Here is a 57,671-nt window from a genome sequence, read left to right on the forward strand (position 1 = left end):
AATACATCACAGGGTTACCATTAAACCCAATGCTATTGAGTGTAAAAATATGCCTTTAGGTAAGATTGCTTGTTAAATCTATGCACAGACTTTCTATATTTAATTGACAAGTTCAAGGGCTGAATGTTAGCTTTTTATGCTACCGGTGGCATTAGGTTGGCGGTTTATTGATCGCAGACAATGTTACATAATTTACTTTTTACTACGCTGGTTGGATATTGATGCATGAAGCCAATAGCCAAATATAAAAGTGTTAGTCGCTTATTTTGGAGTTTTCTTAGATGAATCATTTCAATGTTAAAACAACCAGTGTTTTATTGTTAAGCACTTGCTTCGGTTTAGCGGGGTGCGGTCAGGCTAAAGACCCTCGGCTTGAAGATAATGCCAAAAGCAATCCAGATAAGACTGTTGTCGCGCAACTTGAATTAAGCAATCCTTCTCAGTTTAGCCGTTTGCAACAAGCTGTTTATGTAAGTTATTACGACTTAGGTTTAGCACAGGATGCTATTCCTCAACTTGAGGTTGTTGCTCAAGGCAAAACGATCCCGTCACAAAACATCGATAATGATTTTGATGGAAAAAATGATGGACTGCTATTTTTAAGTGACTTTACTGAAGGTCAAAATCAGTCGTATAAAATTTTACAGTCTGATAAAGCACCTTCGTTAAATGGCGTTAAATTAACTCAAGCAGAGATTTCATTAAAGGAAGGTGGAAGCTGGGTTGCGCATAGCAAACTACCTGATACGGCGTTTCAAGAATATGTTGGTGGGCAATTTAAAAACGTAAACTCTATCAGTCCTCCAAAGCATTATACCGACCATTCCAACTGGATCCGCTACGAAGGTCCTGGCATAGAATCTGATAAGGTGGGCTATCGCATATATTTGGACTGGCGTAATGGCTTCGATATTTTTGGCAAGTTGGTAGACAAACCTGTCTTGCAGAACGTTGGCTTAGATGGTTATGAGTCTTACCATCATAAAGAAGCTTGGGGTATGGATATCTTAAAAGTAGGTAGCTCGTTAGGCGCCGGCGGTTTTGGTTTGTGGCACAACAATGCTCTGTCTTTAGTAGACAAAACAGATGGTTTAACTGCCACTATTAATGAAAATGGCGATCTCCGCTCATCCTTTACTATTGATTATAAAGGCTGGGAAAGCACTGTTGGCAAACAAGATTTTAGCGCGCATTTTTCTATGCAAGGTGGCAGCCGTTTAGTTAAAGTCAACTTGGATCTAAGCAAAGCCCTTGATGCTATGGCTATTGGTGTCGTCAAACATCCCGATACGACGTTTATTAAAGGTAACATCGATATTACCGGTAAAGCCTATTCCTATATTGCAAGCTGGGGAAAGCAGAGTTTAGATGGCGAGAACTTGGGTATGGCGGTGTTTTTTCGCCAAGAATATCTACAAGATATTACCGAGGATGATAAAAACTACCTTGCTGTCGTTAACCCACTGGGACGTCCTACCGCTGAAAAACCACATGCACAAGAGTTAGAGTATTATTTTGCCGCTGTTTGGCAGCCTGAAAGTGGTATCGATTCTGCGGAAGATTTTGAGGTTTATCTTAAACAAGAAGCTGAAAAACTCACCATCAAACCAAGGTTGAGATTAACAACAACAGCATCCACCAAACTACAAGAGCAAACCTTGGCTGCAAATGTAGCCTTAGACTGGAGTGTCAGGTTAGCTGATGCTGAACTACATAGAAAAACCTTAAGTTATGCCCATGATGGTTGGGACGTTAACCGCCAGCGCAAACCTAAATTTGAATATGACATCGTAGGTCTTTATCCACAAAGTTACGATGAATTGGCTAAAGCCACTGGTAATAAAAGTTACAGCGATGTGTTGTATAAAGTAACGTCAACCTTTATTCAAGATGATGGTGGTATACAAGCATATTCATTTGATAGTTACAATATTGATAGTGTAGCGCCGGGCATGGCTTTACTTAGACTCTATCAACAAACGGGTGAAGATAAATATCGCAAAGCCGCTGACATATTACGTGAGCAACTCGCTTCTCAACCTAAAACCAGTGAAGGTGCCTTTTGGCACAAGAAAAAGTACACAGGTCAATTATGGCTTGATGGTGTGTATATGGGCATGCCTTTTTTAGCTGAATATTCAGCCATGTTTGAAGAGGGTCATAGTTTTGATGAAGTCATTAATGAATTTAGATTAACCCGTAAATATTTACGCGATGCTGATACCGGGCTTTATTACCACGCCTGGGATGAAAATAAACAACAGGTCTGGGCTAACAAAGACACGGGTTTATCTGGCATATTCTGGGGGCGGGGAGTTGGCTGGCTTTCAATGGCTTTAGTCGATACTTTAGATTTTATTCCTGAGCAAAATACCGAACAACGCAAAGTATTGCTCGATATGATCACGGAACTAGCGGTGAGCTTAGTCAAGTTTCAAGACCAGCAAACTCATACTTGGTGGCAGGTTATGGATAAACCAGAGGCTATTGGTAATTACCGTGAATCCTCAGCGTCTGCCATGTTTACTTACTTTTTTGCAAAAGCAGTTAATAAAGGTTATCTCGATGAGAGTTATCGTGCAGTAGCACTAGAAGCCTATCAAGGTTTGATTAATGAATTTACCTTAGTACATGCAGATGGTAGCGTGAGCATGACCAATCAGTGTTATGTGGCGGGTTTAGGCTTTGGGCGTGATGGTAGTTATCAATACTATATGTCCGAACCCGTTTGGACTAATGACATCAAAGGTAATTTTGCCTTTATATTAAGTGGTATTCAAATTGCTGAATTACTTAAGCCTCTATGACTTAAGGGAATGGACTGTATATGAGAATTGAACATTTTGCGTTTAACGTTAAAGACCCTATCGCCATCGCTGATTGGTACTGTGAGCACTTAGGTTTTAGCGTAAAACATAAATTTGATCGTGCGCCACATACACATTTCTTGGCAGACGAAACAGACAAGGTGATGATCGAAATTTATTGTAATCCGGCCGATCAAGTTCCTGATTATGCCAATATGGATCCACTTATCGTGCATCTGGCCTTTGTTTCTGTGGATCCTGAGGCCGATGCGGCAAGATTAGTATCAGCAGGTGCGCGTGTTGTTGACGACGTTAAGTTAAAAGATGGCTCTCATCTAAAAATGCTTAAAGACCCCTGGGGTTTTTCAATTCAACTGTGTAAACGCGGCACACCAATGGTGTGAGTCTGACAAGAATGTCCAGTTCAGATCTTATACTATTTGATGGAACATAATGTTATGTCTAGTTTCTTCGCAGGTTTATCGCTGTATTTTGTGTTGTATCTGTTAATGGCTGGGGTCTTTGTAGAGCAAACAGTAATAATAAAAGCTTTGGTTTAAATTCACTAGGTGTACAAAGCGGCCAATTTATAAAAGTCACTAATCTTGCTAGCGAGGTTGCTTACCAAGGAGATGTTTATCTTCATGATAATCAAGTACTTAATCTTATGGGTAAATCCACGCCACCCAGTCAAGGTTGCATCACTAATCTGACTGCCCCCTGTTTGGCCTACAGGCTTCAAATCATTTTCGTGCTTCCCAAGTTGAGGTAAAGCTATTAAATAAAGTGGGTGCCAAGCCATGGCAAAGAGATCCTATAGCTCAGCGTATTGTTGATTCTGTATTAAATAGAACAGGGAGGCAAATCGATAGTTGGTTAACATTTTTTGAACTTTAGTTTTTTATCTCACCATTCCAACTTAAGTTTTAAGCATCAAACTATTTACCATTTTAGCTTTACATGTTGCGGTTCTACTTAAAATACACCTCATAGTTAGAAAATAGTTGACAATTTGCCACCGGTGGCAAAGAATCCCTATCTATTGTAAGTATATTGTTAACTTGATGTGGTTTGTAAGTTGCCCTAATAATTTGATGATGTTCTAAAAATCATGCAATATTCATATCTGGAACATTGTGTTGTTATATGAACTAAAGTTCTCGTCAATCATTTTGCGTTAGGGTCATACTAGAAGCTCATAATTAACTTAAGGTAAAAACTAATGAATTTGTCGGCGTTTTCTTTAGAACATAAATGGGCATTGGTAACTGGTGCTAGTCGTGGTTTAGGCCAAGCCATTGCCATTGGTTTGGCAGAGGCAGGAGCGAATGTAATTTGTGCCAGTTCACGTGCTAATGGTTGTGATGAAACTTTAGCGGCAATTATCAGCAAAGGGGTGAAAGGCTTCGCATTGGCGGCAGACTTATCCAATGAAGATGCTGTGCGTCAATTGGCTGCTGAGGCCCGCTCAATATCCGGTGGCATTAACATCTTAGTTAATAATGGTGGAACCATATTTCGTCAACCAGCTGTTGAGTATTCTATGCCAGAATGGCGCAGAGTATTACAAGTCAATTTAGATTCCGCGTTTCTGTTGAGCCAAGAAGTTGGCAAGGACATGATTGCCAATAAAAGCGGCAAAATTATTAACATCGCGTCTATGTTGTCTTTCAGCGGTGGCATGACAGTCCCTGCGTATACCGCCAGTAAACATGCCATTGCTGGTGTGACTAAAGCCTTAGCCAATGAATGGGCGCAGTTTAATATTCAAGTTAACGCCATCGCTCCGGGTTATTTCAAAACAGATAACACCGCGGCCTTACAAAGCAATGAAGTACGCAATAAAGAAATTACCCAACGTATTCCAGCAGGATACTGGGGCGAACCTGAGCATTTGCAAGGGGCAGCAGTATTTTTAGCCGGTAAAGCCAGCGATTATGTTAATGGCCACATTCTGGCCGTTGATGGCGGCTGGTTAGCAAGATAAGGACTAGGTATAGATGACTACTGAATACGAAGTGCGTTATGCCATCGGGCAACGCGAAGCAAAAGGCTACGATACTCAAGCGCTTAGACGGGAGTTTTTAGTCGAAAACTGTATGCAAAACGACAAGATTTATTGGGTATACAGCCACTATGAACGTTTTATGGTGGGGGGCGCCGTGCCCGTTACTCAATCGTTAAAATTAGAAACCATTGACGCGCTTAAATCTGCCGAGTTTTTAGCTCGTCGAGAACTCGGTATTATTAACGTGGGTGGCGAAGGCACGGTTACCGTTGGTGAGCAGTCTTTTACCTTGGCTAAAGAGGAGGCACTGTACATTGGCCAAACTACAGAGTCTGTGACTTTCAACTCGACAGATAAGAGTAACCCTGCTCGTTTCTACTTAAATTCTGCGCCAGCACATCACGCGTTCCCGCATAAAAAAATCGGGAAAACTGACGCTAATGTCTTACATATGGGCAGTCAGGCCACCTCCAATGAGCGTGATATCAATCAATTATTGATCAATACCGTCGTGCAAACGTGCCAGTTGCAAATGGGTTTAACCCGTTTAGCGCAGGGCAGTGTATGGAATACCATGCCTGCTCATCAGCACGACAGGCGTAACGAAGTGTATTTCTATTTTGATATCGCCTCTCCCCAAGCGGTTTGCCATTTTATGGGGGAGCCTACAGAAACTCGTCATCTATGGGTGACAAATGAAAGTGCAGTACTCTCTCCACCTTGGTCAATTCATTGTGGTGTAGGTACGGGTAATTATGCCTTTATCTGGGGCATGGCCGGCGAAAACCTTGATTATGATGATATGGATAAATATCAGCCTAACCAATTGCGTTAATAACTGATAACTGGAGATAGACTTATGAAGTACTTCAGGCTTGGCGGCAGACGTTCATTATTTGGATTGAGCTCGCTAGTTGGAATAACCACAGTGGTAGGAATGGTACTGACCTTAAGTGCCTGTAGCAAAACGAACGATACCGTTATTTTGCGCTTAGGCCATTCTTTAGATACCCAACATACGGTGCATAAAGCCATGGTGCATTTAGGGGAGCGCCTTGATTTTTATTCCAACGGAAGTATGCAAGTTCTTATCTATCCCAGTAGTCAGTTAGGCTCGGAACGACAAATGGTTGAACTGCTGCAGATTGGCAGTTTGGCCATGACCAAAGTATCGGCCAGTCCGCTAGAAGGATTTGTGCCTGAAATGCAGTTATTCAGTATCCCTTATGTATTTCGTGACAGAGACCATTTTTGGAAAGTCCTTAACAGCGATTTAGGTAAAGCATTGTTAAAAGGTACTGAAAATGTGCGTCTAAAAGGATTGGGGTATTACGATGCGGGTAGCCGCAGTTTTTACACGACTAATGCACCGGTTCATTCACCGGCTGATTTACAAGGTAAAAAGATCCGCGTGCTTAACAGCCCAACCGCTGTGCGTACTGTTAAAGCATTAGGTGGCGCTGCCACGCCAGTGTCTTGGGGCGAGTTATATACTGCATTGCAACAAGGCGTAGTAGATGGGGCTGAAAACAATCCACCTAGTTATTACCTGTCTCGTCACTATGAAATATCCCGATATTACACCTTAGATGAACATACCTCGGTACCCGATGTGATGTTAGCTAGTTTAAAAGTGTGGGATTCACTCACAGCACAACAACAAAATTGGCTGAGTATGGCCATGGCAGACTCAGTTGAGTATCAAAAGACATTGTGGCAACAAGCCTCTGATGAAGCCTTAGCTGCGGTAAAAGAAGCCGGTGTTGAGGTTATTTATCCTGACAAACAGTTGTTCCGCGACGCCGTCAAAGAATTCCATCAGTCTTTTGCTGGGACTGAAGTAGGCAAAATCATGCAACAAATTGATCAAATGTAGGCACACCAATGAATTCACTTATTAAGTATTTAGATAAAACACTGGCCTTAGCCCTAATGACGGTGATGGCTTGCATTCTGTTATGTGTCAGTTGGCAGGTCATCTCTCGTTACATGTTAAAAGATCCTAGCTCAGTGACAGAAGAGCTAGCCCGTTTTTTACTGATTTGGGTCGGTATGTTAGGAGCGGTTTATGCCTATCGTACTAATAGCCATCTAGGTTTGAATATCGTATTAGATAAAATGTCAGCAAATACTAAAAAAGCTACGCTGGTATTAATTCAACTTTTGGTGATTGTATTTTCCGCTTTGGTGCTGGTTTTTGGTGGTTATGAGTTAGTAGATTTAACCCTAGAGCTCAAACAGATATCCGCAGCCCTTAGCATTAATATGGGCATTGTTTATATGGTCTTACCCATTTCTGGGGGCTTACTCATTCTTTATTCGCTGGTTAATCTGAGTGAAATATTCAATGGAAAATTGATTGAAAGTGCGACACAGGAGTCAGTGTAATGGGCATGACAGCTTTTGTATTACTGTTAGTATTTTTTATCCTGTTGATTTTAAGTGTACCTATCTCTTTTAGCATCGGTATCGCCACTTTAGTCACCATGTTAATGAGCATGGACTTGACCCCAGCGGTCACCACTATTGCTCAGCGCATGGCGGGCGGTTTAGACAGTTTTGCCTTGTTAGCCATTCCATTTTTTGTCTTGTCTGGCCTTATTATGGGGCAAGGAGGCATTGCTAAACGGCTTATTGAATTTGCGATGGCACTCATTGGAGCTCTTCCCGGTGGACTCGCCTTGGTTAACGTGGTTTCTTGTATGTTGTTTGGTGCCATTTCGGGCTCTGCCGTAGCCGCCACCTCGGCCATCGGTAGTTTTATGTTACCCGAGATGAAAAAGCAGGGTTATGATCCTAATTTTTCTGCTGCGGTAACCGCGGCCGCCGCCACCACAGGCATGTTAATTCCGCCCAGTAACATTTTGATTATCTATGCTATCGCCAGTGGCGGTGTTTCAATTGCCGCTTTATTTATGGCGGGCTATTTGCCTGGCATTATGGTCGGTCTGGCGCTAATGGTCGTGTGCATGATTTACGCAAAGCGTAAAGGTTATCCTACCGGCGCCAGATTACCCTTAAGAGTGGTGGCTAAATGCTGTCTTGCTGCTATCCCTAGTTTGTTTCTTATATTTTTGGTCATTGGTGGCATCATCGGCGGTATTTTTACTGCCACCGAAGCAGGTGCTATCGCGGTATTTTATTCGATGTTTTTATCCATGGGCGTCTATCGCGAAGTTAAAATGAGCGAGTTTCCTGCTTTGTTGTTAAAATCCGCTGAAACCACCGCCATCGTATTGTTGTTAATTGGTTCTTCCACTGCAATGTCGTGGTTACTATCATTTGAAAATATTCCCCAAACCTTCAGTGACTTTTTATTGGCCTTGAGTGACAACCCCATCATTATTTTATTGTTGATCAATATTGTATTAATTGTGGTAGGCGCATTTTTGGATATGACACCGGCAGTATTAATATTTACTCCTATATTTTTGCCTGTTGCTATGGCGCTTGGTATGTCGCCTTTACAGTTTGGTATCATGATGGTATTAAATCTGTCGATTGGTTTGTGCTCTCCGCCCGTGGGAGCAGTCCTCTTTGTGACCTGCGCTATTGCTAAAACCAAACTGGAGAATATTATCAAACCACTCATTCCCTTATATTTCGCCATGTTTGTCGTATTGATGTTGGTGACTTATGTACCTTGGGTAAGTGAAGCTTTCCCTCGTTGGTTAGGATTATAATTTATGGAACGTTATTTAATTCCGGGCGTGGTGCACGCCTGTGATCTCATCAGAATGTTGGCTAAACATGACAAAGGGATGACCTCACAACAGATAGAAATTGCCTTGGCGTTGCCACGTACGACGGTATTCAGATTGTTACGCACTTTGTGTGCACAACAAATGATTGAAAAACGTGAGAAAAAATATTTTTGTGGTGCAGATTTAATGAATATCGGTTTGCAAATCATTAATTCAGACCGCATGCATCAGATTGCTATTCCTCATATACAACGTTTAGCCTTAAAAACAGGCCATACTGCGCATTTGGCTGTGCCTCACCATGGTACTGCTTTGATCGTTGAAGTGTTTGACAGCCCTCATCCCTTAAAAGTCGCGAGTCGTCCCGGTATGCGGGCCTTAATGCACTGTTCATCAACGGGTAAAGTGTTTTTAGCCTTTTTGTATTATGACAACTTGGACTTGATGTTTGAGAGCAAAGAATTAGAAAAGTTAACCAGCAAAACCATTAGTGATATTCCCAGTTTGCGCAAAGAACTACAGGGTGTCATGGCATTAGGTTATGCCGTTGATGATCAAGAATATAATATGGATGTAAGATGTGTTGCCGCCCCTGTGCGAGATAATCGTGGTGTTGTCGTTGCGGCAGTAGGTATAACGGCGCCTGCCACGTCATTCAGTAAGTCGCAAATTCCTGCGATGGCTGCACAAGTAAAAGAAGCAGCTTGTGCGATTTATAAAGACACCTACCAGTTAGCCGCGGAACAAAGAATAAAAGTCGGATGATTATCATAAATACCAAATACTTAGGCTTAACTGATATCATTAATTTAATGTACTTAAATGTGTAATTACCTGATCGTAATTTAGGAAAAATAATGAGTGAAAAAAAGCCAACGATAAATGATGTCGCCAGAGAAGCGGGCGTGTCAAAACGTACTGTGTCTCGGGTTATTAATGGTTCTACAAATGTAGGTCCAAAAACGTTGGAACTTATTCAGCAGGTAATTGATCGTTTAGATTATTCACCAGATAAACAGGCGAGAGGACTGGCGTCGAGTCGCTCCTATTTGCTTGGCCTAATTTACGATAACCCGGATGCACTTTATATCGATCAGGTGCAGCGTGGAGTATTAAATATTTGTTCGAGTAAAGGTTACGAACTGGTTGTTCATCCTTGCAAGTATAACAGTACCGATTTGGTTAAGAATTGTCTGAGTTTTATCCGTCGTTCGAACATTGATGGTGTGATTGTATTGCCACCTGTGTCGGAATCAAAAGATCTTGCGGCAGCCTTGCGTGAGGCCGGGCATTGTTATGTAAGAATGGCATCGGTTGATTTAGATGATCATACCAATATTGTGGTGTCTGATGAGCGTGCTGCCATGAGTGAAATGGCACGATATATCGTATCTTTAGGCCACAAAAACATCGGGTTTATTACTGGTCCATTAAATTATTATTCCTCAATCGAACGACTTGAAGGTTTTCGCAATACCCTTGTGCAATTGGGGATAGGTTTAGATGAGGCCAAGGTGGTCGAAGGACAAAATAGTTATCAGAGCGGTCAGGACGGCGCTCAACAACTATTGCAGCTTGCCGACCGACCTTCCGCAATATTTGCCAACAATGATGAAATGGCTGCAGGGGTGTTAAGGGTGGCTCATCAATTGGGTATTAAAGTCCCAGAACAACTATCAATAGCGGGGTTTGATGACAACATATTGGCATCCAGAATTATCCCTTCATTAACAACTATTCAAAGACCCGTAGGGGCAATGGCTTCATTAGCAGCCCATAAAATTATTCAGTCCGTTGAAAAAAATATCGTTGAAAGTGTTGATAAAGAGTTTTTAGTTAAACCTCATTTAATTATTCGTGAATCAACAAGTGCGCCAACTGCAGTGGATTAACAGTAGCAATATTGACCTAAGATGATTTAGCTATTCATCTGGCGGTTACGACAACATTTTTTGTTAAAAAAACGTAAGCAAGGTATGGGTTTAATTGACGTGAGTACCTTATAATTATATATTGCCACCGGTGGCAATATGTTTGGGTATGGATGGCAAGTGATTTGACAATTGGTTTGCCATATAAGAGTGAATTGTTTTAAGTGATTGCGAACAAATTTAAGAATTAACAAAAGAGGATGAAAGTAATTATGCAAAGGCGAGGATTTCTTAAAACCGCATTAGCAAGCTGTATAGTTACGGTATTGCCTGGCTGTGTTGTTCATCACAATACTTCTAGTCAAGTTATACAGGATAAATGGCTACAAGCTGCACAAATTCGTCAGAGCATTCAAACGACTACTTTTGCTGATGTTGATTTTAATGTGTTTGATTACGGTGCCGTAGCGGACGCTCAACATGATAATACCGAGGCATTTGCTCAAGCAATTGCGGCTTGTCATCAGGCCGGTGGTGGCCGAGTTATTGTTCCCTCAGGTAATTATTTAAGTGCTGCTATCCATTTAAAATCCAATGTTAATCTGCATATCCAAAAAGATGCCGTTATCCGTTTTATTACGCAGCCTGAACGTTATCTTCCTGCCGTTATGACCCGTTGGGAAGGCGTAGAGTTAATGGGGTATTCCCCCTTAATTTATGCCTTCGAGCAAGAAAATGTCGCGGTAACGGGGGAAGGTACGATAGACGGGGGGGCTGATGATGAAACTTGGTGGCCATGGAAAGGACCTCATAAAGAAGCCCATTGGCGCATCGACCCAGAAGAGTTAAGTCAAAAACCTGCCAGAACCCAACTATTTGCTGACGCCGAAGCCGGTGTCCCCGTAGAGCAACGTGTCTATGCGGATGGCTCGTTTTTACGACCTGCATTTTTACAAACTTATCGCTGCAAGCGGGTATTAATTCAAGGCATTACAGTGATCAATTCACCGTTTTGGCTCATTCATCCGGTGTTGTGTGAAGACGTAATAGTTAGAGGCGTAACCTGTCGTAGTCACGGTCCAAACAACGATGGTTGCGATCCTGAATCTTGTAACCGAGTGCTAATTGAAGATTGCATTTTTGATACCGGCGACGATTGCATCGCACTTAAATCGGGCCGTAACGTTGATGGACGGCGGTTAAAAACTCCCATTGAAAACGTACTAGTCAAAAATTGCCAAATGAAAGATGGTCATGGTGGTTTAGTTATCGGTAGTGAAATATCCGGTGGTGCGAGAAATATCTTCATGGAAGACAGTGTGATGAGCAGTCCTGAACTCGAGCGAGCCATTCGTATTAAAACCAACTCAATCAGAGGCGGTTTAATCGAAAACATTAACGTTCGAAACGTTAATGTGGGTCAGGTTAAAGATGCCATCGTGATTAATTTTTTGTATGAAGAAGGCGACGCCGGACAATTTGATCCAGTGGTCAGAGACATCAATATCAGTAATTTTACCGTTGAAAATGCAAATCATGCCTTGTTTATCAAAGGTTTTGAGCGTGCACCGATTGTTGGGCTGACCTTAGATAACTGTCAGTTTAAACAAGTCAAGAATGCCCATGTGGTTGAGCACGTTAAGCAATTAAAGCTGAACCATGTGTTGGTAGCAGATATTCCTTTGTTGGCCAAAGATTTGGTCAGTATGTGAGAGCAGAAAAATGAAGGCCTTATTAAAAATCCACACTAACGATAACGTTGCAGTAGCAACCCGAGATCTTGCATGTGGAGAACGTTTTACAGAGTTTAACCTTGAGTTGTTAGAGGCAATCCCGAAAGGCCACAAAGTTGCCTTAGTTGATATTGCCGCCCAAAACAAAGTCATGAAGTACGGCTTTGAAATAGGTAATACTCAGGTGGATGTGAAAGCAGGGCAGCACCTGCATAGCCATAATTTGAAAACCAATTTAAGTGATGGTCAGCAATATAATTATTTACCCAGTTTAAGCAATGCCACTCACAAATTACAGAACGCTAGTTTTAAGGGTTTTCGTCGCGCCAACGGCAAAGTGGGGATCCGCAATGAAGTATGGATCATCAATACTGTGGGTTGTGTAAATCGTACGGCCGAAAAAATTGCACAAATTTGCAGTCAGCGCTTTTTTGGTCAGGCCGATGCTTTTGTGGCCTTTACTCATCCTTATGGTTGTTCACAACTCGGTGATGATTTAAAAGATACACGTGCAATTTTAGCCTCATTGCTAAACCATCCTAACGCTGGTGCTGTTTTAGTTGTTGGTTTAGGTTGTGAAAACAACCAGATGGCAGCTTTGCTTGATGCCGCGGGTGATTATGATAAAAACAGAGTGAAATATTATAATTCCCAACAGGTCGGTGATGAGATAGAAACCGGTGTGGCGGCGATTGCAGAAATGCTGCCCTTGTTAGCACAGGATAAACGCGTTGATTGTCCCGCCAGTGAATTAGTGCTTGGCATGAAATGTGGTGGTTCAGATGCCTTTAGTGGTATCACTGCCAATCCTTTGGTAGGGCGCATGGCTGATCGCATTACCCTCGAAGGTGGTACCGCGTTATTGACCGAAACCCCCGAAATGTTTGGTGCCGAGCAAATTTTAATGAATCGCGCCAAAGATCAACAAACTTTTAGTCAAATTGTTGATTTAGTTAATGAATTTAAACAATATTTTATTGATCACAATCAGCCTATTTATGAAAATCCTTCTCCTGGCAATAAAGCGGGCGGTTTAACTACCTTGGAAGAAAAGTCCCTTGGGGCAATTCAAAAAGGCGGCCAAGCCACGGTTAATCAGGTATTGGATTATGGTCAGCCTTTGACGAGCAAAGGCTTAGTGTTGCTGCAAGCCCCTGGCAATGATGCGGTATCGTCTACCGCACTGGCTGCTAGTGGTGCCCACTTAGTTTTGTTTACTACTGGTCGCGGTACACCTCTTGGTTTTCCGGTACCAACAGTAAAAATCTCGTCTAATTCCGATTTGGCCGAACGTAAACCTCACTGGATTGATTTTAATGCCGGCATGGTACTTGATGGTGTGAGTATGGATGACTGTGCAGAGCAATTTTTTGAGAAATTACTGAGTTTTGCTTCTGGCCAATTAACTAAAAACGAAATAAACGAATGCCGCGAAATCGCTATTTGGAAACGTGGCGTAACGCTCTAAAGAATTTACAAGGAGCCTTTAATGGTTAACTCTACAACACTACATCTTCATCCTGATCGTCTTTTCCCTAGCGATGAAAAAGTCAGGTCAATTGCACGCAATTTATATGAGCAAATCAAAGATTTACCCATCATCAGCCCCCACGGACATACCGATCCTCGCTGGTTTGCTTATGATGAACCCTTTGGTAATGCCTCAGAATTACTCATTCGTCCCGATCACTATGTATTCAGAATGTTATATAGCCAAGGGATCAGTTTAGAGTCTTTAGGTATACGTCGTCAGGACGGTGCAACGGTTGAACAGGACCCACGTAAAATTTGGCATTTGCTGGCAAAAAATTATCATTTGTTTCGTGGCACACCGTCACGCATCTGGTTAGATACGGTATTCCATGATGTCTTTGGTTTACGTACTATGTTGAACGAAAAGTCTGCTGATTTATATTATGACCACATCACAGAGATGTTAACAACGCCGGCATTTCGCCCACGCGCTTTAATGGACAGATTTAATATTGAATTGATCTGTACCACAGAAGGCGCTTTGGACACCTTACCCCATCATCAAGCGATGCAAGGTACCCCCATGCAAAGCCGCGTGATCACCAGTTTCCGCCCTGATGATGTGGTTGATGCTTCCCGTGAAGACTTTGTTGAAAACATCCAAAAACTGGCTGAATTAACTGGTCAGGATACTCAGTCATGGACGGGATATTTACAAGCGCTTAGATTGCGCCGTGAATACTTCCGAACTTTAGGTGCAACGGCTACTGACCATGGTCATCCTACTGCACGGACGGCTAATTTGTCGGTGTCTGAGTGCGAAAAATTATTTGCGATTTGTTTGAGTGGTCAATCTTCTGAAGAACAACAAGAATTGTTCAGAGCGCAAATGTTGACAGAACTGGCTGGCATGAGTATTGAAGATGGCATGGTGATGCAAATTCACCCAGGTGCTCATCGTAATCATAACTCGGTTATTTTTAATAACTTTGGTCGTGATAAAGGCGCGGATATCCCCTCACAAACAGAATATGTACAAGCCCTTAAACCCATGCTGGAAAAATACGGAAATGATCCACGTTTAAGCATCATCTTATTTACTTTAGATGAAACCACCTATGCGCGTGAGCTTGCACCGCTTGCAGGTCATTATCCAAGTCTCAAGCTTGGGCCAGCGTGGTGGTTCCACGACAGTCCTGAAGGCATGATCCGCTTCCGTCATCAAACCACTGAAACCGCTGGTTTCTACAACACTGTTGGTTTTAACGATGATACTCGGGCGTTTTTATCTATTCCTGCCCGTCATGATGTGGCGAGACGAATTGATTGTCGTTTTCTCGCTGAGCTGATTTCTCAGCATAGAATTAATGAGGATGAGGGTGTTGAACTGGCCTTTGACTTAACTTACCGATTAGCTAAAAAAGCCTACAAGCTTGACAAATAGAGTGGACAAATAGCGTGGAAAAACAACGTTTAAATAAACAAACTTTGGCTCTTTTGCCAAGCTCGGTCATCCATAATGTTTCGTCTGCCAAGGCTGAAATCGGCATAGTGCATTTAGGACCAGGCGCGTTTCATCGCGCCCATCAAGCGGTTTACACCGACAATGCGATGGAGTTTGGTGGCAATTGGGGTATTTGTGCCGTATCGATGCGTAGTACGGGGGTGCGTGATGAACTGGCCGAACAAGAAAATTTGTATACCCTGGCGATAATTGATGAAAACCCCAGTTATCAGCTGATCAGCGCCATAAAAGAAGTTTTGGTATTAGGTGAGCAACGTCAACAAGTGATGGCTAGACTCACGGCCGCCACGACTCATATTGTTAGTCTAACCATTACCGAAAAAGGCTATTGCCTTGATGGTAAGGGTTTGTTGGATACGGCTCATGCTGATATCGTGCATGACCTAGCTAATCCTGCAGAGCCGCGCTCTGCTATTGCTTTGCTTGCGACGGCCTTAAAAATCCGTATGCAACAAGGCATCGACCAACTAACAATCATTAGCTGCGACAATTTAGCAGATAACGGCGCCAAATTGGGTAAAGCCATCGTCGCTTTTGCCACACTGTCAGATAAGACACTCGCAGAGTGGATCAGTCTTAATGTATGTTTCCCTAATACTATGGTGGATAGCATCACACCTGCCAGTAATGATGAACTGCGTGCCAGAGTCGCCGAAGCCATTCAGTTACAAGATAACTGGCCAATTCAACGTGAAGCTTTTACCCAATGGGTAATAGAAGATCACTTTAGTGGTCCACGTCCCGCGTGGGACAAAGTAGGTGTAACCTTTACCCAAAATGTCAGTGGTTACGAAAAAGCCAAACTTCGTTTGCTTAACGGTAGTCATTCAACCTTAGCCTATCTTGGTTTGCGTTGCGGTTTCGAAACCGTTAATGAAGGCATTAGCCACCCAGCATTGTTTAAACTAGTTAAAACAATGTTAGTTGAGGAAGTTAAAGTCTCTTTTAACGCACCGGATGAGTTGGATGTTGATGCCTATATCGATGCCATTTTAAAGCGTTATAGCAACAGACATATTCGCCATTTGTTATCACAGATTGCCTGGGATGGTTCGCAAAAACTGCCATTTAGATTACTTGGTAGTATTCAAGATAACTTAGCCAAAGGTAATAGTATTACGTTGATGGCAGTGGGCGTTGCGGCGTGGTTACACTTTTTAGTGACTGCGGCCAAAACCAATTTAAAAATAGTCGATCCGCTGGCGGATAAACTTATCAGCGAAGCCGCTTATTGTGCAGGTAATCTGGCTGATGATGTCTTAAGATTATTAGCAATAAGTCAGGTTTTCCCAACAACACTGGCAACTAATCAACACTTTGTTAATGCGGTTACTAATGGCTATTTAGCTTTGAGTAATCTCAATCCAACAAATATAGATGAAGTGATTGAAGGTCTTTTATAAAGACCTTTGGTTTTTTCCACATTCTTTTAAACCTTTAACAAGAGAACTAATTAGATGGCACAACACATTATTGTTGGTGAATGCATGGTTGAAATGTCCAGTCGCGGACAACAAACTTATTATCAAACATTTGCAGGCGACACCTACAATACGGCTGTCTATTTTAAGCGCTGTAACTCTGTTGAAAGCATACAATATTTAACTGCTATTGGTAGTGATGAAATCAGTGAACAACTACTAGTACAAATGCAAGCCGAGGATTTAGCCACCGAACTAACCTTGCGTAGCAGCAATAAAACCCTTGGTTTGTACACGATCAATACCGATGAGGCAGGCGAGCGCAGTTTTGCATACTGGCGCAGTGATTCTGCAGCCAAACAAATGCTGAGTTTGCTTGACCCAACAGTACTGGGCACACCAAAGAGTTTCTTTTTTTCCGGTATTAGCCTTGGCATTTTGAGCGATGACGATAAACAAAAATTGTTGGAATTAGCCAATAAGCTAAAACAGCAAGGCTGTAAGATTATTTTTGATCCTAATTATCGCCCCAAGTTGTGGGTATCAGCTGAACGTGCGCGTATATGGACAGATAAAGCTTACGCCCTCGCAGATATCGCCTTTCCAGGCTGTGATGATCATCTTACTTTGTATGGTCACAATAACCTCAACGAAGTACAGCAACACGTTGTTGCCTTGGGTGTACAAGAGATTGTGATTAAAAATGGTGAACATGGCATTCAGATATTTTCCCAAGGGCAACACTGTATAGTACCCGCTCATCGAGTCAGCAAAGTGGTTGATACCACCGCCGCAGGAGATGCCTTCAATGGTGGTTATCTGGCCGCGCGTTTTGCTGGACAAAACGAGCAAAGTGCCGCGGGCTTTGGTGCCAAAATTGCCGCTTATGTCATTGGTCACCGTGGTGCGATTGTTGATAAAACTGAGATGGCCGCTTTTATTCAAGCGAATAGATTGTGGTAGTGTTTATACGGCGCTGTTTGGCTATTGTCGCCTTAAGTGCTCTTATTTCATGCAGTGTATTCTCTGCAAGCGAAAAACCTTTGGCCTCACCTGAAGAAAGGCCTTTGGCTTTTCCGGAAGCTCAAGGCTACGGTAAATTCACCCAAGGTGGGCGAGGAGGCCGAGTCATTGTAGTTGATTCCCTGGAAGACAGTGAAAAAGCGCGCCCTGGCACCTTGCGTTATGCTGTAAAAGCGCAAGGCCCACGCATAGTGGTATTTGCTGTGTCTGGGGTTATCAACTTAGTTAAACCACTGGAAATCAAAGAGGATTTTATCACTATTGCTGGGCAAACATCACCCGGTGGCATAGTGATAAGCGGTGCTGAAACCCAGATTGATGCCAGTCAGGTCATCATACGCTATCTACGCTTTCGTCCTGGCTCCACAAAAGAACAAGGCGATGCGATTAATGCTAAACGTTTGAATAACATCATTATTGATCATTGTTCTATGAGTTGGGCCAATGATGAAGTCGCCTCGTTTTACAACAATACCGACTTTACTTTGCAATACAGTATTATCAGCGAAAGCCTGAATAATGCCGGTCATGCTAAGGGCAGTCATGGTTATGGTGGAATATGGGGCGGTAAACGAGCAAGCTTTATTAATAATGTACTTGCTCATCATATTAGTCGTAATCCGCGTATTAATGGTTATCGCCTTAAACCCAATTACGAGCCAGCAGGCGAGTTAGTCGACGTACGTAACAATGTGATCTACAACTGGGCAAAAAATAGTGCCTATGGTAACGAAGATGGACGGGTTAACTTTATTAACAATTTATATAAACCTGGCCCTGCTGGAGGCGATGCTAGATTTTTTCTGATTGAAAATACTCAAAGTATGGGCCAGGCCTATTTTAGCGGCAATGTGATGAATGGCTCGCCTAAACTGAGTGCAAATAATGCCTTGGGCATTGAAATTAAAAACCAGAAAAAGATGCAAAACCCGGTTATTGAACAACTCAAATCTGAATTTTTAGTGGCTGAGCCTTTTATTGATGCCAGCACTTTCGTCGAGCACATAAAACAAAGTGCAGAAATGAGTTACCACAACTTAATTATAAATAGAGAAGTGGGGGCCAATCGAAATCGCCATGGAAAATTTCAAGACTCCGTTGATAGCCGTATATTAAATGACATCGCTACTGGCAAAGCAACTTATGGCAACGGCATCATAGATTCTGAACTACAAGTCATAGAAAGTTGGTTAGCTTACCAGGCTGAATTTAATAATGAAGAGTTAGAAAAGCAACCTGCTGATTCAGTTGTTCAGGTTTGGATAGATACTCTAGGTCATTTTATTCAGTAAGTAAGATGATTACCTTGAAGTACAACATTTGCACTAGTCTGTTAGCTTAAATGTATCTATTTTTTAATTCTATTTATGGGTCACATGGATTCATGTCAAAGAGTATCCAAACAATCTAGGCTAAAATTTTTAGTCATAATGTTTGCACTAAACTCCTGCAATATTTGATTAAAAGTTTTTTACTTTAGTAGCAAATTTCTCTCGCCACGCTAAAAACACTCAATTGACAATATTGTTTTACTAAGCATTTTAGCTGTATAGATTTTGTTTTTTTGAAAAGTAATTTGTTGAGTAAATATACTCTGTTTTTTCTTCGCTTTATTTTTGCTTTTTCACATCACTAGTCTTAGTTTTATATTAAATTGTCCTGTTTCATCAAAACCGACAACCTTTGTATTCAGCTTAAAATAGCCATAAACAAATGATAACTCCAGTTTGTTAAGGCCTAGTTTTCAAATGTTTAACAACTCATCTTTTAAGTTAACAACATGTTGACATTGTTGTTTTATTAATCGTAAACTGCCACCGGTGGCAACTCAAATCCATTGCTTTGCACGCGAATGCTACCGGTGGCGTTTTGTAAGCTCAGTGAGAGCTTAAGTCACCTGAAAAATATTTTTCAATGAAAATGCCAGGAGAAAATCCGAAATGAAGAGTTTTCAAATGAAGGCTTTAGTGGTTGCCATAACTATGGCTCTTCCAAGTTATGCGCAACAAGTCCAGCAAGTTCCCTCTGAGGCAAAAAACTCAAATGCTGCTTCGCAAGAAAATGCCAATATTCAGCAAGACTCAAGTGAAGCTGAACTAGAAATAATCGAAGTCACTGGTGTTCGTCAGGCCGACATTAAAGCGCGTGATCTTGAGCGTGAAAAAAATGGTCTGAGTTCAGTCATCGCTACCGATGATATCGGTAACTTTGTTGATCAAAACGTAGCTGAATCATTACGTCGTTTGCCTGGAGTTACCTTACAACGCTCAGAAGGCGAAGGTAAATTTGTTAGCGTTAGGGGATTGGGACCTGGATTTGTGGCGGTTAGCATTAACGGCTCAGAAATGTCAGGAGTAGGGGACGAACGTAAAGTTGGTTTAGATGCTATTCCATCTGACATACTGGGTTCTATCGAAGTACTTAAAACTCTAACTGCCGATCAAGATTTAAACTCCATTGGTGGTGCAGTCAATGTTAATGCTATCTCTGCTTATGATCGTGGTAAAGCCGGTCTAAAATTTAAAGCTCAGGATGCTTACAGCACCTTAAGAGACAAACATTCTCCTAAATTTAGTTTAGATGGCACCGAATTTTTCCTCGATAAAACCATAGGTATAGGTTTTGCCTTATCTCATGAAAATCGTAAATCTCAGGTGGATGAAGTGCGTCACCACAGCACCAACGACATGAGTTTTTATCAAGCTGATACCGGATTCACTGCCAACGAAAACGCAACAGTGGCAGAGCAAATTGCCGCTGGGCCAGAAATACTGGCACCTAACCAATTAGAATATCGTCGCGAAATTGCAGGACGTACCCGCAAAGCGGCCTCACTTAACGTTGAATTTAAACCCAACGATACCAGTTACTACTATGTTCGAGGCAATGTCACTCAATTTACTGATTCTGATGTGGCCTTGCGTGAGTTTTATGATTTTCAAGATGCCGGTCCCATAGGTGATGGCGAAATTCTTTATGTTAATGGTGATACTAAAGAGTTCATCTTGAGCGATATTGATGTTTATCATCAATATTTTATTCAGGGCGGTGACAACACCACCAAAAGTTTTAGCCTAGGTGGCGAAAACAAAATTGGTGAGAGCTGGACCATAGATTACGAATTGGCTCAGTCTTCTTCTTATGAAGAATCTAATAACGACAGGCGTGTGCAATTTCGTGAACGTGATCTGGTGGTTTATGGCAAAGGTTCTAAAGACAATATTCAGGCTCAAGTTGTAAGCCCAGAATACGCTGCACAATTAGGTGGATTTGATCCTGCTTTAATTGGTACCTCAGGCACTGGTGATGCATCTACAATGGCTAATTGGGATTTTGATAACCTGTTTCTCGAAGATGGTACCCGCGATGATAAAATCAAAAGTGGCAAGTTAAATCTAACCAACGATTTTTTTTATAAACACTTAAGTTATATCAAAGCCGGTGTGGCATTTTCTCAGCGTGAATATATACGTGATAAAAACCGCGCCAGTTATATTCCAAGCGCTGCCGACTGCGGCGGTGATGCGACTTGTATCAGTGTTATAGGCGCACCACATTCTGACTACCCAAGTTCTATCCCCGCAGACAGTAATTTTCAGTATCCCTTTGTTGATCAGGATCAAGTTGATTACATAGTTGATAGTTCAAAAATAACCCGTGAAAGTGCGACGCAAGGTGAGCTTTCAATTGATAGTACCAAAGAAGATTACACTCTTACTGAAGACACCAAAGCCGCCTATGTGATGGCTGAAATGCCCATCAACGATGACTTAATTATGATCGCAGGTGTGCGTTTTGTAGAAACCGAGTTTTCGTCAACCGGCTTTTTATCGCTAGAAAATGATGACTTTGAATTTAACGGAGCAGGTCTGGGTAGCTTGGATATCGCAATTCCATTACCTGAAGCGTCGATTAAATACAGTGAATACTTCCCTAGTGTGCATCTTCGTTACGAACCTAACAGCGACATATTAGTACGTGGTGCAATTTGGACTAGTTTTACTCGTCCGTCATTTAGTCAAGCCCGAGCATTTGCCAAGTTTGACGAAGATATTGAGTTGTGCCCACCACAAAGTGCTAATTGTGCTGATGACCAAGGCAGTGCCAACGTACAACAATTACAGGACTATATCTTAGGCTCTAACAATACTATCGACGTAGGTAATCCTAATTTATTAGCGATGACATCAATTAACTACGATGCGTCGATAGGTTGGTATCCCTCTAAAGATTTGTTTATGGAAGCCTCAATCTTTTATAAAGATATCGATAATTTTATTGTTGATGTCAATGGTATCACCATGAACATCGAAGACCTGCCACTCACTTTGCCGGTTAATCAGATCACTGAATTTGTTATCCCTCAAAATCTGATCTTGAATGATGTCAACATCACTCTTAACGGCAACAAAGCCACAGTATTAGGCCTTGAGCTAAGCTATAACCAGTTTTTTGAAAGCGGTTTTTTTGTACAAAGTAACATGACTTTGCTCGATAGTGAGGCTGAACTGGATCCTTCTATTCGTGCTGACAAAGTACCTTTACCTGACCAAGCTGATACCACCTTTAACCTGACCTTAGGTTGGGAAGATGCAGACTATTCTGTGCGTATTATCGGTAATCACCGCGCCAAAATTCTAGAAGAAGTAGGAGCTTGTCCGGTAGGTGTCAGTGTCTCTAATGCACGAGCCTGTAAGTTGTGGTCTGACCGCTACCAGGATGCCGTTCAAAGTGTCGATTTCAAAGCCAAGATGAATATCAACAAACAATTGTCGGTGTATTTTGATGCCATTAATTTAACTGACGAAGTGGACTTACGTTATTTCGAGGGTAATGAACAAAGTGGCGGCAATATCCTTTATCAACGAGAAGAATATGGCAGAACTTTTCAGCTAGGCCTGAACTACAAATTTTATTAGTTCAACTGAAATTGCGCTTATAGCCCGCAGAACAATATGAGCGGGCGTATAGAATCCAATATTTTTCATCCCTGGGAGGGTGATTATGAAATTTAAAAGTAATATAGCAGCCAGTGTAGTTGGCGCTATGGTATTAATGGGCTGTGGTGCTGAAAGTACCATTAATGTTAAAGAAGCGCCGGATCCAGCATTAACGGGCGTATTTGTTGATAGTCCGGTTGCAGGTTTGGGATATCGTTCTGAATCTGTCGCTAATGGTAAAACCAACAGCAATGGCGAATACGCTTATTTCCGTGGCGAAACCATCACCTTTTTTATTGGTGATTTTGAGTTTCCCGGCGTTGCAGCTTCCAGTTTGTTAACGCCTCTTAAGATGTTTGAAGCAGACAGCCCGTTTAAACAGCCCGTGGCTAACGCCATTCGTTTATTACAAGCCTTAGATACCGATGGCGACCCAGCCAACGGAATTACAATCAGTGATGCAGCCGCCAGTGCCGCAACTATGGTACTACCTGAAGGCATGACAGTAGAGGCATTTTTTAATCGTCCAGCGGCCCAGTTTGCGGCAGATGTTGAGCCTTGGTTAGCCGTTGCCGGTGGTGCAATGACAACCTTAGCGCCTTTTGACAGTGCCCTTGAACATTTTGTCACTTATCTTGAAACCGAGTTTGGTACCTTGTTTGCCAATACTTTCGATATAACACAGTTTAACGGCACCCTTTACAACCCAGTACTTAAATATAACCCAGTACTTAAAGTTGATACCGCGGTACTCGAAACCTTAGATTTTACGCCGGCCGATAGCACAGGTAAAAGTGGTACTTTTACCCAAATCGTTGGAGAAGATGCTGTAGTTCCCGGTACTTACGAGTTTGTATTTGGTCGTCGCGCGATCAAATTGACCACCGAAATGGCTAGCTCTTACCTTATCGTGCGCTCATATAACACCGTCAACATGGTTTACAGTTTGTGTGCTGCTGATGGTAGTAATGGCCTTGCCACGGCCATTGCTAGTTGTGATGCCGACGCAGATAAAAAAGCCAATCTTATTGTGATCAGTGAAACTCAAGCGGCAGTTGAACTTGAACAACTTACTGAGCGTGCCAATACCATTGAACCTGCCTTAAACGAAGAGTTTGATACTGATACCACCACTTTCTTTTCATCAGGTTACAAACGTTTAACTGATGATCCCAATAGTGGCGCTATGTACTTTAAAACCGGTGGTAGTCCGGCACTTGATTCGGCACTGGGCAATATTACTTTAGCCGGCGACCGTTTTTCTATCGGTAATGCTGCTGTTAATCCACTGACTAACACCACATCTGCTGATACTTATGGCACAGGTATTTTTAATATCAGTCAGGGTTTTACTTTAAGTTTTGATGTGGTGGCCCACAACAGTGCAGGCTCGTTAAATATCTATGTAGATAACAACACTACAGGCCAGGATAACTCGGTACATGGTGCTGCCTCTAAATTTTACGGCATGTCGATTAACCAAGAAAACCTGCCGGTAGGGCAACGTTTTACTTACACCTATGTGCCAGGAGCTGATGTTAACGGGCTGGATCCTAGTGACCCAACCGCTAAAATTTTAAATTCAACTATCACCAATTCTTTCTTTCAATTACGTACGGATAGTGCTGCCAGTATTACTATCGATAACCTGAGAATTGAAACTGTGGCCGATAGTGTTCCTGTCACAGAACCAGAAGAACCTGAGGAGCCCACTGAGCCAGAAGTTCCAGCTGAGATCCCACGTGTTAGTCTGCCCTTTAATGCCGGTTTCGCTGGCGTAGTTGATGACATTTTCAGTTCAGCTTATTCAGCTATTCAAGATTCAAGTGGTGCTGATGTGGCCATGTTTACCAAAACCGGCGGTTCGGTTCTGGTTGTAAGCAATGGTATCGAACTTGACGGTGGTCGTTTTAGCATAGGTAATGCAGTACCAGGTACTAATAGCACCTCGGCTGATACGACTAGCACCGGTGTGTTTGATTTAAGTCGCCCTTATAATGTGGTGATGGACATCGTTGCAGTTGAAGTCACTGATGAAACTAAAAAACTGCAAATCTATGTGGATAACAGCACCAGTGGTAGCGCCAATTCAATGCATGGTGGTGATTCTCGAATCTACAACGAATTAGCCAGTAGTTTAGTCGCCGGAACGACCATTACCGTACCTGGTTTGGTAGCGACCAAAAACTCCTATTTGCAAATTCGTACCGAAAGCGGAGTTAAAGTCACACTGGATAATATTCGCATTGAATATATCAATGAAAATTTATTGACCTCTGAAGACTTTAATACCACAACTGAACTGTTTTTTACCCCAGAATACAAAGCACTACCAGGTGATGTCGCAACTGAGTTGTATCATATTACGGGGGGGACAAGTGGTTTAACTATTACTGATGGTCAGTTACAGATTTTCGAAGCGCGTTTTACCCTAGGTAATACCACGCCGGAAGTTAATACTACCAGTGCAGATACCACCACCACCGGCATCTACGATTTAAGTCGTCCATATAAAGTGTTATTTGATGTCGTTGCTACCGAAGATACTGAAGGTAACAACAACCTCATTTTATACGTGGATAACAATACCAGTAGCAGCGGTAGCTCTATTCATGGTGGTGATTCTAAGTTTTATGCTGAGCAAATATTGTCTTTGGTTCCGGGTGAAACGGTGATCATTGATGGATTTGTTGCAACCCAGACCTCGTTTTTACAAATCCGTACTGAAAGTGGCGGTAGTGTAACTATCGATAACTTACGGATTGAATATCTAGCGGAAGAGGCTCCGGGTGCCAAAGCCTTTAGTTGTGCCGATGCACCTGACTTATACTTTTGTGATGACTTTACTAGTGGCAGCACCAGTAACTATCAGTTATTAGCCACTGCAGCCAATACCGAAGCACCACTAGGTTTCTTTGATACTGTTGCCGATATGGATGACAACATGGCTTTGCGTTACAACGCCGGTGGCGCTGGCGGTGAAATATTATTGTTCACCGAAGCGGCTATGGCCAACGTACCAGCCAGTGGTGATTATTTTGTTGAAGCACGTATTCGCCCCAGACAAAACAGTACGACTGCCAATAAACAGATCTTTTTATTGGGCCGTTATGACAGCTCTGGTAATTGGTATGGCGGTGGTTTAAACGTACAAAACTCATCTAGCAGTACGCAAGTTGAAGTGGCGATCAGTACCAATGGCTCAATCTCTCGTCCAGTACAAAAGAAAACACCTATTTTATTAGGCGAAAAAGACGGTGCCGGTGATGGTGTTTGGTACACGGTACGCTTTGAGTTGATAGGTAGTAACCTAAGTGTGTATTTTGACGGCGAATTAATGGGTACAACCAGCGATGCAGCCTATACCACTAAAGGTTTGATTGGTTTGTTTACTAACAATCGTTCTTTTGAGTTAGACGACATCAAGGTCGGCGACCCAAGTGTTAAACCAGTACAACTGACAATTGACTACAAGAGTCCAACTTTTGAAACCTCGACTACTGCTGATCCCTTAGTAATCAATATTACTGCGATGCAAAGTGATGGTCTAACGGCTGATACTTTCACCGTTAAGTCTTCAGATGCGGCTGTAGTTAATCCTTTGTTAGAAGGCAACGTACTGACGTTACAAGCCTTAAGTGCTGGTACTAGCACCATTTACATCAAATCAGGCTCAGACAAAACCATAGTACGTACTATTGAAGTGACAGTAGCAGAAGGTTTTGTCATGCCAACCCAGAGTTACGGTGATTTTGGTGCTAAGGTCACGCCAGCGATTGCAATGACCAATGAATACATCGATGCAAGCTTAAGCATTACCTTTGATAGTGCGCCTACCTTGGGCACTATAGGCGAAGTTAGGATATTTGACGCTAGCAATAATATTATCGTTGATACCCTTACCGTAGGTGGCGAAATTGATTCTCTAGGTTATGCTGGTCAGGATCGCATTCGTCGTGTGAATGTTGATTCCATCACCCTAGATGGCGCAACGATGACCATCAAACCCCATAATGGCGCCCTGGAATATGGTCAAACCTATTATGTAGTTATTGGTGATGATGTTGCTTTGGGAACCCAGTTAAACGGCGTTGATTTTGTTGGTTTAGGTGAAAACAGCAATTGGTATTTCAGTACTAAAGCCAGCGCACCGACAACGACTGACTTAACGGTTGATGATGATGGCGATGCCGACTTCAGAACGGTACAAGGCGCATTAAACTATGTCATGCAACACGTTGCCCAAGACACCCCTGCAACTATTATGGTTAAAGATGGGGTCTACAATGAATTGCTGTACTTACGTAATAAAAACTTTGTGACGATTCAGGGCGAAAGCCGCGAAAATACCATTATTCAATATGACAATTACGAAACTAAAAACGGTGGTTCAGGCGGTAGCGAAGCACCAGGCACAGGAACGCCTGGCGGTGGTCGTAGTGTATTTTTGGTAGAAGGCGCTGATTTACTAACGCTGACTAAATTAACTCTCAAAAATACTCACATGCGTTCTAACCTGTATTCGAATCAGGCTGAAACTATCTATTTTAATAGCCCTAATCGTTTAGTCGCTCGTGACGCTAACTTTATCTCTGAGCAAGATACCTTATTAATCAAAGGTTATACTTGGTTCTACAATACTTTAGTGGCAGGTAACGTTGACTTTATCTGGGGTTATCCAGTAACTGCGCTGTTTGAAGAAAGTGAAATTCGCACTATAGGTGACTCTAAAGACGGCGACCCAACTAAAGATACCTCTGGCGGTTACGTCTTACAGGCCCGTGTGCAAAATGCCACTGATCCCGGTTTTATCTTCCTCAATAGTGAGTTTACCAATGGCCCTGGTCCAATCGGCAACGGTGTATTGGATAACTCCACCTACATTGCCCGTAGCGGTGGTAGTGCCAGCTATTTTGATAACGTGACCTTGATCAATAACAAGTTTGATACTCACATAGCCACTTCTGGTTGGGCGGTACAAGGCGTTAATAGCCAGCCTGCACCCAATCCAGCAACCGCTACCGCCACTAGTGGCTGGAGAGAATACGGCAGTATGGATATGAGTGGTAATGCACTTGATCTAAGTGCTCGTGTGGGTGGTTATTTGTTGCAGGACGCAGATGTTGTTAATTTAACCAACCGTGTCAACATCTTTGCCAGCTATGACAATAACGCAGGCTGGGATCCTATGGCCGACAATACCCCGGTTATTGGTCAAATCCTCACCGACAAAGGTTTTGCTGGTGATAACTTTGACTTAACGGGTGGAGCAGGTGGCATGGTTGTCACTGTCAATAACGGCATTGCTCTTACCAATGCATTAAAACAAGCTAAAGACAGCAATATGCCCATCATTGTCTATGTTGATGGCACGATTACCGATGCTAACAACGGTGGTAACGGTACCTCTATCGATATTAAAGACATGGACAATGTGTCTATTGTCGGGGTTGCTGATCGTGGCGAGTTTGATGGTATCGGCATTCAAATCCGCCGCGCCAATAACATTATCATTCAAAACCTGAAAATCCATCATGTACTGACTAGCGGTAAGGATGCGATCTCTATTGAAGGTGACGACGATGGTTCAACCACCAGTAACATCTGGATCGATCATAACGAGTTGTACAGCACCTTAAGTGTCGATAAAGATTACTACGATGGTTTAATCGACAGTAAGAGTGGTGCTGAAAACATTACGATTTCGTACAACTATCTGCATGATCATTGGAAGGCCTCGTTACACGGCCATACCGAAGATGATTCAGCTAGTAGCAATACTAACCGTAATATCACTTTCCATCACAACCGTTTTGAAAATATCGAATCGCGTTTGCCCTTGTTCCGCTATGGTAAAGGCCATTTGTACAACAACTATTACAACAACATCACTTCTACTGCGATGAATTCCAGAATTGGTGCTGAACTGTTAATAGAAAACAACGTGTTTGAAAATACCAAAAACCCGATTGTATCTTTTTACTCAGATGTGATTGGTTACTGGAATCTAGCAGGCAATGTATTTGGCACAGGTGTGACTTGGACTACTCCTGAAAGTGGTGATGTATCAGCGCAAGATGGCAGTTCTACAAGCAGCTACATGGTGCCTTATGACTATGAGCTCGAAGCCGCTAACGTGGTGAAAGCTAACGTCATTAACTTATCTGGTGTTGGCAAGTTGGATCAAAGTGACTTGTATATTCCTGAAATTGAAGACAATGGTACACCCACAGAAACCGATGTCAGTCTGCCTTTTAGTGAAAACTTCAGTGCAGCAGATGCCGCAACCTTCTTCAGTGCAGACTATAAATACATTCCGGGTGACAGTACGGCTCCTATGTATAACATCACAGGTGGTGGCAGTGGCATTACAATCTCGGATGGACAAATTAGTCTTGCGAGTGCGCGTTTTACTCTCGGGCATGCTACTCCAAGTGTTAATACCACAGGTGACGATACAGTTGGGGCAGGGGTGTTTGATTTAAGCAAACCCTACCGCGTGGTCATGGATATCATTAGCGTTGGGGGGGCTGATGGCACTAAAGACTTCCAAGTTTATGTGGATAACAATACCTCTAGCAGCGGTAATTCAATCCACGGTGGAGGCTCTAAGTTCTATGCGGTGGATTCTAATACCCTAACTTTAGGTACTCTGGAAATTGAAGGTTTGTTAGCGACAGAAAACTCCTTTATCCAAATCAGAACCGAAACCGGTGCTACTGTGGTAATCGATAATCTGCGCATTGAGTATTTACCCTCAGATGCGGTATTAAGTGAAGATTTCACAGCAGCAGATGCAGCAACATTGTTTAGTGCTGACTACAAAGCCTTACCTGATGATGCCGCAACACCAATGTATTTCATCACTGGCGGTGGTAGTGGTATCACTGTCACTGATGGCCAGCTTAGTTTAGCCAGTGCTCGTTTCACAGTGGGCGCTAAAACCCCCAGTGTTTCGACTACGGCCAATGATGCAGAGGGTGCAGGGGTGTTTGACTTGAGTAAACCTTACAAAATTGTAATGGATATCATCAGTATTGGAGGTGCCGATGGCACTAAAGACTTTCAGGTTTATGTTGATAATAATACCTCTAGTAGCGGTAACTCAATCCACGGAGGCTCATCTAAATTTTATGGGGTAGATTCAAATACTTTGTCAGTAGGCACTTTAGAAATTGAAGGTTTGGTGGCTACTGCTAATTCTTTTATTCAAATTAGAACGGAAACCGGCGCCACAGTGGTATTTGATAATTTACGCATTGAATATACTGAATAATTTTAGGTCTCCCTAAAACAGCAAAAGGGTAGCGTTTAGCTACCCTTTTTTATGCTTTCAAACTTAAGTTTATTAAGACCTTTAAGTTCTATATTGGCCAACGAGCCTATCCATCTCAGCCGCAAGTAAATTCAAATTATCCGCAATGTCTCTGGCTTTCTCAGTACCAGCTGCGGTTCCCTGAGCGATATTGACAATATTATGAATGTTTTTATTAATTGATTCAGAGACAAAGGTTTGCTCTTCGGCGGCAGTGGCGATTTGCGTATTCATATCGTTAATTGTCAAAATTGCTTGATGGATTTCTTTAAGTGCTGAATCCACTTCTTTGGTATGTATTACGGTTTCTTCGCTGCCTTCACGAATGGAACTAATCGCATCAACTGCTTCTTTAGAGCCATTTTGTAAACGAGCAATCATTTGGTTAATTTCGCCAGTGCTAGCTGCGGTTTTAGCCGCTAAAGAGCGCACTTCATCAGCAACAACTGCAAAGCCTCGTCCTTGTTCACCTGCACGAGCCGCCTCTATTGCTGCATTAAGTGCCAGCAAATTGGTTTGATCAGCAATGCCACTGATGACTTCGAGTACTCCACCGATATTTTTAGACTCTTCGCCTACTCGCGAAATAATTTTAACGCCTTCACTTACTTTGATTTCGAGGCCTGAAATAACCCTAATCGCACCATCTAAACGTTTAGTGGCACCACCGACTTGACGCTCAACTTCTTCGGTATGATTGGCCGCAGTAGCAGCATTATTAGCTACTTCTTGGGCAGCCACAGACATTTCATTCATAGCTACAGCGACTAAATCACTTTCTTCATGCTGCTGTTTTACACCATGATCAGCTTGTAACATTAGTTGACTGAGATTCTGGCTGGAATCAACCATAGTGGCGATTGATGTGCGCACGTTATTAACCAAATCAGCTACTTTCTGCGCAAATATATTAAAGGCTTTTGCCAATGCCTGAATTTCCTTAGCGGCGTTTTCATCCAGACGGCGGCTGAGATCACCATCGCCATTGGCGATATCTTGCATGGCTTCCACCGCTCCATTGATCGGTCTTAAAATACTGCTGGATAATACCAGACCTAAACCTAGTGCCACACCAAGTAAAACCAAGGCGATAATAACCGTCGTCACTACACTTTCATTGGTACTAGTTTGAAGTTTTTCCTCAAGCTTAGTGAGGTTGTCGTTTAGATCATCAATATAAAAACCAGTAGCAATAACCCAATCTTTACCCGGAAACATAATCGCCTTGGCCATTTTGGGGCTAGGGGTGGTTGAATTTGCTCTAGGCCAGTTATATTCAACATAGTCGCCGCCATTTTTTGCTGCTTTGATGTACTCCTGAACCAAATAACGCCCTTCAGGCGACTTACTGTTGTAAAAGTCTTGCCCTTCACGATCTATTTGATCGGCACTTACAATTTGCACCCCTTTAGTATCATAAACAAAAAAGTAATTTTTTCCGTTTTCATAACGAACCGTACGTAAAATCTGTTTAAGTTCTTCTTCATTTTTAGCGACCGAACCCGCGGTAATCGCCATATGCAGAAGTTCATCTAATTGGATACGCTTAGCTTGATAAAGTGAATCTCGCTGCTGCTGCACACTATGTTCAACTATGGACGAGGCATTATTCACCGCTAACATCGTCATAACAATCGCGAGTAATAGGGTTGGAACCGCAGCTAAGAGTAAAATTCTAAATTTAATCGATAAGTTGTTCATTGCTAGTCTCTATGTTTAAAGTATTAAAAATGCCACTTAACTAAAACATTTACATTAGATTCATTGGTACGAAAGTTACTACTGTCAGCAATACCAAACTTATTGCGCCAATAGACATATTCAACTCCAAAATATAAGGTGCTGGATAATCCAAGCCACTCTGTTGCTGACCATTTAAGTTGCGACGTCCAGTTCATACTGCTGCGACGATCCACAGTGGTCGTATTCCAGTCAATAAAACCATCATAGGTAAACTTTTGATTTGCTAACGCAAATGGCCGTGACCAACTAGTGGTAACTTGCCAGTTGTTAGTTACGTTATCGTTTTGGCGACGATAAACGTTAATTTGCAAAAATTTAAATCCACTGATATCCCAATTTGAGCCCATTCCGAGCAATACATCCGTTGAAACAGTGGACATTTCAATAGTACTGGCAATAAATAACTCTTTTATCCAAGCATTCGAGAAACAACTGATCTCCACTTTGCATAAACTGACGCGTGGCGACCATTCAGTATAGTTTGAGCGTTCCCCATTTTCCGAGCGTAAGTGATCAAAAAACATAAAACTGTCGCCCCAACTGGTTGAGGCTGCATGTTCTAAGGTAATCACTTCTCGTTTGGGGTCTCCAACCTGATAATGCTGGCCGTTTAGATAAGTGACACTGAAATCTTGCCATAATATTTTTGCCTGTAGACTCAATGGCAGAAACAGCAAGAACAGTGTTACTACACTGGGCGATAATTTAGTCATTAGTAGCTGAACCTTATTGAAAACATTCATATTTTTGTTGCCGAAGTATAGGCTACACTTTTATTTTGGTAATAAAAAATTACTATTTTTTGTGCAGTAAAAAAAGAATAAGACAGGCGAACATGTTAGCAACAGCAAAACTGCAGCCACACGAATTAATAAAAATAGCAAAACGAGAAATGGGTAATTAGCTAAGTATAGGGTGATATCGCTGGCTACTTACCAGCGATCAAGTTATGACTAATAACTAAGCTTTAAATGTTTAGGATCGGTAGGGCGCAATTCATTAACTAAAGAATGCTGACGTAACTTTAATTCTGTTAATACCAACTGGGCAACTTCACGTGCACCTAACTCATTAAAATGGGTATTGTCTTTAACGCCATGAGGATAATTAGGGTGCAGATCAGGTTTGATGTGCATAAAACGCAGTGCTGAATCAACATCACCTAAAGCAGTAAAATAATCACGAGTAATACTGTCCATATCAATAAATGTTACGCCGCTTTGTTTGGCAACATCTCTGACAATGGCAGAGTAGGGGTGGGTTGCTTCAATTTTGCCATCGGCAGCAAAATAGCGCCGAGTCATTGGGCTTAACAGAATAGGCTGAGCTTGTTTTGCTTTGACTTCATTAATGTAAGCAAGCAAATTAGCCTTGAATTGTTCTGGCGTAGTGTAAGTTGCCTTGGTAGACACTTCATCATTGTGACCAAACTGAATAAACACATAATCGCCAGCCTGGCAGTGTTCCATCAGCTGTTGCCATAAACCTTCACTCCTAAAACTGGCAGTGCTACGGCCATTTTTAGCAAGATTGTGGATTGTGATTCCCTCGGCAAAAAATGTGGCAAAGGGCATTCCCCACCCTGTTTCGGGATAATCTGATAAGGCCTTTATCGACATCGTTGAATCGCCAGCCATCAGTATTTGTGGTTTAGCCTCAGCAGCAATACTGTTATTCATCATGCAACACACTAAAACAATATAAACAAAACGACGATAAAAACTCACGCATACTTCCTTAGTACCTAATAATGTTGTCAGATAGTAGCCTAAATTTTACGGCAGCTGCCTAAAACTAAGCTAATAATTGCTATTTGAATACTTTAGCGTAATTAGTTGTCTGGCCTTATATTAAAAGAGTAGGGCGGTTACGCGTAATTTAAAACATAACTTGCTGAGGGTTTTTCCCTGACACATTCAGCACATTCTGCGGTAACGTTAAAGATGGGTAATCTAATGACGAATAATTCAATGGATTCGTCGTCGGTACAGGATAATTTGCAGTGCTATTGTCATTATTACTTAGTCTGTTGTCGTTATTGGTGCCGCCAATGTTGTTGGCAAAACTCATTAAATTCGGTTTAATTTGCAGTGGCACCTCAACAGATAGGATGATGTCCGCAGTTTTCTGTGGTGAATAAACCATTAATACGGTAATTGAAGATATCACCTGAGTTTTTTTAAACTGACTGGCATGTGCTGTAATTGCGAATGAAGTTACTAAAAAAACCAATAACAAAACCAATATATTTTTCAAAATAGTTCCTTAATAAGCCTAGTTAAAACAGGGCTTATTATGATGGGGACTTAAGCCCCTATTTACACAGTTTGAATCGTAAATAATTTGCTTAAAATGTTACTAAATCTTAATGTGTTTTATATATACTCAAACTACATGGAAATACGAATTTCAGCGTAGCTAGATGGCTTATGGATATAGTGCATAGATGCTATAGATCTAATAAAATCGACGCGGTTTGGCAATATACCCAGCTATTAAAAATCTTATAAATTCAATGGGAAACTCGATGTTAAAAGACTACTTGCCAGCTAATTTTCAAAGTGGCTTTCACACTAGTCCTAAAAGTAACTTACAAACCAATCTCCAGTTATTACAACTGGTTAAGATTCGCTTTGGTTTTATCGGTTTTCATTTGTTGGCTGTGCTTATTGCCCAGTATTGGTTCAGTTATGAGCTACCTTATCTAAATCTCAAAATCATCGTAGTAGTTGAATTAACATTCAATTTGTTGCTGTTTTATTATTACCGAGGTAATCGCAATGCCCATACAGCCGAATATTTACCTCAAGTATTGATTGATATTGGTTTTCTGGCGCTACTTCTGTATTTTTCAGGCGGAGCCACTAATCCCTTTGTTTCTTTGTTGTTATTGCCCGTAGCAATTGCGGCTGTCACTTTGCCTAGAGGTTTGTTGTTAGTCGTAACTTTGGTTGCGCTGGCCGCGTATTCCACCTTAGTTTTACAGTTGTCACCCCATCAAATGCATTCTATGGATATGCAACAGCACTTTGTTGGTATGTGGCTTAATTTTGTATTATCCGCACTGGTAGTGGTACTAATCGTTGCATCACTGGCCAGAGCCATGCGCCGGCAGGAAAGGTTTGTCAGTCAATTACGTGAAGAGCAACTACGCCAAGAACAACTGGTTGCACTGGGCACTGCAGCGGCGCAGTTTGCTCATCATTTAGCGACACCTTTAGGTACTGCAAACCTGTTGGTTGAAGAACTACAGGATGAAAACAACGATGCTAAAGTTACATATCTGACGCAGTTAAAACAGCAAATTGATTTATGCAGCAAGCGATTACAGGATTTCCGGGTGATGGCAGAAGACGTTAAACAAAATACTAAACGTCAAATCTCACTGGCAAAACTGGCTGCGCAACTTAAACAAGAAGTTCAACTTAATTTTGCCGCAGCTCAGGTTACTTATGCACTGAGCGAGGCAGAAAACCTGGCTATAGTGGCTGATACCACTTTGTTGCCAGCGCTATTAAACCTTATTCAAAACGCGGTACAAGCGAGCAAACTTAAGCAAGACAACAATATCGTGATAGGTAGCCAAGTTTTTAACAACAAGCTTATTATTAATATCCGTGATTTTGGTCAGGGCTTAAGTGAACAAAGTTTATTAGAATTAGGCTCCAGCTTAGTAAAAAGTGCTACCGGTTTAGGCATGGGGGTAATGCTCAGTCATGCCACCCTTGAACGTTTAGGTGCCCAACTTAAACTGTATAATCATCAGGAAGGCGGTGCCGTGGCAGAGATCACCCTAGATGTGGTTAAGCTAGTATGAGCCAGACAGCACACTTACAAACACTACTGTTAATTGAAGACGAACAAGCGTTTGCTAACATATTATTGATCCGTTTATCCCGACAGGGTTATCAATGTCATCATGCAGATACCGTTGAAGCAGGAATCAAGTTAGCCTCCGAGTTAAGCCCACAATATGTGGTGGTAGATATGAAAATTGGCAACGATAACAGTTTGCCTCATATCACAGCATTAAGAGCTTTATTACCACAGGCCAAAATCGTGCTGTTAACTGGCTATGCCAGCATAGCCACAGCGGTAGAAGCAATAAAAAACGGAGCTGACGATTATTTGGCCAAACCCGTGGATACCGCAGCGTTAATTGCCGCACTTGAAGGTAAACAATCAGCTGTTAGTTCTGAACAAACCATATCAACAGCACGTTTAGAATGGGAACATATTCAGCAAACCCTAAAAACAAACGATGGCAACATTTCCGTTACTGCGCGCCAATTGGGTATGCATAGGCGCACATTACAACGTAAGTTAGTCAAAAAGCCTAAAGGCGAAAATGGTTAGTTTAAGTGTAGGGTTTACGTGTTAACTAGTCGTTTTATAAATGCTTGGTTTTGATGCGACATAGTTAATTATATGGCTCTAGTTTCAATATATATAAATTCGTAATAATAACTGTTATTACGAATTGACAATATCAGTAAGCATCCTTATTATTCCTAACATCCAGTAATCAATTCAACATCATCAGCACTCTATGCACTATCACCCAATTACTGATTCCTTCAAGTTAATTCCAAAGCAACGTAAGTTGTTAATGTCAGCTGAATTCAAACACCAGTATCCTTCGTTAGATACTTATCTTGATGAAATGGAAAGTATTGGCGTAGCTGCGCGTAAGGATCTCGATTTATTACTGAGTTTTTTAATCAATGTCATTGGCAATGCCAAAGGTACGCAAACTCGGTTTAGAAATGAAGCCGAACGTTATATGTTGTTTTGTTGGAATGAAAAACAAAAGTCCGTGCTTAAATCAAACGTCGAGGATGTGCGGGATTATATCGATTGGCTGTGGTCACCACCAAAATCTTTGGTAGCCGATACCACCATTGCCAGCCGTTTCAAAAATAAAGGCGATTCTGAGATTAGATTAGCAAACGAGTCATGGCGGCCATTTGTATTAAGACGTGCTAAAGCCAATCGTAAAACTAATCAAATTATTGCGCCCGAACGTGCCAACGTGGCGCGCCCTAAAACGGCTTACAGTCTTAATCAAACCTCATTACAAAATTCTTACGCCTCGCTTAACGTATTTTTTAAAGAGTTGTGGGAATCAGAACACATTAATCGTAACCCAGTGAGTTTGGTTAAAAAAAGCTGTAAATACTTGGTAAAAGGTAAAATCTATAAACCACCGCATACCTTAGATGATGAAACCTGGCAGCTTTTTGTCGACACACTGACTAATGCTGCAGATAGCGATGCAAAATACGAAAAACATCGTTTTTTAGTGCTGGCTTTAAAAGTACTTTTTTTACGTATTTCTGAGCTATCAAACCGCGATTATTGTGTGCCTGTTTTTGGTCATTTTCGCCAAGATCCCAGTGGTGAAGGATGGGTACTAAACATCATTGGTAAGGGCAAAAAACAACGATTAGTCACAGTGCCTGATGAATTTATGGATCATGTATTAGTGCGCTACAGAGAATCTTTAGGCCTAAGTCCCCTGCCCCATATTGATGAAACTATGCCCATCATGCCTTCAACTAAAACCGGTCAAGCGCTGCATCAAGACAGTTTAAATAACATGGTCGAAGAGGCTTTTGATTTGGTGATTAAATCACTAATGGAACAAGGAAAAAAACAGCAAGCTCACGCCATTGCTGGTGCATCATCCCATTGGTTACGTCATACCGGCGCGACCCAAGCCTTAGCTGAAATCAATGAAACTATGTTAGCAGTAGAGTTAGGCCACGCGAGTGTTAAAACCACGGTAGAAGTTTACGTTGCCCCGGCACACCGGGACAGGATCAAAAAAGGAGTGACACGCAAGCTTTAAACCACTAGGTGCATTTAGCCCCGAGTTTGCAAGTAAAAGCAGAAAATTAAAATAAAAGTGATCCAATCCTTAGTTGTTACGTTTAATTAATAACGGTTTTGCAAACGTGCTTAGCTAAACAACTCATTTGAGGATTGAATATGAAAACTTTACCACTAACTGTACTTGCGATTTCATTTGGCCTTTTAGCAACTTCTGCTCAGGCTCATTTTGACCAATCGGTCAATGATCAAGTTTGTGACATTGTGAAAACACACGACAAAGTAAAATTAAATCAAACTGTTAAAAGCATCCAATTATCAATGAATACCCTCTATAACAATGTTAAATGTGAGGGGCAGAACATCTTACAATTTTCGATTAACCAAGGTGCTGAGCAAGTCAGTGAATATGTCATCAAAAAAACCAGTAGCAAATATTTAGCAAAAGATGTCGAGCTATATAACTCGTTTAGCCCTGAACTAGCTCAGTCAGATATTATGAAGTCTCTACAGGCTAAAATTAATTCTTAATGATGTATAGAGACGAAGGGCTTAACACGCGGCTTTATTAATAAGACATAAAACCCATTGTACAATCTTGGTATTGCCCGCTTGTTTATCGTTTTGCACGAATATCGTCATGTGGATTAGGTTTTTAAAGCCAGTACACTCATTGCGATATGTTGGTGCAATTGAACTATCTTTGCCCAAGTTCCTGGAGCTTTTGATCAAGCATGTTGAGCATATGCCTGCGGGTCAAAACCCCTAGTACTTTTCCTGAACTATCAATTACTGGATAACTTTTGGGCTTGGCTTGTAACATCTGCTGAGCTACTTCAAGAGGATCGCTATCTAGATTTACCGATATAACATCAGTACGCATTACGTCCTGTACTATTGCCACGCGAGTATTGTGATATACCACCTGTAACGTGATTTGCAAGCATTCTTGTTCGGATATCCAGCCGATTAATTTGCCTTCGTAGTTAGTTACGGGACCACCGAGTAAGGCTTTTTTGATTAATTTGGCAGAGGCTTCTGCCACCGGCATATCTGCATGAATTTTGGCAAAGTCACTGCTCATGCACTCGGCAATAGTGGCTGAAATCATGGGTATTTCCTAAATTTGTCATTCTGTGTTTTGTATCTAAACAAAACATTGCAAATGCTTAGCCAGTATTATGTGAAGCTACACTTCAAGCTTACAGAATTTAACTAAGGGAAATTTAATCGAAAATAAAGGGCTCTTTCTTAGCCTTTGAACGGATCCAGTTTAACGAAACCCTTATGGACTTGCGGGCAAGCAGGTTTTGTTCAAGCTGGTGTTTGCCTGGAAACGGGATCAAGCTCAATCCAATTAATATGGTGGTTAAACCTTGACCAGGTAGTATTAGCATCGCCAATCCACACAGAATTAAAAACAGTCCTACAATAAATTTGGCACTTTTTACCACATAATTTAGGTTTCGACTCCTTGAGTCTCCATCAATGTTTTTACGCGCTTGTTTACCACCGGTATTTTTACGTAAAAAGTATTCTTTATCCATTTGGGTAATGAAAAAACTAATTACGATAAAATAGGCGATAGAGACTACTGTAGTGATTAATATGCTTAAAAATATAAGCTTGGTGTCAAAAGTTTCCATTAAATAAGTTGTAATGTTGTAGGATTCTCTAAACACCTTATTTCCGTAATTGATAACGCTGCACATTCTGAAGGTGGGTTATATGCATGATTTCATGCAGTTTATTGAACTAATGCTTGAATGGATTTACACCCATTGGCTAACGATTATTGTTGTTTTCTATATTAGCTTATCTTTTGTGACATCGGTACATGTACTTCTGTTCAAAGAAAATGAACGAACATCACTGGCATGGATAGCGCTAGTGATTTTTTCCCCCGTTATGGGCAGTCTTTTTTATTGGCTATTTGGCATAAATCGTATTCAACGCTCAGCACAAAAAAAACATCCTAAAAAACTTAAACAAGGTTTTCGTCAGCAAGACCAGCTCATTGAATTTCATCAGTTACCAATAAACTGGCACTCATCCATTATCGCGGGCTGTAAAATTAATCACTTTAACTACCTTGCTGATAATAAAGTGGACCCCCTCATTAATGGTGATAAAGCCTACCCGGCCATGATCCAATCCATTAATAGTGCTAAACGTCATGTCGTATTGGCGAGTTATATTTTTAATAACGATTCAACTGGACGTCAATTCGTTGAGGCCTTAATTGCCGCCCATCACCGAGGGGTCATCGTTAACGTACTACTGGACGGTATTGGAATTGGCTACAACTGGCATAAATTGAATAGAGCATTGAAAAAACAAGGTGTAAAGACCGCACGTTTTTTACCCGCCATGTCTTTTACCAATATTCGTTTCATCAATCTAAGAAACCACCGAAAAATACTCTGTGTGGATGGTGAAGTGGCATACATGGGTGGCATGAATGTGAGCAAAAGTAACCTGGTTAAATTTGCAACCCACCCTATTGATGACATCCATTTTAGAATAACAGGCCCAGTGATTGATCAAATTAGTCAGGTGTTTAGTGAGGATTGGTTTTTTGCTACCACTGAGCACATTACTTTTCCGCATTTTAAACCTAACACAGGTAAGAAAAAGAACGACAACTCCCTCATTGCTCGAGTCATTCAAGATGGTCCAGATGAAGACCACAACAAATTACGTTGGACCTTAATTAATGCCTTGGCCTGCGCGCAAACCAGCGTAAGAATAATGACTCCCTATTTTATTCCCGATCACACCTTAATGACGGCACTTCATGCCGCAGCTCTGCGTGGTGTAGCTGTGCAAATTATTGTGCCGCAGCGCAGTGATCTGCGATTATTAGATTGGGTGATGGAAGCTAACTTTGCGAGAATAATGGCTCACGGAATTCAAATATACAAAAACCAGAGACCATTTGATCACAGCAAAATCGTCATCATCGATGACATATGGTCATTCATTGGCTCCACCAATTGGGATGCCAGAAGTTTGGAATTGAATTTTGAAATCAATCTCGAATGTTTTGATGAAGATCTTAATACCAAACTAAATGCCTTTTTCAACGAAAAACAACAAAACGCAATTGCGGTGATTGCCAGTGAAATTGAAAACTTGCCCATCTACAGAAAAATTCGCAATAACTTATTTCGCTTGTTCTCACCCTATTTGTGATATTAAGCAGACATCAAGTGGTTCAGGTACTATCACAGTGAGCTTACTAGGAGGGTATTTTTATGCTTAAAAATCGATATTGCACAGTAGAAACATTAAAAATTATGGGTAAGGCATCTAAGGTGACAATGGGGCCAAACATCGAGTTATTGTTGTGGAATGTATATAAATGCCAGAAAAAGGGTTGGCATGACGATTTTAAAAAACTTGGCGCAAGCAAAGATTTAATCCTCTTGCAAGAAGCCATTCTAAACTCTCCTTTCGACAGTCATTTTAACGGCTCAGTGTTACATCAGTGGATAATGGCATGCAGTTTCAGAAATATAAAAACCAATATCGAAACAGGCGTTAAAACCGGTTCGACAGTCGCGGCCCAAAAGCAATATTTTTCAGCATCACACCACAGCGAGCCCATTTCTAATACAAAAAAAATGTTATTAGCTACCCTCTACCCCTTAGATACCCCAAAGCAATCATTGCTTGTAGTCAATGCTCATCTTATAAACTTTGTTTCTTTAGAAAAATTTAAAACTCATCTGCATCAGATATTCAAAACTCTCGATGATCATGAAGGACCAATCATAATGGCGGGTGATTTTAATACGTGGAACAGGCAACGATTAAGCTATTTTAATGAGCTTGCAAGGTCGTTTTGGCTAGAAGAAGTAAAAATGACACGTCAGCCACGGTTTAGTCATTTATTTCAGCATCTTGACCATATTTATTATCGCGGCTTAGAATTAGTCGCTAGTCATGTACATACTGACATACGCTCGTCTGATCACTACCCTATCAGCTTGACGCTACGTACCCAGAATTGACGTTTTACTTTTCTTCTTTACGTGCTTGAGTTAAGGCTGATGCCACTAAACCCGTGGGAACCGCTACAACCCCTAAGCCAATTATCAGTACAAAAAATGTAAAAAATTTGCCCCCTGCCGTGACCGGATACATATCGCCGTAACCCACCGTAGTCAGAGTGGTAATTGCCCACCATAAGCTGTGAAATACCGATTTAAACTGTTCGGGCTGGGCTTCATTTTCAAAGTAATAGATACCCACCGAGGATAAATACAACATGATCAAAGCGACAGCTGCCGATAAAATGAGCTCTTCTTTGGCTATGCTAATGGCTCGCTGAAAACGTTTGATGGCTTTGTTGTACTTAAGTAATTTAAGAATACGCACCAGCCGCAAAAGCCGGAATATGCGCACAGTACGCAAATCCAATCCGGTGACGATGTAATAAGGTAAAATAGCTAATAAATCGACCAAACCAAAAAAGCTAAAGATAAAACGTAACTTGTGATCAGCTACCACGATGCGTGTTATATATTCGATGGTGAAAATAAATACTGTAATGCCTTCGATAATATTAAGTAGTTTTCTGTCTTCGGACGACAGTTCAGGCAAGGTATCAATAGAAAAGGTTATAAGCGAAACAATGATTAAAAACTGAATAAAAACAACAAAACACTTACCACTGATATGATCGGGATTTTCTAACATCCTTTTAATATTGTCGCGATTAATCAGCATGATTTTATTTATTTCTGGGTGGTTATGCTTGCTTAAAGTAAAGCAATATTATGTTAGCCTCGCTTAAATCACAAACAATAACTTTGACTTAACAATTTGAAGTAATGGGCTTTTTTCAAATATTTAACCCACAACGTAGCACTATAAACTTACAAAAAGCACAAAAATATTGTTGCTATCGAGCCAACATACATGGCGTAACCAACACCACCCCTTTATTACTCATGCGAAAACCCCTAGCGATGTCGGCTTGATGGTCTATCCCAATTGTCATGCCATCAGGAATATTGCAGCCACTGTCAATGATGGCTCGTTTGATATTAACGTGTCTGCCAATAGTGACTTTGGGTAGGATAAGTGCTTCTTCAATGCGACTATAGGAATTTACTCTAACATCGGAAAACAACAGAGATTTATTGATTGCTGCACCCGAGATAATACATCCACCTGATACAGTTGAATCTACTGCATACCCTCGCCTATCTACATCATTAAAAACAAATTTTGCTGGCGGCGCTTGTTTTTGGTGGGTCCAAATTGGCCAATCTTCATCATACATATTGAGTTCAGGGCTAACACTCACCAAGTCCATGTTTGCCAGCCAAAATGAATCCAGTGTACCAATATCTCGCCAATAGGGTTTTAGATGGTCTTCTACATCATGAAAACGAAAGGCCATAACTTGATTATTTTCAATAGACGCAGGAATGATATCTTTACCAAAATCATGCTCAGATTGAGGATTTTTAGCATCCTTGAGCAGTTGTTCGATTAGAAACTCGGTATTAAATACATAGTTGCCCATGGAAGCCAGTGTATAACCCGCTTTGTCATTTAATGGGCAGGGTTCGGCAGGTTTTTCATAAAAATGGCTAATTCGATTATGCTTATCAATGCACATGACTCCTAGAGTATTTGCAGCCTCTGCGATGGGAACCTCAATACAAGACACTGTCATATCTGCGCCACTTTCAGCATGCTGAGCTAACATATCGGCATAATCCATTTTATAGACATGGTCTCCTGCCAGCACCAATACATAGTCGGGTGCCAACTCACGGATAAACTCAATATGTTGATATAGGGCATTGGCCGTGCCTTCATAACCGCAGGCAGAATCTTTATGCCACGCAGGCATGAGTTCGACAAACTCGCCAAGATCCCGATTAAGATGGCCCCAACCTCTGGCGATATGACGAATTAAACTATGGGCGCGGTAATGGGTCATGACACCAATTTGTTTAATACCGGAATTAACACAGTTGGAAAGTGGAAAATCAATTACCCTAAACTTGCCACCAAAATGCAAGGCTGGTTTAGCTTGTTTTTTAGTCAGCTCAAATAAACGGCTCCCCTTACCACCGGCTAAAATCAGTGCCAAGGTATTACGCGTAAGATGACTAACATAACGAGAATTTGAATGTGTCATATGTGTAATGAATTCCCTTGGTTTACGGAATTTTTCGATACGTCAGCGTTTGATTTGGAGTTGAAAATTACTCAAAAGTTCATTAAGACTTACATTACTTTGAATAAACGAACTAGCTTAGATAGTCTAGTAAAGGTTGGAAAAAGTAGTTAATACATCAAGTGATTTTGTAGGTTTTTATCAATTTATAATGAATAGGCAGGCAAGCACCTACCTATTCATATCAGTACTCTTAAGGTTAGCGCTATTGCTGCCTGACATACTGATTAATAAAGGGCTCAAGTTGCTCCGCCCAAACTTCATAACCCAGTGCTTTGGGATGCAATAAATCCGGCATCATTTCTGTGGTTAACGTGCCGTCATCGGTTAAAAAACCTGCATTAAAGTTGGCAAACAACAAACCGCGTTGCTGCGCCATTTGTTCGATCAGGTCGGTGGCTTGTTGATTGTTGATCCGAGCTAATGAATCGACTGTGGCATCACGTGGGAAGATTGCCAACAACAGTACTTTGGCCCCTGGTATTTGGCTTTTCAGTTCATCAAGAATTTTGCTTACACCCGCAGCTATCGCTTCGGGGTTATCCATGCGATGGCCGGTATTATTGGTGCCAATCATCATCACTACGAGTTTGGGTTGCAAATTAGCCAGTTCATCGTGTTGTAAACGCCACAATACATTTTCAGTCCTATCGCCACTATAACCGAGGTTTAGTGTATTTATATCGCTAAAGTGTTTGTCCCACACGGCTTTGCCATCATTTTCCCAACCATGAGTAATCGAATCGCCAATCATCACCAGTTGCGCCTGCCCCAACTGAGCTTGCTCAACTTTTTGTGCATGTCTTGGCATCCACCAATCAACAGACCAGTATTCATTTAGCGTGGCAGGCGTGGTTGCCAGTTGTGTTGCCGTATGACAGGGCTGATTGGCCTGGCCTTGTGCTTTAATCACTACGTTAGCCAAAGCTAATTGGCCTTTACCACCGGTACTGAAATTAAAGGGCTTAGTTACTTGAGTTAAATCAGCTTTAGCATCCACTAAGCATTTTAAGGGAATAGATAAATGCTGCCAGCCTTTATCCTGATGTTCTTGCGCCCACTCACGAAGGCGGTAAACATGCTGGCAATTTTGTTCACAATTGACCACTAAATCAAGCTTGCCTTGCTGAATATCGTCCACGCGCAAATCAAACTCAACCGTGCCAGTTGCGACATAACTGCTGATATCCAGACCATCGCTGTTAAAATATAAACCGGAAGACCAACTGTCTTTAAAGTTAAGTAATAACGCATCTTTTTGCTTATCTTTGTCTATGGTTTTGATAGAAACTAAACCATCAGGCAGTTCAGCAAAATCCCCAACAACTGCTAGCTCATGTTGGTGACTTTTAATCCCAAGTTTAGCTGAATCGCTATTTTGACCTTGGTACAAAACGATATTTGCCTGTTGATTAACAGTTGTCGCCTCTGGTACACAAGCCACTAACAACGAGGTAAAACCCAGTGCTGCCAACCAAAGTTTGTTATTACTTTCCATTACAATTCCTTAATTTAGTTTTAAGGTCTTAACCAATGACCTCACCAACGTTTCCAACAGCTTAAGTGACTTACATAGTTTGTCGATGAAAATCTACAACCCTTTGCTGTTGTTCACCTAAACCCGAGATGGATAGTTTGATATGGTCACCATGATCTAAATAAACTGGTGGTTTTTGACCTAAGCCAACCCCAACGTAATGTTACTAATGCCTTTACGACCATCCTTACGCAAATATCCCTGCATCAGTTAGTATCTCCTTCTGATTGTTTGGTTTGTCCAAGACGAGTATGGCTGGCAATATAATCACTTTTGACATTATTCATATGCACATTATCCCCCGTTTGAATATCGCGGGTAGCCGAGCTAAACATAAAATTGCAAAAGCGCTATGTAAATACATAAATCGTTTAATATTCCTTTTTTGTAAGTGGTTTTTTAAAAAACATAACGGCCAAATCAGCTTATGGAACTTGCAGCCAACTAACTTTTAATAGATATAGCGTTACTAATTTTGTAGTGTAACTATTGCTCAATTGATATTAAAACAACAATATAATCAGCAACTAGCGCTATCCACTCCATAAATTTTGTAAAGGTTTTCTTAGTGAAAGATAAAAATTCAGAAGTTGAATCCGTTAATAAGTACGCCGCACCAGCTCTTGAAAAAGGCTTAGACATTCTGGAGTTATTAGCCGGTGAACCAGAGGGTTTGAAACTTAAAGATATCGCTTTGTCGTTAAAAAAATCTGTTTCTGAAGTATTTAGAATGGTTTTGGTACTAGAACGACGAACTTATTTAAAGTTTGATGCCGATAGTGATCGTTATTCGCTATCGATGAAACTCTTCGAGATAGCCCATCAACATGTGCCTGTACAAAAGTTAGTTAAAGCCGCTTCGCTCGAAATGGAAAAATTAGCGAAAAACATCGAGCAATCCTGCCATTTGACCATTAACTCCAATAATCATGTTTTAGTAATTGTGCAAAAAGACAGCCCTATGGATAAGTTAATCTCCATACGTTTGGGTGCCAAATCTCCACTACTGAATTCTTGTTCTGGGCATATATTTATTGCGTTTTCCAAAGAAGAACAACAACAAAGAATACTCGAATTATTAGCAGTCGATGCCACTAAAGGTGAGTTGGCAAACGTTATCAGCGTGGTCCGCAATCAAGGCTTTGAGCGAATGTTGAGTAAACAAATTCAAGGTGTTGAAGATATTGGCTTTCCTGTCTATGGCTACGAAAATGAATTGGTGGCGTGCTTAGTAGTGCCCTATCTGCATTATATTGGTGATTTAAATACTGTTAATATTAATAGCGCTATTGCTGCAACAAAAGAAACTGCCATCAATATCTCACGCAAATTAGGTGCGATATTCTGATCTAATCCAGCAATTCTACACACCAGCAATTTATACATGCTAGTGTGGCTCTTGTGCTCAAACTCCTTTTTTACTCAAACTCTTTCATAGACTACCCAGCTTAGATCTGGATATCCATGCCGATATACCAACAATTAAACCTACTCTTTTACTAAACATCTTTATTATTTTTATTTTTGTATTTGATATATTTTTTTATATGTAAATATTGCTTTGATTAACATACACATAACAAATAGTATTACAATATTATAATAGGTAATTGAGTAATGCTGTGTCACAAGCAATTCAAACTAGCTCTTGGCAACATAAAATTTCAGGTTTAATCATCAGTTATGTTAGTTGTGTATTGCTGATATATGTTACATCTAGTGCCTGGGCAGACACTTTGCCAATGCCATTAGCATTGAGTTTTACTCAGCCTGCATTAGATTGGGAAAGTGAGTCACTGCCTATTGGTAACGGCGCTTTGGGTGCTAATGTCATGGGCGGTATTAATGAAGACATCTTACAATTTGCCGAAAAAACCTTATGGACAGGTGGTCCACAAAGTAAACAAGGTTATGATTTTGGCTTACCCCCGGCAGGCAGTGATTACCCGCAAAAACTAAAGTCTATTCAAAACCAATTGAGCGAACAAAACCAACTCACACCTGAAGAAGTTGCCAAGGTACTAGGTCGTGATTATCAAGGTTATGGCAGTTACCAAAGTTTTGCATCGGTAAAAATGAATTTCTTCCATAATGAAAAGGCCATCCGCAACTATCAACGTTCACTGCAGCTAAACAGTGCAGTGGCTCGTGTTACGTTTACTGAAAATGATGTTGTTTATAAACGAGAGTATTTTGTTAGTTATCCCGATCAGGCGATTGTTACACGAATCTGTGCCAGCCAAAAAGGCAAGATCCATTTAAACCTCAGTATGGTTACAGCGCCTAATCGCTCGGTGAATTATTCGCAGTCCGACCAGCAGATTACTTTGCAAGGGGTATTAAACGATAACGGCCTACAATACGCGTCAATACTTAGCTTTCATCACAAAAATGGTAAAACTATTCAGCACAAAAATAGTGTTGAAATTATCGGTGCCGATGAGCTTTGGTATACCGTTGTGGCTACTACCAATTATCGTCAGCAATATCCAAACTATCGTGGAACAGACGCCCTTAGCAAAGCACAACAATCTCAGGAAAAATTACTTGGCCTGACTTACGAAAATTTATTGACTAATCATGAAAACGATTACAGGGAGTTATTCTCGCGCGTCACCTTAGATCTCAAGCAGCAGGCAACAACGTTGAGTACACCAGCATTATTGGCTGGTTACCAATCTAGCAATACTGCTGAACAAGATCGTGCTTTGGAAGTATTGTATTTTCAATACGGCCGTTATTTGTTGATCAGTTCGTCTCGCGCCGGCTCCCTGCCCGCTAATCTACAAGGGGTATGGAACCAATACGAACATGCTCCTTGGAGCGCGGATTATCACGTTAATATCAATTTGCAGATGAATTATTGGTTGGCCGATGTAACAAACTTACCTGAAACCCTTCCACCTCTTTTTGATTTTATAGATAGTTTAGTGGAGCCCGGCGCACAAACCGCCCTGCGTTTATTTGACGCACCAGGCTGGACCTTGTTGTTAAACACCAACATTTGGGGGTTTACAGGGTTAATTGCGTGGCCAACTGCATTCTGGCAACCAGAAGGTGCGGCATGGATGGCCCAACATTATTTTGAACACTACCGCTTCACCTTAGATCAAGACTTTTTGACACAGCGCGCTTATCCAGTGATGTTAGGGGCCAGTGAATTTTGGTTAAGCACTTTACAAAAAGACCAACAAGGTAACTGGTTAATCAGCCCTAGTTACTCACCTGAGCACGGTAATTTTACTGCTGGTGCGGCAATGTCTCAGCAAATCATCTACGACCTGTTAACTAATACCAGTGAAGCTGCTGGCATTGTCGGCGATGCAGAAAACCAGAAACGTATCAGTAAGGTGCTCGCTAATCTCGCCCCCGGTCTACTTATTGGCTCGTGGGGGCAATTACAGGAGTGGCGTCAAGATCTGGATGATAAAAGCTCAGAACATCGTCATGTTTCACAACTATATGCCTTACATCCTGGTAATCAGTTATCACCTTTAACCACACCCGAGTTGGCTCAAGCTGCCCTTACTACCCTTAATAGTCGTGGTGATGGTGGCACAGGATGGAGTAAAGCTTGGAAAATAAACTTTTGGGCTCGTTTGTTAGATGGTGATCGGGCACACAAAGTATTAAGCGAACAGTTATTGCACAGCACCCTTAAAAACTTGTGGGACAATCACCCCCCTTATCAAATCGACGGGAACTTTGGTGCCACCGCTGGCATCGCTGAAATGTTATTGCAAAGTCATTTAGGCGAAATTCATTTACTCCCGGCTTTACCTTCAGCTTGGCCAAATGGTCAGATTAGCGGCTTAAAAGCCAGAGGCGGAATCACGGTGGAACTCGCGTGGCTGAACGGCAAATTACAACATGCCATGTTTAATAGTCAGCACAGTCAAATCATAAACATCAGATGCACAGATTGCACTGATGTTAGCCAGCTAAGGGACAAGCAAGGCAATCTTATAACAATGCAAAAACGACCAGATGGATTCAATTTTATAGCCAAAAGTGGCGTGAATTACCGCTTACTGGTTAGTTCGGAGCCACTCAATTAGTCAACCATATTTAATAGAACCAACAAAAATTCACACATACATAAGCTGGAGTCAAACAATGAAAAGTAAATACCTTACCTTTGATAGCCCTTTGGGCAATTTATACAAAAGGTCTAAAACATCCCTATGCGTATTAGGTGCCTTAGGCATCTTAACGCCTGGACTTGCCCTTGCTCAGGACGCTGCAACAGAAGAAGCTAATGCCGAAACTGAAGTTATTGAAGTAACAGGTCTACGTTCAAGTATGATTTCGGCTCAGGCTAGAAAACAAAACTCCAATAAAATCATGGACGGTATTAGTGCTGATGATTTAGGCGCCCTACCTGATCGCAGTATTACCGAAACCTTACAACGTGTTGCAGGTGTATCTATCGACCGTTATATGTCCCTTGGCGACCCCGAGCATTTTTCAGTAGAAGGTAACGGCGTTATTGTACGAGGTTTATCGCAGGTACGCAGTGAATTGAATGGCCGTAGTTCGTTTAGCGCTAATGGTGGCCGTACACTCAGTTTTGGTGATGTTCCTCCTGAGCTTTTAAACGCGGTAAACATATACAAAAGCCCTACTGCCGATCAGGTCGAAGGTGGTTTAGCTGGCACTATCGATTTAGAAACTAAGTTACCCTTTCACTACGATGGACAAAAAATGTCCTTTAGTTTGGAAGCCAACTATGGCGACATGATTAAAGAAACCACACCTGCTTATTCGGCGCTTTACAGCAATACTTGGGATACCAAGGCCGGTAAGTTTGGCTTTTTAGCCGATTTTGCATTTTCAGAATTGTCTACCCGCAACGATTCAATTTATGTCCGTCCTTATTTCTCTCGCGACAATATGCCAGCGCACGAAGGTGAAAAAGTCTTTGTTCCCCGTGGTGCCGACTGGCGTACCATGCATTTTAATCGCGAACGTTCAGGGCAATACGTGGCGTTGCAATGGGCTCCACAAGAAAATCACGAATTTGTACTGACCTATTTTAACAGTGAATATGATATGCGCTGGGACGAAGATGCGATTTTTGTCAGCAATGATATTACTGAAGTAACCGCCTCTGCAGACAGTGTTTATGACAGCATGGGCGTTATGAAAAAGGGACGACTAACAGCAGCAAGCGATATTGCTATGGGCTCTGACATCCGCGTTTCTGCACAAAATGCTCAGACTCGTGACATTTCTCTAGAGTACAAATACTTCAACGACAATTCAGCGTTCAAGTTCTCATTGCAACGTGTTGACGCTACATCAAAAGGGATCGACTCAACAGTGGCCGTGGCGACTCGCGTTCCTTATATTGATATCGATTTATCTGGCAGTTTGCCTTCGGTTACATCGGATCCCGTTCATTTAGCAAATCCTGACAATTATGTATGGGATTTTTTGATGGACAACCAATATGACAACGCTGGAGATATGACCACAGCGGCGGCAGATTATGAGTACTTTTTAGAAGACAGTGTTATCACTTCTATCAAAACCGGTGCGCGTTTTACCAAATCAACCTCGGATAACTTCGATTCGGGTTATAACTGGGGCGCAGTAGGTAACTGGCTATACAGTTCTGGACTGATTGAAAGTGGTGCGAACCCGCTTGAGTCAGATATGCATCTCAATGAATTTAATAACTTTTTCCAAGGTGATGTAGCTGCACCTGCCAATCTATATGCGCCTATCGCCCACTACGCTGAAGGTTTCCAACAAGGCAGTTACCAAGAAGTAAAAGACAAAATAACCTACGTAGATAATGGCTGGTTTGACCCCGACGGCGCTACGTGGCAACCTCGAAATCTAGATGACCAGCAGTGGTACAACTCGCAAGAAGAAAAAACCTCTGCCGTGTATGTGCAAGCTAATTTTGAACTGAACAACTTAAAGTTCCCCGTCAGCGGTAATATGGGCGTGCGTTATGTCAAAACCGACAATACGGCTTTTGGCTATCTTACCTTCCCTAATGGACTATTGTTTGGCGAAGGAGCTTACGAAGAGCGAGCAGCCGAACATTCTTATAATAATCTACTACCCAGCTTAAACGTTAAAATTGAACTACGTGAAGACTTGTTTTTACGTTTTGCAGCAGCAAAAGCGATGACTCGTCCTGACTTTAGTAGTTTGCGTTCAAGCTTAGCTTTAAGTGCAAACATACCTGATGAAAAACGCGATGATTTTTTTGATCCAGAAACAGGCGGTCCGTTAATAGATCCTAGTACTGGGCTCCCGATTATCCCTACCGCGGCTGATTATCGTAAAACCGGTGAATCGACTTATAATCCCTATTTAGACCCGATGACCTCCACCCAGTTTGATGCATCGCTAGAATGGTATTATACCGATTCAAGTTCGATGTATTTAGCATTGTTTACCAAAGACATTAAAGGTGATCAAGTAGACCAATTTGTCACCGAGAGTTACGGTGCCGAGGGCTATCCTCAACAGGATTACCAAATCAAACGCCCAGTGAGTGAAGGTAAGGCCAAAATTAAAGGGGCTGAGATTAGTGTAAACCACTTTTTTACCAGCCTGCCCTCGCCCTTTGATGGTTTAGGTATTAGTGCCAACTACACCTACATAGATAGTAGTAGTATTGTTAACGCGGATAGTGCACCTCGTGATACCAACGGTATGCCCTATGACTACGAGTTACCCTTTAAAGCTATCTCTAAAAATGCCTATAACGTAGTGGGTATTTATCAAAAATACGATATCACTGTTCGTTTAGCCTATAACTGGCGTAGTGAATTTTTAACCTCTGTTGGTGCCAACGGTTTTAATGGTTCAATCCCACTTAGTTCTGGTGGTTATGTTGACGGCAGTGGCGATAATATCGACTGGCGTTTACCAGTGCTCAACGCGGCTGGTGGTTATTTAGATGGTTCTATATCTTATAAAATAGACGATACCTTTACTGTTTCACTTAACGCTAACAACTTAAGTAATACAGTAACCAAAAATATCGTTAAACAAACTGATTCAGGCGATCATTATTCGGCTTACCATATGAATGACACACGTTATTCATTGGCTTTAACCGCAAATTTCTAAGCGATTCATAAGTAATGTAGAGGCACCTACGGGTGCCTTTTTATTGAAACCATTATTTTTAAATAACCTACTTAAGTAAGTTATTTTCTGAGCGTTTATTTAAAAATAATGTAGTAACAGCATTTTCGAAATAAATGGCGTTATAGTGTTGATATTAAAAACAATCTTATCATTTGATTACAAGCTCGAGAGATATGCAGTCAGCAAATATTGAACATATAGTCATAGTGGGTGGGGGTACAGCTGGTTGGATGACAGCTGCTGCTCTGGCCAACCGTTTACCGCAAAAACTTTGCCGCATCACTCTCGTTGAGTCTGATGTAATTGGTACTGTGGGAGTTGGCGAATCGACTATTCCCCATATTCGTCAATTTAATCAAACCTTAGGTATTGATGAAGCCACTTTTATCAAAAAGACCCATGCAACTGTTAAACTCGGCATCAAATTTAATGATTGGGGCAACATTGGCGACAGCTATTTTCATCCCTTTGGCGAACATGGCGAAATCACTCAAGGCATTGATTTTCATCAATACTGGTTAAAAGCCCGTAGTTTGGGTGAAACCTATGGGCTTGAGCAATACTCTATTGCTGCGATGGCTGGCTTTGCGGGTAAATTTCCACTTTCAACGTCAAATAAACCTACGGTATTTGCCGATTACACTTACTCCTACCATATTGATGCCTCTGCTTATGCAGCTTTTTTGAGTGACTACGCTCAGCAACGTGGAGTACAACGAATTGAAGGAAAAGTGGTTAAGGTCAATCAGCATCTTAATGATTTTGTTCAGAGTATCACTCTTGAAAGTGGCCAAACCATAGAGGGTGATTTGTTTATTGATTGCAGTGGTTTTAAGGCACTTTTGATAGATGGTACCTTAAATACACCTTACCTTGATTGGAGCCAATGGTTACCAACAGATAGCGCGGTAGCCGCACCTTGCGAGCATGCTCCTGGTGATCATAGTTCTAGTAAGGGCAAAATTGCTTTGCAACCTTATACTCAGGCAACGGCCAGAGTGTCAGGCTGGCAGTGGCAAATCCCCTTGCAACATCGCATTGGTAACGGCCATGTATTCACCAGTGCGTTTTTAAGCGATCAACACGCTACCGATATACTAATGAATTCTTTGCCCGGTAAAGCCTTAGCCAATCCCAAAATACTGCGTTTTAAAGCCGGTCGGCGCCAATATTCGTGGCAAAAAAATGTGGTGGCTATTGGTTTATCTTCTGGATTTCTAGAACCCTTAGAATCCACCAGTATTTATTTAATTCAACTGGGGGTAAGCAAACTCCTTGAGCTCTTCCCAGATAAGGCATTTCGCCAAGCTGAGATGAATGAATACAACCGCAGTATTTGTCAGCAATATGAGCTGATCCGCAACTTTATTATTCTGCATTTTCATGTCACTAAACGCAATGATTCACCCTTTTGGGACTACTGCCGCAACATGGCCATCCCAGATGAATTACAACATCTCCTCACTTTATTTGCAGAGTCAGGTCGCACTGATCTTGCGCAGTTTGGTGTATGGCCTGCGGTATGTATAGGTCAGAATATAATTCCTCAGCACTATGATGCTCGGCTCGACAATATCGATGCAGAGCAAATAAAGCAATTGATGGCCAATCACCGCCACAAAATCCAATCTATGCTTGCTACCTTTCCTCAGGCAGACGATTACATTCAAGAGTTGCTGACTAGGGGAACACGATGAGTTGGTCAAATCTACAGCCCCAAGAAAATAGCGCAATTAAAAACATCGTCATCCTTGGCGCTGATATTATTGGCTGGTGCGCTGCCGTTGGATTAGCACGTGGTTTACAAGGCCAACAAGTCAATATTACGGTACTGGATTGTCTTTTAAACGAGCGTCCGTTAAACCAACCGTCTTTAACTCAAAGCGCAAACGAAGCAGTTATTCATTGCACTGCACATCTTTTCGATTTTCATCGGCTTTTAGGAATTCAAGATAAACAACTGCTCGTCAATGGCAGTGCCAAGCTGTGTTCTGCTACACAGTTAACTAATTTTTCAGCCCAGCATTCAGATTATTTTATCGGCTGTGAAAATACTCTGCCAAATTTTTGCACGGTCGAACTACATCAAGTCCTGCAATGGTTAGAGATTGACGATATTAGCCCCTACTCGCTTAGTGCCCTTGCTGCACAAAAATCATTATTAGCTTTACCAGCTAACAGCAAAGATGAAATAGCCGCGGGCTTTTCTCCTTCCCTTAATCTGGATGCTAAAGCCTATTTACGTTTTATGCAGGGTGCGGCCAGCCAGCTTGGCGTTAAACTGATCAAGGCGACAGTCAGCGATATTCGCTATCACAGTGAAAATGGTTTTATTAAGCAGTTTGAGCTCGACAACGGTACAACTATAGATGCTGATTTAGTGCTGGATAACAGTGGCCCAACTGGCGTATTAAATGAAATAAATCAACAACGACCTTATGTGGATTGCGCGACGTTAATTCCCTTTGATAAAAAAATTAGCACGAGGCTTAATATCACCCAACAAGCTAAACCCTATCAGCAATTTATTGCCACTGCAGAGGGTATTGTTGAAATCAGTTTTATGCCGCAATTTCATGAAATCAGTCTGTATTATGCAAGTACAAGCACCTCTGATGAACAGGCTCAGTACCAGCTACGCAAGTTTGCACCTCAAAGTGAGCCATTAGAGCTTAAACAAGTGCAATATGCTTACACTGAACAAGCCATGTTTAAAAACTGTTTTGCCCTAGGCACTACAGCGGGTTATTTGGGCTCTTCGCCTTTTAGCAATTTAATATTGTGTCAGCGCAGCATTAGTAAACTACTTGATCTGTTTCCAGGTAAAGCCTGCTTAGCTACCAATAGCGCTGAATTAAATCGTCGAATTGCCAAAGACTATCAACAAGCCTTGGATTATAGCCTGCTGATGTTGCTTTATGCTGAAGGTCAACCATCGTTTTCGTGGCAATTATCGCAGCAACAATTACCCGCAATACTGCAACAAAAAATAACTTTATTTAGTAGCAGTGGTCGTGTGGCCAGTGAACTTAACCCTTTAGTTTCGCGGATTCGTTGGCTCACGCTGTTAAAACATAAGGTGCTAGACCGCCATGGTTATGAGCCTGTACTCGATGCCCTTGATAAAAGCAATGCTCGACAGTTTTTGCTCCAACTTAGCCTAAAAATACAACAGTGTTTAAGTCACTACCGACCTTACAACTAAAAGCCATTTAATGAGACAGATATGATAGTAAAAGCAACAAAGTCGCTGTTTAAGCAACATTCAATACATGCCTTAGGCATCAGTTTATTAAGTTTGAGTTTGCTCAATGCCTGCCAATCCACTGACTCCACAATGTTTAATAGTGACAGCAAACAAACCCATGTAATGCCAGAAATTGTCACGCAAAACGGCAAACATGCGTTTATGGTGGATGGCAAACCTTATTTAGTGTTAGGCGCTCAGTCGAATAATTCAGCCAATTACCCTGCCGCCCTTGCTAAAGTCTGGTCAGTGGTTGAACAAATGTCGGCTAATACCTTAAGTATTCCGGTGGCTTGGGAGCAAGTTGAGCCTATCGAGGGCCAATTTGATTTTTCTTATCTCGATGTTTTACTCGCCGAAGCTCGCGAGCGTGATATACGCCTGAATTTATTGTGGTTTGCAACATGGAAAAACAACGCGCCTCACTATGCGCCAAGTTGGGTAAAACTGGATAACCAACGTTTTCCGCGCGTGGTTAAAAAAGACGGCAGCAGTTTAAATTCCATGTCCCCTTTGGGTAAAAATACACTAGAAGCGGATAAAAAAGCCTTTGTTAAGTTGATGGAGTATCTAAAAAGCCATGACAAACAACACACAGTGATCATGGTACAAATCGAAAATGAAGTGGGCACCTATGGTTCAAAACGTGATTTTTCTGAACTAGCGCAAAGCCAATTTGAACAAATGGTTCCGCAAGAGCTTGTTGATACTTTAAAGGTCAAAAGTGGCAGCTGGTCAGAAGTTTTTAACAAAGACGCTGATGAATATTTTCATGCTTGGTACATTGCTAAATTTTGTGAAGAACTGGCGATTGCAGGTAAAGCCGTTAAAGATTTACCGATGAATGTCAACGTCGCCTTACGTAATCCCTTTTATCCCGGTGATGGCTATTCAATGGGCGGTCCCACCGATAACGTTATCGATTTATGGAAAATTGCCGCGCCTTCTATCGATATGATAAGTCCTGATATTTACTTCCGCGATCACCTTACTGTGGATAGAGTCATGGAGTTATATTCGCGACAGGATAACCCTTTATTTATCTCTGAAATAGGTAATGATCAGCCTTACGCCCGTTACTTTTTTACCGCTATGGGCTATCAGGGGATAGGTTTTGCGCCTTTTGGTATGGATTTCACTGATTATGCCAATTATCCATTAGGTGCCAAAAGCATGAGTGATGAAACTATTGCCCCCTTTGCTGAAATCTACTCGCTGATGCGACCTTTTGCTGATGTGTGGGCAACCTTGAGTTTTGAAAACAAAGTATGGGGCGTGGCCGAACCTCATGACTCGCTAACCGAAAAACAAAGTATCTGGAATGCCAATACAACTGAAGAGCAAATCCCTGTATCTGCAGTAGAGCTCGATCCTGCCTTATTTACCCAAACTCTTGATTTGGGTCTATGGAATGCCGAGGTAACTTATGGTCGTAAGATGTTTTGGATCGACCCACCCATTGGTAATGCACCTGCATCAGGCGGCGCTCTTATCGCCAAGTTATCGGAAAACGAATATTTAGTGACGGCCTTACGCGCCCGTGTAAGTTTTTCTCCCTCTACTGAAATAGTCGATAAACACCACATGATTGAGCGAGTTGAAGAAGGTCACTTTGAGGATGGTAAATGGATTTTTGAGCGGGTATGGAATGGCGATCAAACAGATTGGGGGCTCAATTTCACCTCAGTTCCACATTTGTTAAAAGTTACCATGGCAACTTACGAGTTGTAATGCTTAAAGAGCCTAGTTGCTGGTAAATCACTGTGGATAGTTTTGGGAAATAAATATTTGTAAAACACAAGTAGTGACTCCCTAAAGGGCTAGTTCCGTTTCCTGTTGCGGTGCTAGCCCTTTTTTTACTGTAAATTTACGTCATGCTGAATATTTTGCTTAAGATAAAACAATTGTCATGTAAAATCATTTTGCAAACTGCCCATGTCTGTCTAATTACTATGACGCTGGTAAACCAATAAAAACACAGTAGGTATTGCACAAAATGCTCAGTGGAAAATCACGTGCCGAACAAGTTGAAATTATTAAACAGCTTATAAGGCAAAACAATTATCGCCAAAATCAAAAAATCTACGAGCAATGTTTAGATTTGGGGTTAAGTGTCAATGTTCATTCCCTTAGTCGTTTTTCTGAAAAGTTAGAGTTATTAGATCGCGCTGAAC

Annotated in this window: 40 protein-coding genes (1 of these 40 cut by a window edge); 30 read left to right on the forward strand and 10 right to left on the reverse strand. The window is 41.6% G+C overall.

Features of this window, described 5'->3' with window-relative positions; translation table 11 throughout:
- The first annotated feature begins 281 nt into the window (after window positions 1–281).
- The 17 genes from AX660_RS10015 to AX660_RS10100 all read left to right on the forward strand — a co-directional run bounded on the left by AX660_RS10015 (window position 282) and on the right by AX660_RS10100 (window position 29,781).
- Window positions 282–2,807: a glycoside hydrolase family 88 protein gene (locus tag AX660_RS10015; RefSeq protein WP_068376071.1), complete on the forward strand. Its 2,526-nt coding sequence runs from the start codon at window positions 282–284 to the stop codon at window positions 2,805–2,807.
- Window positions 2,808–2,827: 20 nt separating this feature from the next.
- The gene (locus tag AX660_RS10020) at window positions 2,828–3,211 is read left to right on the forward strand and encodes a VOC family protein (RefSeq protein ID WP_068376073.1); all 384 of its coding nucleotides are present in this window, start codon (window positions 2,828–2,830) and stop codon (window positions 3,209–3,211) included.
- 818 nt (window positions 3,212–4,029) lie between these two features.
- Window positions 4,030–4,794 carry an SDR family oxidoreductase gene (locus AX660_RS10030; RefSeq protein ID WP_068376077.1) on the forward strand — a complete coding sequence of 255 codons (765 nt, stop codon included), beginning with the start codon at window positions 4,030–4,032 and terminating at the stop codon, window positions 4,792–4,794.
- Window positions 4,795–4,807: 13 nt separating this feature from the next.
- Complete coding sequence (gene kduI, locus AX660_RS10035) at window positions 4,808–5,650, forward strand: 5-dehydro-4-deoxy-D-glucuronate isomerase (RefSeq protein WP_068376079.1); 843 nt, start codon at window positions 4,808–4,810, stop codon at window positions 5,648–5,650.
- 66 nt (window positions 5,651–5,716) lie between these two features.
- A complete protein-coding gene (locus AX660_RS10040) occupies window positions 5,717–6,691 on the forward strand; it encodes a TRAP transporter substrate-binding protein (RefSeq protein ID WP_407669386.1) in 975 nt (324 codons plus the stop codon).
- Between the two features lie 8 nt (window positions 6,692–6,699).
- The gene (locus AX660_RS10045; protein WP_068376082.1) at window positions 6,700–7,203 is read left to right on the forward strand and encodes a TRAP transporter small permease; all 504 of its coding nucleotides are present in this window, start codon (window positions 6,700–6,702) and stop codon (window positions 7,201–7,203) included.
- Window positions 7,203–8,498 (forward strand): TRAP transporter large permease, encoded by a 1,296-nt coding sequence (locus AX660_RS10050; RefSeq protein WP_068376083.1) that lies wholly within the window; start codon window positions 7,203–7,205, stop codon window positions 8,496–8,498. The genes AX660_RS10045 and AX660_RS10050 overlap by 1 nt, the downstream gene beginning before the upstream one ends.
- A gap of 3 nt (window positions 8,499–8,501) precedes the next feature.
- Window positions 8,502–9,284, forward strand: a complete 783-nt coding sequence (locus AX660_RS10055; protein WP_068376084.1) for an IclR family transcriptional regulator — start codon at window positions 8,502–8,504, stop codon at window positions 9,282–9,284.
- An 89-nt stretch (window positions 9,285–9,373) separates the two neighbouring features.
- Window positions 9,374–10,411: a LacI family DNA-binding transcriptional regulator gene (locus AX660_RS10060; RefSeq protein ID WP_407669387.1), complete on the forward strand. Its 1,038-nt coding sequence runs from the start codon at window positions 9,374–9,376 to the stop codon at window positions 10,409–10,411.
- Between the two features lie 251 nt (window positions 10,412–10,662).
- Window positions 10,663–12,102: a glycoside hydrolase family 28 protein gene (locus tag AX660_RS10065; protein WP_235594709.1), complete on the forward strand. Its 1,440-nt coding sequence runs from the start codon at window positions 10,663–10,665 to the stop codon at window positions 12,100–12,102.
- 10 nt (window positions 12,103–12,112) lie between these two features.
- Window positions 12,113–13,591 carry a UxaA family hydrolase gene (locus tag AX660_RS10070; protein ID WP_068376090.1) on the forward strand — a complete coding sequence of 493 codons (1,479 nt, stop codon included), beginning with the start codon at window positions 12,113–12,115 and terminating at the stop codon, window positions 13,589–13,591.
- Between the two features lie 21 nt (window positions 13,592–13,612).
- Window positions 13,613–15,040, forward strand: coding sequence for a glucuronate isomerase (uxaC, locus tag AX660_RS10075; RefSeq protein WP_068376092.1), 1,428 nt, complete (start codon window positions 13,613–13,615; stop codon window positions 15,038–15,040).
- A gap of 14 nt (window positions 15,041–15,054) precedes the next feature.
- The gene (locus AX660_RS10080) at window positions 15,055–16,524 is read left to right on the forward strand and encodes a mannitol dehydrogenase family protein (RefSeq protein ID WP_068376094.1); all 1,470 of its coding nucleotides are present in this window, start codon (window positions 15,055–15,057) and stop codon (window positions 16,522–16,524) included.
- Window positions 16,525–16,578: 54 nt separating this feature from the next.
- Window positions 16,579–17,505, forward strand: a complete 927-nt coding sequence (locus AX660_RS10085; RefSeq protein ID WP_068376096.1) for a sugar kinase — start codon at window positions 16,579–16,581, stop codon at window positions 17,503–17,505.
- A gap of 17 nt (window positions 17,506–17,522) precedes the next feature.
- Window positions 17,523–18,857 carry a pectate lyase family protein gene (locus tag AX660_RS10090; protein ID WP_131811781.1) on the forward strand — a complete coding sequence of 445 codons (1,335 nt, stop codon included), beginning with the start codon at window positions 17,523–17,525 and terminating at the stop codon, window positions 18,855–18,857.
- Window positions 18,858–19,505: 648 nt separating this feature from the next.
- On the forward strand, window positions 19,506–22,484 hold the full coding sequence (locus tag AX660_RS10095) for a TonB-dependent receptor (protein ID WP_068376100.1): 2,979 nt from the start codon (window positions 19,506–19,508) through the stop codon (window positions 22,482–22,484).
- Between the two features lie 85 nt (window positions 22,485–22,569).
- Complete coding sequence (locus AX660_RS10100) at window positions 22,570–29,781, forward strand: pectinesterase family protein (protein WP_068376104.1); 7,212 nt, start codon at window positions 22,570–22,572, stop codon at window positions 29,779–29,781.
- Window positions 29,782–29,862: 81 nt separating this feature from the next.
- Here the strand turns inward: AX660_RS10100 and AX660_RS10105 are convergent, their stop codons facing one another.
- The 4 genes from AX660_RS10105 to AX660_RS10120 form a co-directional block, all read right to left on the reverse strand.
- Entirely contained in the window at window positions 29,863–31,521 is a 1,659-nt protein-coding gene (locus tag AX660_RS10105; protein ID WP_068376106.1) for a methyl-accepting chemotaxis protein, read from the reverse strand.
- A gap of 23 nt (window positions 31,522–31,544) precedes the next feature.
- Complete coding sequence (locus tag AX660_RS10110; RefSeq protein ID WP_068376108.1) at window positions 31,545–32,276, reverse strand: DUF5020 family protein; 732 nt, start codon at window positions 32,274–32,276, stop codon at window positions 31,545–31,547.
- Between the two features lie 240 nt (window positions 32,277–32,516).
- Window positions 32,517–33,290 (reverse strand): rhamnogalacturonan acetylesterase, encoded by a 774-nt coding sequence (locus AX660_RS10115; RefSeq protein ID WP_235594710.1) that lies wholly within the window; start codon window positions 33,288–33,290, stop codon window positions 32,517–32,519.
- 151 nt (window positions 33,291–33,441) lie between these two features.
- Window positions 33,442–33,819 (reverse strand): hypothetical protein, encoded by a 378-nt coding sequence (locus AX660_RS10120; RefSeq protein WP_068376110.1) that lies wholly within the window; start codon window positions 33,817–33,819, stop codon window positions 33,442–33,444.
- A 271-nt stretch (window positions 33,820–34,090) separates the two neighbouring features.
- Here AX660_RS10120 and AX660_RS10125 point away from each other — a divergent pair, with 271 nt between their 5' ends.
- From AX660_RS10125 to AX660_RS10140, 4 genes are all read left to right on the forward strand, one after another.
- The gene (locus AX660_RS10125) at window positions 34,091–35,380 is read left to right on the forward strand and encodes a sensor histidine kinase (RefSeq protein ID WP_157884321.1); all 1,290 of its coding nucleotides are present in this window, start codon (window positions 34,091–34,093) and stop codon (window positions 35,378–35,380) included.
- Entirely contained in the window at window positions 35,377–35,919 is a 543-nt protein-coding gene (locus tag AX660_RS10130) for a response regulator transcription factor (RefSeq protein WP_068376112.1), read from the forward strand. The genes AX660_RS10125 and AX660_RS10130 overlap by 4 nt, the downstream gene beginning before the upstream one ends.
- A 253-nt stretch (window positions 35,920–36,172) precedes the next feature.
- Window positions 36,173–37,414: a tyrosine-type recombinase/integrase gene (locus AX660_RS10135; RefSeq protein ID WP_068376114.1), complete on the forward strand. Its 1,242-nt coding sequence runs from the start codon at window positions 36,173–36,175 to the stop codon at window positions 37,412–37,414.
- Between the two features lie 140 nt (window positions 37,415–37,554).
- Complete coding sequence (locus tag AX660_RS10140) at window positions 37,555–37,926, forward strand: DUF3718 domain-containing protein (RefSeq protein ID WP_068376115.1); 372 nt, start codon at window positions 37,555–37,557, stop codon at window positions 37,924–37,926.
- Between the two features lie 166 nt (window positions 37,927–38,092).
- On the opposite strand, the gene AX660_RS10145 is transcribed toward AX660_RS10140, so the two are convergent.
- Both AX660_RS10145 and AX660_RS10150 read right to left on the reverse strand, forming a co-directional pair.
- Window positions 38,093–38,506: a CBS domain-containing protein gene (locus AX660_RS10145; RefSeq protein WP_068376117.1), complete on the reverse strand. Its 414-nt coding sequence runs from the start codon at window positions 38,504–38,506 to the stop codon at window positions 38,093–38,095.
- A 115-nt stretch (window positions 38,507–38,621) separates the two neighbouring features.
- Window positions 38,622–39,077, reverse strand: a complete 456-nt coding sequence (locus AX660_RS10150) for a hypothetical protein (RefSeq protein ID WP_106404055.1) — start codon at window positions 39,075–39,077, stop codon at window positions 38,622–38,624.
- A gap of 58 nt (window positions 39,078–39,135) precedes the next feature.
- On the opposite strand from AX660_RS10150, the gene cls reads away from it, so the two are divergent.
- Window positions 39,136–40,590 (forward strand): cardiolipin synthase, encoded by a 1,455-nt coding sequence (gene cls / locus AX660_RS10155; protein WP_068377060.1) that lies wholly within the window; start codon window positions 39,136–39,138, stop codon window positions 40,588–40,590.
- Between the two features lie 62 nt (window positions 40,591–40,652).
- Window positions 40,653–41,411: an endonuclease/exonuclease/phosphatase family protein gene (locus tag AX660_RS10160; protein ID WP_068376121.1), complete on the forward strand. Its 759-nt coding sequence runs from the start codon at window positions 40,653–40,655 to the stop codon at window positions 41,409–41,411.
- A 4-nt stretch (window positions 41,412–41,415) separates the two neighbouring features.
- Here the strand turns inward: AX660_RS10160 and AX660_RS10165 are convergent, their stop codons facing one another.
- The 4 genes from AX660_RS10165 to AX660_RS23635 form a co-directional block, all read right to left on the reverse strand.
- The gene (locus tag AX660_RS10165; RefSeq protein ID WP_068376123.1) at window positions 41,416–42,129 is read right to left on the reverse strand and encodes an ion transporter; all 714 of its coding nucleotides are present in this window, start codon (window positions 42,127–42,129) and stop codon (window positions 41,416–41,418) included.
- Window positions 42,130–42,304: 175 nt separating this feature from the next.
- Window positions 42,305–43,558, reverse strand: a complete 1,254-nt coding sequence (gene glgC / locus AX660_RS10170; protein WP_068376126.1) for a glucose-1-phosphate adenylyltransferase — start codon at window positions 43,556–43,558, stop codon at window positions 42,305–42,307.
- Window positions 43,559–43,802: 244 nt separating this feature from the next.
- On the reverse strand, window positions 43,803–45,095 hold the full coding sequence (locus AX660_RS10175; RefSeq protein ID WP_068376128.1) for a putative glycoside hydrolase: 1,293 nt from the start codon (window positions 45,093–45,095) through the stop codon (window positions 43,803–43,805).
- Between the two features lie 245 nt (window positions 45,096–45,340).
- Window positions 45,341–45,469 (reverse strand): hypothetical protein, encoded by a 129-nt coding sequence (locus AX660_RS23635; RefSeq protein WP_268801373.1) that lies wholly within the window; start codon window positions 45,467–45,469, stop codon window positions 45,341–45,343.
- 233 nt (window positions 45,470–45,702) lie between these two features.
- On the opposite strand from AX660_RS23635, the gene AX660_RS10180 reads away from it, so the two are divergent.
- From AX660_RS10180 to AX660_RS23480, 7 genes are all read left to right on the forward strand, one after another.
- The gene (locus AX660_RS10180; RefSeq protein ID WP_068376131.1) at window positions 45,703–46,482 is read left to right on the forward strand and encodes an IclR family transcriptional regulator; all 780 of its coding nucleotides are present in this window, start codon (window positions 45,703–45,705) and stop codon (window positions 46,480–46,482) included.
- Window positions 46,483–46,756: 274 nt separating this feature from the next.
- Complete coding sequence (locus tag AX660_RS10185) at window positions 46,757–49,192, forward strand: glycoside hydrolase family 95 protein (RefSeq protein WP_131811782.1); 2,436 nt, start codon at window positions 46,757–46,759, stop codon at window positions 49,190–49,192.
- Between the two features lie 58 nt (window positions 49,193–49,250).
- Window positions 49,251–52,229 carry a TonB-dependent receptor gene (locus AX660_RS10190; RefSeq protein ID WP_068376133.1) on the forward strand — a complete coding sequence of 993 codons (2,979 nt, stop codon included), beginning with the start codon at window positions 49,251–49,253 and terminating at the stop codon, window positions 52,227–52,229.
- A gap of 194 nt (window positions 52,230–52,423) precedes the next feature.
- On the forward strand, window positions 52,424–53,947 hold the full coding sequence (locus AX660_RS10195; RefSeq protein WP_068376135.1) for a tryptophan halogenase family protein: 1,524 nt from the start codon (window positions 52,424–52,426) through the stop codon (window positions 53,945–53,947).
- Window positions 53,944–55,455, forward strand: coding sequence for a tryptophan 7-halogenase (locus AX660_RS10200; protein ID WP_068376137.1), 1,512 nt, complete (start codon window positions 53,944–53,946; stop codon window positions 55,453–55,455). Before AX660_RS10195 ends, AX660_RS10200 begins: the two co-directional genes overlap by 4 nt.
- Window positions 55,456–55,476: 21 nt before the next feature.
- Window positions 55,477–57,228, forward strand: a complete 1,752-nt coding sequence (locus AX660_RS10205) for a DUF5597 domain-containing protein (protein ID WP_068376140.1) — start codon at window positions 55,477–55,479, stop codon at window positions 57,226–57,228.
- A gap of 265 nt (window positions 57,229–57,493) precedes the next feature.
- Window positions 57,494–57,671: the beginning of a hypothetical protein gene (locus tag AX660_RS23480; protein ID WP_068376142.1), read on the forward strand. It continues 179 nt past the right edge of the window; only the first 178 of its 357 coding nucleotides appear in the window; the start codon lies at window positions 57,494–57,496; its stop codon lies beyond the right edge, outside the window.

The sequence above is a fragment of the Paraglaciecola hydrolytica genome (genome assembly GCF_001565895.1).
In the GTDB taxonomy this organism is placed as follows: Bacteria; Pseudomonadota; Gammaproteobacteria; order Enterobacterales; family Alteromonadaceae; genus Paraglaciecola; species Paraglaciecola hydrolytica.

What these genes read in the sequence shown, in the direction of transcription:
- AX660_RS10015 (WP_068376071.1), top strand. Translation starts at nt 282, where the DNA reads ATGAATCATTTCAATGTTAAAACAACCAGTGTTTTATTGTTAAGCACT.
- AX660_RS10020 (WP_068376073.1), top strand. Translation starts at nt 2,828, where the DNA reads ATGAGAATTGAACATTTTGCGTTTAACGTTAAAGACCCTATCGCCATC.
- AX660_RS10030 (WP_068376077.1), top strand. Translation starts at nt 4,030, where the DNA reads ATGAATTTGTCGGCGTTTTCTTTAGAACATAAATGGGCATTGGTAACT.
- kduI (WP_068376079.1), top strand. Translation starts at nt 4,808, where the DNA reads ATGACTACTGAATACGAAGTGCGTTATGCCATCGGGCAACGCGAAGCA.
- AX660_RS10045 (WP_068376082.1), top strand. Translation starts at nt 6,700, where the DNA reads ATGAATTCACTTATTAAGTATTTAGATAAAACACTGGCCTTAGCCCTA.
- AX660_RS10050 (WP_068376083.1), top strand. Translation starts at nt 7,203, where the DNA reads ATGGGCATGACAGCTTTTGTATTACTGTTAGTATTTTTTATCCTGTTG.
- AX660_RS10055 (WP_068376084.1), top strand. Translation starts at nt 8,502, where the DNA reads ATGGAACGTTATTTAATTCCGGGCGTGGTGCACGCCTGTGATCTCATC.
- AX660_RS10065 (WP_235594709.1), top strand. Translation starts at nt 10,663, where the DNA reads ATGCAAAGGCGAGGATTTCTTAAAACCGCATTAGCAAGCTGTATAGTT.
- AX660_RS10070 (WP_068376090.1), top strand. Translation starts at nt 12,113, where the DNA reads ATGAAGGCCTTATTAAAAATCCACACTAACGATAACGTTGCAGTAGCA.
- uxaC (WP_068376092.1), top strand. Translation starts at nt 13,613, where the DNA reads ATGGTTAACTCTACAACACTACATCTTCATCCTGATCGTCTTTTCCCT.
- AX660_RS10085 (WP_068376096.1), top strand. Translation starts at nt 16,579, where the DNA reads ATGGCACAACACATTATTGTTGGTGAATGCATGGTTGAAATGTCCAGT.
- AX660_RS10095 (WP_068376100.1), top strand. Translation starts at nt 19,506, where the DNA reads ATGAAGAGTTTTCAAATGAAGGCTTTAGTGGTTGCCATAACTATGGCT.
- AX660_RS10100 (WP_068376104.1), top strand. Translation starts at nt 22,570, where the DNA reads ATGAAATTTAAAAGTAATATAGCAGCCAGTGTAGTTGGCGCTATGGTA.
- AX660_RS10105 (WP_068376106.1), bottom strand. Translation starts at nt 31,521, where the DNA reads ATGAACAACTTATCGATTAAATTTAGAATTTTACTCTTAGCTGCGGTT.
- AX660_RS10110 (WP_068376108.1), bottom strand. Translation starts at nt 32,276, where the DNA reads ATGACTAAATTATCGCCCAGTGTAGTAACACTGTTCTTGCTGTTTCTG.
- AX660_RS10125 (WP_157884321.1), top strand. Translation starts at nt 34,091, where the DNA reads ATGTTAAAAGACTACTTGCCAGCTAATTTTCAAAGTGGCTTTCACACT.
- AX660_RS10130 (WP_068376112.1), top strand. Translation starts at nt 35,377, where the DNA reads ATGAGCCAGACAGCACACTTACAAACACTACTGTTAATTGAAGACGAA.
- AX660_RS10135 (WP_068376114.1), top strand. Translation starts at nt 36,173, where the DNA reads ATGTCAGCTGAATTCAAACACCAGTATCCTTCGTTAGATACTTATCTT.
- AX660_RS10140 (WP_068376115.1), top strand. Translation starts at nt 37,555, where the DNA reads ATGAAAACTTTACCACTAACTGTACTTGCGATTTCATTTGGCCTTTTA.
- AX660_RS10145 (WP_068376117.1), bottom strand. Translation starts at nt 38,506, where the DNA reads ATGATTTCAGCCACTATTGCCGAGTGCATGAGCAGTGACTTTGCCAAA.
- cls (WP_068377060.1), top strand. Translation starts at nt 39,136, where the DNA reads ATGCAGTTTATTGAACTAATGCTTGAATGGATTTACACCCATTGGCTA.
- AX660_RS10160 (WP_068376121.1), top strand. Translation starts at nt 40,653, where the DNA reads ATGCTTAAAAATCGATATTGCACAGTAGAAACATTAAAAATTATGGGT.
- AX660_RS10165 (WP_068376123.1), bottom strand. Translation starts at nt 42,129, where the DNA reads ATGCTGATTAATCGCGACAATATTAAAAGGATGTTAGAAAATCCCGAT.
- glgC (WP_068376126.1), bottom strand. Translation starts at nt 43,558, where the DNA reads ATGACACATTCAAATTCTCGTTATGTTAGTCATCTTACGCGTAATACC.
- AX660_RS10175 (WP_068376128.1), bottom strand. Translation starts at nt 45,095, where the DNA reads ATGGAAAGTAATAACAAACTTTGGTTGGCAGCACTGGGTTTTACCTCG.
- AX660_RS23635 (WP_268801373.1), bottom strand. Translation starts at nt 45,469, where the DNA reads ATGTTTAGCTCGGCTACCCGCGATATTCAAACGGGGGATAATGTGCAT.
- AX660_RS10190 (WP_068376133.1), top strand. Translation starts at nt 49,251, where the DNA reads ATGAAAAGTAAATACCTTACCTTTGATAGCCCTTTGGGCAATTTATAC.
- AX660_RS10195 (WP_068376135.1), top strand. Translation starts at nt 52,424, where the DNA reads ATGCAGTCAGCAAATATTGAACATATAGTCATAGTGGGTGGGGGTACA.
- AX660_RS10200 (WP_068376137.1), top strand. Translation starts at nt 53,944, where the DNA reads ATGAGTTGGTCAAATCTACAGCCCCAAGAAAATAGCGCAATTAAAAAC.
- AX660_RS10205 (WP_068376140.1), top strand. Translation starts at nt 55,477, where the DNA reads ATGATAGTAAAAGCAACAAAGTCGCTGTTTAAGCAACATTCAATACAT.